General features: G+C 60.2%; 50 protein-coding genes and 2 tRNA genes (1 of these 52 cut by a window edge). 33 read left to right on the top strand and 19 right to left on the bottom strand.

Annotated features, from left to right (window positions below):
* The 3 genes in view from carB to INT12_RS01675 are tightly spaced (at most 28 nt apart) and all read left to right on the top strand, a layout consistent with a single transcriptional unit that may run on beyond the window.
* Nucleotides 1-1758, top strand: partial view of a carbamoyl-phosphate synthase large subunit gene (carB, locus tag INT12_RS01685; RefSeq protein ID WP_017847414.1) — the 3' portion only. The gene continues 1464 nt to the left of window position 1, outside the view; the window shows 1758 of its 3222 coding nt (coding positions 1465-3222); its start codon lies beyond the left edge, outside the window; its stop codon occupies nucleotides 1756-1758.
* A complete protein-coding gene (gene greA / locus INT12_RS01680; protein ID WP_017847415.1) occupies nucleotides 1755-2231 on the top strand; it encodes a transcription elongation factor GreA in 477 nt (158 codons plus the stop codon). Before carB ends, greA begins: the two co-directional genes overlap by 4 nt.
* 28 nt (nucleotides 2232-2259) lie before the next feature.
* The gene (locus INT12_RS01675; RefSeq protein ID WP_017847416.1) at nucleotides 2260-2664 is read left to right on the top strand and encodes a hypothetical protein; all 405 of its coding nucleotides are present in this window, start codon (nucleotides 2260-2262) and stop codon (nucleotides 2662-2664) included.
* Between the two features lie 9 nt (nucleotides 2665-2673).
* Here the strand turns inward: INT12_RS01675 and INT12_RS01670 are convergent, their stop codons facing one another.
* Nucleotides 2674-2982, bottom strand: a complete 309-nt coding sequence (locus INT12_RS01670) for a YhbY family RNA-binding protein (protein ID WP_017139256.1) — start codon at nucleotides 2980-2982, stop codon at nucleotides 2674-2676.
* A gap of 105 nt (nucleotides 2983-3087) precedes the next feature.
* On the opposite strand from INT12_RS01670, the gene rlmE reads away from it, so the two are divergent.
* From rlmE to INT12_RS01590, 16 genes are all read left to right on the top strand, one after another.
* Nucleotides 3088-3738: a 23S rRNA (uridine(2552)-2'-O)-methyltransferase RlmE gene (gene rlmE, locus INT12_RS01665; RefSeq protein WP_017847417.1), complete on the top strand. Its 651-nt coding sequence runs from the start codon at nucleotides 3088-3090 to the stop codon at nucleotides 3736-3738.
* A 200-nt stretch (nucleotides 3739-3938) separates the two neighbouring features.
* A complete protein-coding gene (gene ftsH, locus INT12_RS01660) occupies nucleotides 3939-5849 on the top strand; it encodes an ATP-dependent zinc metalloprotease FtsH (protein ID WP_017847418.1) in 1911 nt (636 codons plus the stop codon).
* An 8-nt stretch (nucleotides 5850-5857) separates the two neighbouring features.
* Nucleotides 5858-6709 carry a dihydropteroate synthase gene (gene folP / locus INT12_RS01655; protein ID WP_169884830.1) on the top strand — a complete coding sequence of 284 codons (852 nt, stop codon included), beginning with the start codon at nucleotides 5858-5860 and terminating at the stop codon, nucleotides 6707-6709.
* Nucleotides 6710-6725: 16 nt separating this feature from the next.
* Entirely contained in the window at nucleotides 6726-8063 is a 1338-nt protein-coding gene (gene glmM / locus INT12_RS01650; protein ID WP_017847420.1) for a phosphoglucosamine mutase, read from the top strand.
* Nucleotides 8064-8129: 66 nt separating this feature from the next.
* Nucleotides 8130-8885: a triose-phosphate isomerase gene (tpiA, locus tag INT12_RS01645; RefSeq protein WP_193039619.1), complete on the top strand. Its 756-nt coding sequence runs from the start codon at nucleotides 8130-8132 to the stop codon at nucleotides 8883-8885.
* Nucleotides 8886-8889: 4 nt separating this feature from the next.
* Nucleotides 8890-9273: a preprotein translocase subunit SecG gene (secG, locus tag INT12_RS01640; protein ID WP_010206600.1), complete on the top strand. Its 384-nt coding sequence runs from the start codon at nucleotides 8890-8892 to the stop codon at nucleotides 9271-9273.
* 22 nt (nucleotides 9274-9295) lie between these two features.
* A tRNA-Leu gene (locus INT12_RS01635) sits at nucleotides 9296-9381 on the top strand.
* Nucleotides 9382-9477: 96 nt separating this feature from the next.
* A tRNA-Met gene (locus INT12_RS01630) sits at nucleotides 9478-9554 on the top strand.
* Nucleotides 9555-9695: 141 nt separating this feature from the next.
* Nucleotides 9696-10154, top strand: a complete 459-nt coding sequence (gene rimP / locus INT12_RS01625) for a ribosome maturation factor RimP (protein ID WP_193058741.1) — start codon at nucleotides 9696-9698, stop codon at nucleotides 10152-10154.
* Between the two features lie 47 nt (nucleotides 10155-10201).
* Nucleotides 10202-11683 (top strand): transcription termination factor NusA, encoded by a 1482-nt coding sequence (gene nusA, locus INT12_RS01620; protein ID WP_008057419.1) that lies wholly within the window; start codon nucleotides 10202-10204, stop codon nucleotides 11681-11683.
* Between the two features lie 27 nt (nucleotides 11684-11710).
* On the top strand, nucleotides 11711-14239 hold the full coding sequence (gene infB / locus INT12_RS01615; protein ID WP_017847423.1) for a translation initiation factor IF-2: 2529 nt from the start codon (nucleotides 11711-11713) through the stop codon (nucleotides 14237-14239).
* Between the two features lie 159 nt (nucleotides 14240-14398).
* Entirely contained in the window at nucleotides 14399-14794 is a 396-nt protein-coding gene (gene rbfA / locus INT12_RS01610; RefSeq protein ID WP_017847424.1) for a 30S ribosome-binding factor RbfA, read from the top strand.
* 3 nt (nucleotides 14795-14797) lie between these two features.
* Nucleotides 14798-15715: a tRNA pseudouridine(55) synthase TruB gene (truB, locus tag INT12_RS01605; protein ID WP_014719950.1), complete on the top strand. Its 918-nt coding sequence runs from the start codon at nucleotides 14798-14800 to the stop codon at nucleotides 15713-15715.
* Between the two features lie 159 nt (nucleotides 15716-15874).
* A complete protein-coding gene (gene rpsO / locus INT12_RS01600) occupies nucleotides 15875-16144 on the top strand; it encodes a 30S ribosomal protein S15 (RefSeq protein ID WP_003176135.1) in 270 nt (89 codons plus the stop codon).
* A 195-nt stretch (nucleotides 16145-16339) separates the two neighbouring features.
* A complete protein-coding gene (pnp, locus tag INT12_RS01595; protein WP_017847425.1) occupies nucleotides 16340-18445 on the top strand; it encodes a polyribonucleotide nucleotidyltransferase in 2106 nt (701 codons plus the stop codon).
* Nucleotides 18446-18740: 295 nt separating this feature from the next.
* Nucleotides 18741-19343 (top strand): BON domain-containing protein, encoded by a 603-nt coding sequence (locus INT12_RS01590; protein WP_017847426.1) that lies wholly within the window; start codon nucleotides 18741-18743, stop codon nucleotides 19341-19343.
* Between the two features lie 192 nt (nucleotides 19344-19535).
* Here the strand turns inward: INT12_RS01590 and INT12_RS01585 are convergent, their stop codons facing one another.
* The 14 genes from INT12_RS01585 to dksA all read right to left on the bottom strand — a co-directional run bounded on the left by INT12_RS01585 (nucleotide 19536) and on the right by dksA (nucleotide 38983).
* A complete protein-coding gene (locus INT12_RS01585; RefSeq protein ID WP_193039618.1) occupies nucleotides 19536-22469 on the bottom strand; it encodes a DUF748 domain-containing protein in 2934 nt (977 codons plus the stop codon).
* 88 nt (nucleotides 22470-22557) lie between these two features.
* Nucleotides 22558-23574 carry a class I SAM-dependent rRNA methyltransferase gene (locus INT12_RS01580; RefSeq protein ID WP_046382046.1) on the bottom strand — a complete coding sequence of 339 codons (1017 nt, stop codon included), beginning with the start codon at nucleotides 23572-23574 and terminating at the stop codon, nucleotides 22558-22560.
* Nucleotides 23575-23631: 57 nt separating this feature from the next.
* A complete protein-coding gene (locus tag INT12_RS01575) occupies nucleotides 23632-24501 on the bottom strand; it encodes an oxygenase MpaB family protein (protein WP_046382047.1) in 870 nt (289 codons plus the stop codon).
* 16 nt (nucleotides 24502-24517) lie between these two features.
* The gene (gene acs / locus INT12_RS01570) at nucleotides 24518-26455 is read right to left on the bottom strand and encodes an acetate--CoA ligase (protein ID WP_193039617.1); all 1938 of its coding nucleotides are present in this window, start codon (nucleotides 26453-26455) and stop codon (nucleotides 24518-24520) included.
* A gap of 105 nt (nucleotides 26456-26560) precedes the next feature.
* Complete coding sequence (pgi, locus tag INT12_RS01565; protein WP_017847431.1) at nucleotides 26561-28225, bottom strand: glucose-6-phosphate isomerase; 1665 nt, start codon at nucleotides 28223-28225, stop codon at nucleotides 26561-26563.
* 213 nt (nucleotides 28226-28438) lie between these two features.
* On the bottom strand, nucleotides 28439-29290 hold the full coding sequence (gene panC / locus INT12_RS01560; RefSeq protein WP_193039616.1) for a pantoate--beta-alanine ligase: 852 nt from the start codon (nucleotides 29288-29290) through the stop codon (nucleotides 28439-28441).
* Nucleotides 29287-30087, bottom strand: coding sequence for a 3-methyl-2-oxobutanoate hydroxymethyltransferase (panB, locus tag INT12_RS01555; protein WP_046487560.1), 801 nt, complete (start codon nucleotides 30085-30087; stop codon nucleotides 29287-29289). The genes panC and panB overlap by 4 nt, the downstream gene beginning before the upstream one ends.
* A 240-nt stretch (nucleotides 30088-30327) precedes the next feature.
* Nucleotides 30328-30825 (bottom strand): 2-amino-4-hydroxy-6-hydroxymethyldihydropteridine diphosphokinase, encoded by a 498-nt coding sequence (gene folK / locus INT12_RS01550; protein ID WP_193039615.1) that lies wholly within the window; start codon nucleotides 30823-30825, stop codon nucleotides 30328-30330.
* Nucleotides 30826-30827: 2 nt separating this feature from the next.
* Complete coding sequence (locus INT12_RS01545) at nucleotides 30828-32231, bottom strand: polynucleotide adenylyltransferase PcnB (protein ID WP_017847435.1); 1404 nt, start codon at nucleotides 32229-32231, stop codon at nucleotides 30828-30830.
* A gap of 697 nt (nucleotides 32232-32928) precedes the next feature.
* The gene (locus INT12_RS01540) at nucleotides 32929-34368 is read right to left on the bottom strand and encodes a sigma-54-dependent transcriptional regulator (protein WP_017847436.1); all 1440 of its coding nucleotides are present in this window, start codon (nucleotides 34366-34368) and stop codon (nucleotides 32929-32931) included.
* Between the two features lie 22 nt (nucleotides 34369-34390).
* Complete coding sequence (locus tag INT12_RS01535) at nucleotides 34391-37345, bottom strand: sensor histidine kinase (RefSeq protein ID WP_162231511.1); 2955 nt, start codon at nucleotides 37343-37345, stop codon at nucleotides 34391-34393.
* Nucleotides 37329-37505 (bottom strand): hypothetical protein, encoded by a 177-nt coding sequence (locus INT12_RS01530; RefSeq protein ID WP_003176118.1) that lies wholly within the window; start codon nucleotides 37503-37505, stop codon nucleotides 37329-37331. The genes INT12_RS01535 and INT12_RS01530 overlap by 17 nt, the downstream gene beginning before the upstream one ends.
* A 62-nt stretch (nucleotides 37506-37567) precedes the next feature.
* Nucleotides 37568-38455 carry a tRNA glutamyl-Q(34) synthetase GluQRS gene (gluQRS, locus tag INT12_RS01525; RefSeq protein WP_017847438.1) on the bottom strand — a complete coding sequence of 296 codons (888 nt, stop codon included), beginning with the start codon at nucleotides 38453-38455 and terminating at the stop codon, nucleotides 37568-37570.
* 84 nt (nucleotides 38456-38539) lie between these two features.
* Nucleotides 38540-38983 carry an RNA polymerase-binding protein DksA gene (gene dksA / locus INT12_RS01520; protein ID WP_017847439.1) on the bottom strand — a complete coding sequence of 148 codons (444 nt, stop codon included), beginning with the start codon at nucleotides 38981-38983 and terminating at the stop codon, nucleotides 38540-38542.
* 321 nt (nucleotides 38984-39304) lie between these two features.
* Between dksA and INT12_RS01515 the strand changes: the two genes are divergently transcribed.
* Together INT12_RS01515 and sfsA are read left to right on the top strand one after the other, a co-directional pair.
* Complete coding sequence (locus tag INT12_RS01515; protein WP_046487535.1) at nucleotides 39305-40477, top strand: pyridoxal phosphate-dependent aminotransferase; 1173 nt, start codon at nucleotides 39305-39307, stop codon at nucleotides 40475-40477.
* The gene (gene sfsA, locus INT12_RS01510) at nucleotides 40477-41190 is read left to right on the top strand and encodes a DNA/RNA nuclease SfsA (protein ID WP_193039614.1); all 714 of its coding nucleotides are present in this window, start codon (nucleotides 40477-40479) and stop codon (nucleotides 41188-41190) included. The genes INT12_RS01515 and sfsA overlap by 1 nt, the downstream gene beginning before the upstream one ends.
* Here sfsA and INT12_RS01505 read toward each other — a convergent pair.
* Complete coding sequence (locus INT12_RS01505; RefSeq protein WP_017847442.1) at nucleotides 41187-41504, bottom strand: Rieske (2Fe-2S) protein; 318 nt, start codon at nucleotides 41502-41504, stop codon at nucleotides 41187-41189. The genes sfsA and INT12_RS01505 overlap by 4 nt on opposite strands.
* A gap of 156 nt (nucleotides 41505-41660) precedes the next feature.
* Here INT12_RS01505 and INT12_RS01500 point away from each other — a divergent pair, with 156 nt between their 5' ends.
* From INT12_RS01500 to INT12_RS01490, 3 genes are read left to right on the top strand one after another with little or no spacing between them, the layout of a single operon-like run.
* On the top strand, nucleotides 41661-42539 hold the full coding sequence (locus INT12_RS01500; RefSeq protein ID WP_193058740.1) for a heme/hemin ABC transporter substrate-binding protein: 879 nt from the start codon (nucleotides 41661-41663) through the stop codon (nucleotides 42537-42539).
* A gap of 50 nt (nucleotides 42540-42589) precedes the next feature.
* Nucleotides 42590-43573, top strand: a complete 984-nt coding sequence (locus tag INT12_RS01495; protein ID WP_164887008.1) for a FecCD family ABC transporter permease — start codon at nucleotides 42590-42592, stop codon at nucleotides 43571-43573.
* Complete coding sequence (locus INT12_RS01490) at nucleotides 43573-44340, top strand: heme ABC transporter ATP-binding protein (RefSeq protein ID WP_046382057.1); 768 nt, start codon at nucleotides 43573-43575, stop codon at nucleotides 44338-44340. Before INT12_RS01495 ends, INT12_RS01490 begins: the two co-directional genes overlap by 1 nt.
* Before the next feature lie 220 nt (nucleotides 44341-44560).
* Here the strand turns inward: INT12_RS01490 and INT12_RS01485 are convergent, their stop codons facing one another.
* The 3 genes from INT12_RS01485 to INT12_RS01475 form a co-directional block, all read right to left on the bottom strand.
* Complete coding sequence (locus INT12_RS01485; RefSeq protein ID WP_017847446.1) at nucleotides 44561-44833, bottom strand: TfoX/Sxy family protein; 273 nt, start codon at nucleotides 44831-44833, stop codon at nucleotides 44561-44563.
* A gap of 204 nt (nucleotides 44834-45037) precedes the next feature.
* Nucleotides 45038-45382 (bottom strand): pentapeptide repeat-containing protein, encoded by a 345-nt coding sequence (locus INT12_RS01480; RefSeq protein ID WP_104904447.1) that lies wholly within the window; start codon nucleotides 45380-45382, stop codon nucleotides 45038-45040.
* Nucleotides 45383-45474: 92 nt separating this feature from the next.
* A complete protein-coding gene (locus INT12_RS01475; protein ID WP_193039612.1) occupies nucleotides 45475-47031 on the bottom strand; it encodes an AAA family ATPase in 1557 nt (518 codons plus the stop codon).
* Between the two features lie 117 nt (nucleotides 47032-47148).
* On the opposite strand from INT12_RS01475, the gene mrcB reads away from it, so the two are divergent.
* The 9 genes from mrcB (at nucleotide 47149) to msrQ (ending at nucleotide 56966) form a co-directional block, all read left to right on the top strand.
* Nucleotides 47149-49473: a penicillin-binding protein 1B gene (gene mrcB / locus INT12_RS01470; RefSeq protein WP_193058739.1), complete on the top strand. Its 2325-nt coding sequence runs from the start codon at nucleotides 47149-47151 to the stop codon at nucleotides 49471-49473.
* A gap of 16 nt (nucleotides 49474-49489) precedes the next feature.
* The gene (locus INT12_RS01465; RefSeq protein WP_193039611.1) at nucleotides 49490-50224 is read left to right on the top strand and encodes a tetratricopeptide repeat protein; all 735 of its coding nucleotides are present in this window, start codon (nucleotides 49490-49492) and stop codon (nucleotides 50222-50224) included.
* Entirely contained in the window at nucleotides 50224-50553 is a 330-nt protein-coding gene (locus INT12_RS01460; protein WP_017847451.1) for a YqcC family protein, read from the top strand. The genes INT12_RS01465 and INT12_RS01460 overlap by 1 nt, the downstream gene beginning before the upstream one ends.
* Nucleotides 50554-50984: 431 nt before the next feature.
* Complete coding sequence (locus INT12_RS01455; RefSeq protein WP_026140092.1) at nucleotides 50985-52709, top strand: acetolactate synthase 3 large subunit; 1725 nt, start codon at nucleotides 50985-50987, stop codon at nucleotides 52707-52709.
* Between the two features lie 2 nt (nucleotides 52710-52711).
* A complete protein-coding gene (gene ilvN, locus INT12_RS01450; protein ID WP_003176102.1) occupies nucleotides 52712-53203 on the top strand; it encodes an acetolactate synthase small subunit in 492 nt (163 codons plus the stop codon).
* A 47-nt stretch (nucleotides 53204-53250) separates the two neighbouring features.
* Nucleotides 53251-54267 carry a ketol-acid reductoisomerase gene (gene ilvC / locus INT12_RS01445; RefSeq protein ID WP_003212125.1) on the top strand — a complete coding sequence of 339 codons (1017 nt, stop codon included), beginning with the start codon at nucleotides 53251-53253 and terminating at the stop codon, nucleotides 54265-54267.
* Nucleotides 54268-54411: 144 nt separating this feature from the next.
* Entirely contained in the window at nucleotides 54412-55269 is an 858-nt protein-coding gene (gene pssA, locus INT12_RS01440; protein WP_017847454.1) for a CDP-diacylglycerol--serine O-phosphatidyltransferase, read from the top strand.
* A gap of 63 nt (nucleotides 55270-55332) precedes the next feature.
* The gene (gene msrP, locus INT12_RS01435; RefSeq protein ID WP_017847455.1) at nucleotides 55333-56346 is read left to right on the top strand and encodes a protein-methionine-sulfoxide reductase catalytic subunit MsrP; all 1014 of its coding nucleotides are present in this window, start codon (nucleotides 55333-55335) and stop codon (nucleotides 56344-56346) included.
* Nucleotides 56346-56966, top strand: a complete 621-nt coding sequence (gene msrQ, locus INT12_RS01430) for a protein-methionine-sulfoxide reductase heme-binding subunit MsrQ (protein ID WP_193039610.1) — start codon at nucleotides 56346-56348, stop codon at nucleotides 56964-56966. Before msrP ends, msrQ begins: the two co-directional genes overlap by 1 nt.
* Nucleotides 56967-57445: the final 479 nt, after the last annotated feature.

Genomic DNA, 57445 nt, shown 5'->3' with positions numbered 1-57445 from the left:
ATGTTCCGCCTCAAGCGCAAAGGTTTCTCCGACCAGCGCCTGGCCAAGTTGCTGGGTGTGACTGAGAAAAACCTGCGCACTCATCGCCACAAGTTGGACATCTTCCCGGTCTACAAGCGCGTTGACACCTGCGCCGCCGAGTTTTCCACCGACACCGCCTACCTGTACTCCACCTACGAGGAAGAGTGCGAAGCTGCACCGTCGGGCCGCGACAAGATCATGATCCTGGGTGGCGGTCCGAACCGTATCGGCCAGGGCATCGAGTTCGACTACTGCTGCGTACACGCCGCCCTCGCCCTGCGCGAAGACGGGTACGAGACCATCATGGTCAACTGCAACCCGGAAACCGTTTCCACCGACTACGACACTTCCGACCGCCTGTACTTCGAGCCGGTCACCCTGGAAGACGTGCTGGAAATCGTGCGCGTCGAGAAGCCTAAAGGCGTGATCGTCCAGTACGGCGGCCAAACCCCGCTGAAACTGGCTCGCGCCCTCGAAGCCGCTGGCGTGCCGATCATCGGCACCAGCCCAGACGCCATCGACCGTGCCGAAGACCGTGAGCGCTTCCAGCAAATGGTCGAGCGCCTGAACCTGCGTCAGCCGCCAAACGCTACCGTGCGCAGCGAAGACGAAGCCCTGCGTGCGGCCAGCAAGATCGGCTACCCGCTGGTGGTGCGTCCGTCCTACGTACTGGGCGGTCGGGCGATGGAAATCGTCTACGAAGAAGAAGAACTCAAGCGTTACCTGCGTGATGCGGTGAAAGTGTCCAACGACAGCCCGGTGCTGCTGGACCACTTCCTCAACTGCGCCATCGAGATGGACGTGGATGCGGTTTGCGACGGTACTGACGTGGTCATCGGCGCAATCATGCAGCACATCGAACAGGCGGGCGTTCACTCCGGTGACTCCGCGTGCTCGCTGCCGCCTTACTCGCTGCCACTGCACATCCAGGACGAGATGCGCGAACAGGTCAAGAAAATGGCCCTGGAACTGGGTGTGGTCGGCCTGATGAACGTACAGTTGGCGCTGCAAGGCGAAGACATCTACGTCATCGAAGTCAACCCGCGCGCCTCGCGTACCGTGCCGTTCGTGTCCAAGTGCATCGGTGTGTCCCTGGCCATGATCGCTGCCCGCGTGATGGCCGGTAAGACCCTGAAGGAAATCGGCTTCACCAAGGAAATCATTCCGAACTTCTACAGCGTGAAAGAGGCGGTGTTCCCATTCGCCAAATTCCCTGGCGTGGACCCGATCCTGGGCCCAGAGATGAAGTCCACCGGTGAAGTGATGGGCGTGGGCGATACTTTCGGTGAAGCGTTCGCCAAGGCCCAGATGGGCGCCAGCGAAGTGCTGCCGACCGGCGGTACTGCTTTCATCAGCGTGCGCGACGATGACAAGCCACTGGTTGCAGGCGTGGCCCGTGATCTGATCAACTTGGGCTTCGAGATCGTGGCCACCGCCGGGACCGCCAGGCTGATTGAAGCGGCGGGTCTGAAAGTGCGTCGCGTGAACAAGGTGACGGAAGGCCGTCCGCATGTGGTCGATATGATCAAGAATGACGAAGTCACTCTGATCATCAACACCACTGAGGGTCGTCAGTCGATTGCGGATTCTTACTCCATTCGTCGTAATGCCTTGCAGCACAAGATCTACTGCACCACGACCATTGCTGCTGGCGAAGCTATCTGCGAAGCGCTCAAGTTCGGTCCGGAAAAGACCGTGCGTCGCTTGCAGGATCTACACGCAGGATTGAAGGCATGATCAAATACCCAATGACCGTTCGGGGCGCCAAGGCCCTGGAAGAGGAGCACGCCCATCTGACCAAGGTCGTACGTCCAAAGCTGAGCCAGGACATCGGTACGGCCCGCGAGCTGGGTGACTTGAAGGAAAACGCCGAATACCACGCTGCCCGCGAGCAGCAGGGTATGGTCGAGGCGCGGATCCGTGACATCGAAGGCCGTATGCAGAATGCGGTCATCATCGACGTCACGACCATCCCGCACACCGGCAAAGTGATTTTCGGCACCACGGTGGAAATCGCCAATGTCGAAACCGACGAAAGCGTGGTGTACCACATCGTCGGTGAAGACGAAGCTGACTTCAAACTCGGCAAGATCTCCGTCGGTTCGCCACTGGCCCGTGCCTTGATTGCCAAGGAAGAGGGTGATGTGGTGGTTGTGAAAACGCCCGGTGGCGTGATCGAGTACGAGATTGTTGAAGTTCGCCATGTCTGAAAGGCGGCGCCCGCTTCGTGCGGGCGCCATGCTTTGGCAGTTTGCCCAGATGCTGTGGGTGGGCGGCCTGTGGTTGTTGCATATTGGCGTGTTACCGGCGTTGGGCCTGATTGGCCTGGCGCCGTTGTTGATCGATGAGATCGATGGATTACTGAGTGCGCTGCTGGTGGGTTTTGCGGCGGCGTGCGTGACGCTTCAGGCGCTGGTGCTGATCAAGGCCGAAGGCTTGGGGAGTTTGTGGCGGGATATTCGCGGCCAACTGCTGTTGATGGCGCTGTATGCATGTGCAATGTATTGCATCGTGCATGTGTGGCTGCCGGAAGCGTTGCGCTGGCAGCTATTCAGCTATCTTGTGCTAGGGTTTTCCGGCCTGGTGCTGGTGATGCAGCCGGCGCCTGGGTGGAGTGGCGGGGCGCGCGAAGCACGCCCGTGACCCTTGTTGTCATTTGAAGCGATGAACGTTCGACAGTTGCTTGTTGACGCTGAAGTTCTTGCGATACAGCAGTGCCATCTTGCCGATGACCTGAACCAGGTCTGCCTTGCCAACCTTGCACAGTTCTGCAATGGCGGCCAGGCGCGCTTCGCGGTCAAGGATGTTGACCTTGATCTTGATCAGTTCGTGATCGCCCAATGCGCGTTCAAGTTCGGCTAACACACCTTCAGTCAAACCGTTGTCGGCCACGATCAAAACTGGTTTCAGATGGTGGCCAATGGATTTGTACTGTTTCTTCTGCTCTTGAGTGAGCGGCATAATCTGACCCCTGCGTCTGATCTTGTAAAAAGCGGCGGCCAGTTTACCCGAGCGAGTCCGGGACCGCCCAGTTAATCACGACCCGTTTTATTTTCGAGGTGGCCCGTGGCCCGTTCCAAAACTAGCCTTAAGTGGCTGCAAGAGCATTTCAACGACCCTTACGTCAAAAAGGCGCAAAAGGACGGCTACCGTTCCCGGGCCAGCTACAAGCTGCTGGAGCTTCAGGACAAGGACAAACTGTTCCGTCCCGGCATGAGCGTGATCGACCTGGGCGCCGCCCCGGGTGGCTGGTCCCAGGTGGCCAGTCGTCTGATTGGCGGGCAAGGCCGGTTGATCGCTTCCGACATCCTGGAGATGGACAGCATCCCGGATGTGACCTTCGTCCATGGTGACTTTACCCAGGACGCGGTGTTAGCTGAGATCCTGCAGGCTGTGGGAAATTCGCAGGTGGACCTTGTGATTTCCGACATGGCCCCCAATATGAGTGGATTACCGGCTGTTGATATGCCGCGAGCCATGTTCCTGTGCGAGTTGGCGCTGGATCTGGCGGGGCGGGTATTGCGTCCGGGTGGTGATTTCCTGGTCAAGGTCTTCCAGGGCGAGGGTTTCGACGAGTACCACAAGAACATCCGCAAGCTGTTCGATAAGGTGCAGATGCGCAAACCGGACTCATCACGGGATCGGTCTCGCGAGCAATATCTGCTGGCGCGGGGGTTCCGCGGTATCGAAGGTGCAGCGAGTGATGAGCGCCTTTGAAGGTTTGAGGGGAGTCGATAGGTTTTTTTATATCGCTTTCGTCACGAAGCTTTACGAATATTGTGTAGTCAAAGTTTCACAAAGGGTTACAGACGGCGCCTGCCAGAGTTGTAGGTAATGTAGTAAGTTAGGCCGGTGAATATCATGCGAAGCGCGCGCCAGTAGCGGAGCTTGCTTCAGAGGGTAGTTAATTGAACGATATGGCAAAGAATCTGATCCTGTGGTTGATCATCGCGGCTGTCCTGGTGACGGTGATGAACAACTTCTCCAGCCCTAACGAGCCGCAGACCCTCAACTATTCCGACTTCATCCAGCAAGTTAAGGATGGCAAGGTCGAGCGCGTAGCGGTTGATGGCTACGTGATTACCGGCAAGCGCAACGATGGCGACGGCTTCAAGACCATTCGTCCGGCAATCCAGGACAACGGTCTGATCGGCGACCTGGTGGATAACCACGTGATTGTCGAAGGCAAGCTGCCTGAGCAGCAGAGCATCTGGACTCAACTCCTGGTGGCAAGCTTCCCGATCCTGGTGATCATCGCCGTGTTCATGTTCTTCATGCGCCAGATGCAAGGCGGTGCAGGAGGCAAGGGCGGGCCGATGAGTTTCGGCAAGAGCAAGGCGCGCCTGCTCTCCGAAGACCAGGTGAAGACCACCCTGGCTGACGTCGCCGGTTGCGACGAAGCCAAGGAAGAAGTGGGTGAGCTGGTCGAGTTCCTGCGTGATCCGGGCAAGTTCCAGCGCCTGGGTGGCCGCATTCCACGCGGTGTGCTGATGGTCGGCCCGCCGGGTACCGGTAAAACCTTGCTGGCCAAGGCGATTGCCGGTGAAGCCAAGGTGCCGTTCTTCACCATTTCCGGTTCGGACTTCGTCGAAATGTTCGTCGGCGTCGGTGCCAGCCGTGTTCGCGACATGTTCGAGCAGGCCAAGAAGCACGCGCCATGCATCATCTTCATCGATGAAATCGACGCCGTTGGTCGCCATCGTGGTGCTGGCATGGGCGGTGGTCACGATGAACGTGAGCAGACCCTCAACCAGTTGCTGGTGGAGATGGACGGCTTTGAAATGAATGACGGCATCATCGTCATTGCCGCAACCAACCGTCCGGATGTGTTGGACCCTGCATTGCTGCGTCCAGGCCGTTTCGACCGTCAGGTCGTGGTGGGCTTGCCGGATATCCGTGGTCGTGAACAGATCCTGAAAGTCCACATGCGTAAAGTGCCCATGGGCGACGACGTCGCTCCGGCCGTGATTGCCCGCGGTACGCCTGGCTTCTCCGGTGCCGACCTGGCCAACCTGGTGAACGAGGCTTCGCTGTTTGCGGCCCGCACCGGCAAACGCATCGTGGAAATGAAAGAGTTCGAACTGGCCAAAGACAAGATCATGATGGGCGCCGAGCGCAAATCCATGGTCATGTCCGAGAAAGAGAAGCAGAACACCGCTTATCACGAAGCCGGTCACGCTATCGTAGGGCGCGTCGTGCCTGAGCATGACCCGGTCTACAAAGTGTCGATCATTCCTCGTGGTCGGGCGCTGGGTGTGACCATGTTCCTGCCGGAAGAGGATCGCTACAGCCTCTCCAAGCGTGCGTTGATCAGTCAGATCTGCTCGCTGTATGGCGGCCGGATTGCTGAAGAGATGACCCTGGGCTTCGACGGTGTCACCACCGGTGCTTCCAACGACATCATGCGTGCCAGCCAGATTGCGCGGAACATGGTGACCAAGTGGGGTCTGTCGGAAAAACTCGGTCCTTTGATGTACGCCGAGGAAGAAGGCGAAGTGTTCCTGGGACGTGGCGGTGGCGGTCAAAGTGCCAGCTTCTCCGGTGAAACAGCCAAGCTGATCGACTCCGAAGTGCGCAGCATCATTGACCAGTGCTACGGCACGGCCAAGCAGATCCTCACCGACAACCGCGACAAGCTGGATGCCATGGCGGATGCGCTGATGAAGTACGAAACCATTGATGCCGATCAGATCGACGACATCATGGCGGGCCGTACACCGCGTGAACCTCGCGATTGGGAAGGTGGTTCGGGCACCTCTGGCACGCCGCCAGTGGTTCAGAACGAACGCCCTGAAAACCCGATCGGCGGTCCTGCAGCTGACCACTAAGGTTTGAAATGACTTTTGCGTCGTCCTCCACCCGGTTGCCTTGCGGCAGCCGGGTTCTTGATTTGGCCCATACGCATGTCATGGGCATTCTTAATGTAACCCCCGATTCCTTTTCCGATGGTGGTCGCTTCAATCAGCTCGATGCTGCGTTGCGTCACGCCGAGGCGATGGTGGTGGCGGGTGCGACCTTGATCGATGTCGGCGGTGAGTCGACCCGGCCCGGTGCTCGCGTGGTTTCTCCCGTGGAGGAGCTGGAGCGGGTGGCGCCGATCGTCGAGCGCATCGCTCGCGAGCTGGATGTGATCATTTCCGTGGATACATCGACCCCGGCGGTGATGCGCGAAACGGCGCGCCTGGGTGCGGGGCTGATCAACGATGTGCGTTCGTTGCAGCGTGATGGCGCGCTGGACGCCGCCGCGGCGACCGGCCTGCCGGTGTGCCTGATGCATATGCTGGGCGAGCCCGGCACCATGCAGGACAATCCGCACTACGATGATCTGGTTGGTGAAGTGAGCGGGTTCCTGGCTGATCGCATTGCTCAATGCGCCGCCGTAGGGATCGCTGCCGACAAGATCATCCTCGATCCGGGGTTTGGTTTCGCCAAGACCCTGCAGCACAATCTAAGTCTGTTCAAGCATATGGAAGCCTTGCATGCCCTGGGTCGACCTTTGTTGGTCGGCGTTTCGCGCAAGAGCATGATAGGTCTGGCGCTGAATCGCCCGGTGGGCGAGCGGCTTTATGGTGGGTTGGCGCTGGCGGCACTTGCTGTGACCAAGGGTGCGCGTATCTTGCGTGTGCATGATGTCGCTGAGACCGTGGATGTTGTCCGCATGATTGCCGCAGTAGAATCGGCCGAATAAGAATGATGGAGCACTTATGACAAAGAAATACTTTGGCACCGACGGTATCCGTGGTCGGGTCGGCGAGTTTCCGATTACCCCCGATTTCATGCTCAAGCTGGGTTGGGCGGCAGGCATGGCGTTCCGCAGCATGGGCGCGTGCCGCATCCTGGTGGGCAAGGACACGCGTATCTCAGGCTATATGTTTGAGTCTGCGCTGGAGGCCGGTTTGTCCGCCGCCGGTGCCGATGTAATGCTGCTGGGCCCGATGCCGACCCCGGCGATCGCTTACCTGACGCGTACCTTTCATGCCGAAGCCGGCATTGTGATCAGTGCTTCGCACAATCCTCATGATGACAACGGCATCAAGTTCTTCTCGGGGCAGGGCACCAAGCTGCCGGATGAGATCGAGCTGATGATCGAAGAGCTGCTGGATGCGCCGATGACGGTGGTCGAGTCCAGCAAGCTGGGCAAGGTGTCGCGGATCAACGACGCCTCTGGCCGTTATATCGAATTCTGTAAGAGCAGTGTGCCAAGCAGCACCAATTTCGCCGGGCTGAAGATCGTCGTCGACTGTGCCCATGGTGCGACCTATAAAGTGGCGCCGAGCGTATTCAAGGAGCTGGGTGCGGAAGTAACGGTGCTGTCGGCCCAGCCTAACGGGTTGAACATCAACGAAAACTGCGGCTCCACGCATATGGAGCAATTGCAGGCTGCCGTCCTGGCCGAGCATGCCGACCTGGGTATTGCCTTTGATGGCGACGGCGACCGCGTGCTGATGGTGGATCACACCGGCGCCGTGGTTGATGGCGATGACTTGATGTTCATCATTGCCCGCGACCTGCATGAGCGTAACCGCTTGCAGGGTGGTGTCGTCGGTACGCTGATGAGCAATCTCGGGCTGGAGTTGGCACTGGGCGAGCTGGGCATTCCTTTTGTGCGTGCCAATGTCGGGGATCGTTATGTGATTGCCGAACTGCTGGAACGCAATTGGCAGATCGGTGGCGAGAACTCCGGGCATGTCGTGTGCTTCCAGCACACCACCACGGGCGACGCGATCATCGCCGCGCTGCAGGTGCTGTTGGCGTTGCGCCGTCGCCAGGAAAGCCTGGCCCAGGCGCGTCAAGCCCTGCGCAAGTGCCCGCAAGTGCTGCTCAACGTGCGCTTTGCCGGTGGCGACAACCCGATCGAACACCCGGCTGTCAAGGCGGCCTGCGAGCGCGTGACCCTGGCAATGGCGGGGCGTGGGCGCGTGTTGTTGCGCAAGTCCGGCACAGAGCCGCTGGTGCGCGTCATGGTCGAAGGTGAGGACGAAACCCTGGTTCGCGGGCATGCCGAAGACCTGGCAAAACTAGTAACTGAAGTTTGCTCCTGAATTCGGCTTGCCAGTGATGGTGTGGTTGGGTAACATCTGCGCCCACTTTGACCGACGAGGTACAGCATGCGTCGCACTATGGTAGCTGGTAACTGGAAGATGCACGGTACCCGCGCCAGTGTCGCTGAGCTGATCAATGGCCTTCGTCACTTGGCCTTGCCGAGCGGTGTTGATATCGCGGTTTTTCCATCTTGCTTGCATATCAACCAAGTGGTTGATGGCTTGAAAGGTAAGTCGATTCGGGTCGGCGCGCAGAATTGCGCAATGGAACCCATGCAAGGTGCGCTGACAGGTGAGATTTCGCCAAGTCAGTTGGTTGATGCGGGTTGTTCCTACGTGCTTGTCGGGCACTCCGAGCGCCGTCAGTTGATGGGCGAACGGGATGGGACGCTCAATCGCAAGTTCGCAGCGGCACAGGCTTGTGGCTTGATTCCGGTGTTGTGCATAGGGGAGACCCTTGAACAGCGCGAATCGGGCAAGACTCTTGAAGTTGTCTCGCGTCAGCTGGGCAGCATCATCGAGGAGCTGGGTGTTGGTGCGTTTGCGAAGGCAGTCATCGCTTACGAGCCGGTCTGGGCCATTGGCACCGGGCTGACTGCAACACCGCAACAGGCGCAGGATGTGCATGCAGCTATCCGCGCGCAGTTGGCGGCAGAGAATTCTGAGGTCGCACAAGGTGTGCGGCTTCTATACGGCGGCAGCGTGAAGGCGGCCAATGCGGTCGAACTGTTCGGCATGCCGGATATCGATGGGGGGCTCATTGGTGGAGCTTCCCTGAATGCAGATGAGTTCGGTGCGATTTGTCGCGCCGCGGGAAACTGAAAAAATGCTGGAAACAGTCGTAGTCGTTTTTCATCTGTTGGCTGCCCTGGGCGTAGTTGCCCTGGTTTTGTTGCAACAGGGTAAAGGTGCGGATGCTGGTGCGTCTTTCGGTGCAGGTGCTTCAAATACTGTGTTCGGAAGCCAAGGTTCCTCTACCTTTCTTAGTAAGTTTACTGCTATACTTGCCGCAGGTTTCTTCATAACCAGCTTAGGGTTAGGTTACTTTGCTAAAGAGAAAGCTCATGTGCTGACTCAAGTAGGTTTGCCAAACCCAGCAGTGTTGGAAGTACCAAAAGCAAAACCGGCTTCTGATGATGTCCCGGTGCTTCAAGAGCAAAAGTCGGCTACTCCAGCGACTGACGTGCCTCCAGCTCAAGAGCAGAAGTAAGAAGGGTTGTAAACGCTGTATTGCCGAGGTGGTGGAATTGGTAGACACGCAACCTTGAGGTGGTTGTGCCCATAGGGTGTAGGGGTTCGAGTCCCCTTCTCGGTACCAATTATCAGGAGAGCCCGCTGTTGCGGGCTTTCTTGTAGGTGGAAGGTTACATTGACCCTGTAAGGGATCGGTCGTATACTTCCGCCCCAGCTTTGTCGCGGGGTGGAGCAGTCTGGTAGCTCGTCGGGCTCATAACCCGAAGGTCGTCGGTTCAAATCCGGCCCCCGCAACCAGTTTTAGCGGAGCCCCTTATTAAGGGGCTTTTTGTTAGCTGGACACTTTCAACGCCGCTATTCGACGGCGTTTCAAGGATGGGCGTTTCGCCCATTTTTTTATTTTGCACAGCATGCACATACATGCACGAGGGGGTTCAGGTGTCGAGCAAGCTAGAAGAGTTGCAGGCCTTGCTGGCCCCGGTGGTCGTGGCCCTGGGCTATGAATGCTGGGGTATTGAGTTTTCGGCTCAAGGTCGCCACTCAATGTTGCGCGTTTATATTGATAAAGAGGGCGGCGTGCTGGTGGACGATTGTGCCATTGTCAGCCGTCAGATCAGTGGCGTCCTGGATGTTGAAGATCCAATCGCCGTTGAGTACACCCTCGAAGTTTCCTCGCCTGGCATGGAACGCCCACTGTTCACTCTCGAGCAGTTTGCAAAATTTGCCGGTGGACAAGTGAAAATCAAGCTGCGATCTCCCTTTGAAGGGCGACGCAATTTTCAGGGCCTTCTGCGCGGTGTAGCAGAGCAGGATGTCGTGGTGCAAGTAGAAGACCATGAGTTCCTGTTGCCGATCGATATGATCGACAAGGCCAACATTATTCCCAGTTTTGACTGAGACGCGGATCCCGCGGATCCAATGGCTTGCGAAAGGCGAGGCGTACGATGAGCAAAGAAGTACTGCTGGTTGTTGAGTCGGTATCCAATGAAAAGGGCGTACCGGCAAACGTGATTTTTGAAGCGCTGGAGCTGGCCCTGGCCACTGCGACCAAAAAGCGTTTTGAAGACGAAGTTGATCTGCGTGTGGAAATCAACCGCCACACCGGTGCCTATGAAACTTTCCGTCGCTGGACGGTCGTTGAAGAAGCCGATCTTGATGATCCGGCCATCGAAACCTGGCCGAGCAAGGTCGCTGAAACGCACCCTGGCGCCAAGGTCGGTGATGTTGTCGAAGAAAAGATCGAATCGATCGAGTTCGGCCGTATTGCTGCACAAACTGCCAAGCAGGTCATTGTGCAGAAGGTTCGCGAGGCCGAGCGCGCTCAAGTCGTTGACGCCTATCGCGAGCGCCTGGGTGAAATCATCTCCGGCACCGTGAAAAAAGTTACCCGCGACAACGTGATCGTCGACCTGGGCAACAACGCCGAAGCGTTGCTGGCCCGCGAAGACATCATTTCTCGCGAAACCTTCCGTGTCGGCGTGCGTCTGCGTGCGCTGCTCAAGGAAATCCGCACCGAGAACCGCGGTCCTCAGCTGATCCTGTCGCGTACCGCGCCGGAAATGCTGATCGAACTGTTCCGCATCGAAGTGCCGGAAATCGCCGAAGGCCTGATCGAAGTCATGGCTGCGTCCCGCGACCCGGGTTCGCGCGCCAAGATCGCGGTCCGTTCCAAGGACAAACGCATCGACCCGCAGGGCGCTTGCATTGGTATGCGCGGTTCGCGCGTCCAGGCAGTGTCGGGCGAGTTGGGCGGTGAGCGTGTGGATATCGTCCTGTGGGACGATAACCCGGCGCAGTTCGTGATCAACGCCATGTCGCCAGCTGAAGTGGCGGCAATTATCGTTGACGAAGATGCCCATGCCATGGACATCGCCGTTGGCGCAGACAATCTGGCTCAGGCCATTGGTCGTGGTGGTCAGAACGTGCGTCTGGCCAGCCAACTGACCGGCTGGACCCTGAACGTGATGACCGAATCGGACATCCAGGCTAAGCAGCAAGCTGAAACCGGTGACATCCTGCGCAACTTCATCGACGAGCTGGAAGTCGACGAAGACCTGGCGCAGGTGCTGGTAGATGAAGGCTTCACCAGCCTGGAAGAGATTGCCTACGTACCGTTGGAAGAAATGCTCAACATCGATGGCTTTGACGAAGACACCGTCAACGAGCTTCGCGCTCGGGCCAAGGATCGTTTGTTGACTAAAGCCATCGCTACTGAGGAAAAGCTGGCAGACGCCCATCCGGCCGAAGACCTGCTCTCGCTTGAGGGTATGGACAAGGATTTGGCGATGGAACTGGCGGTGCGCGGCGTAATTACCCGCGAAGACCTGGCCGAGCAGTCTATTGACGATCTGCTCGACATCGACGGCATTGACGATGATCGTGCCGGCAAGTTGATCATGGCCGCCCGAGCCCATTGGTTCGAGTAATTAGGCGCGGCCTGAGGAGAGAAGTGCATGACGCAAGTCACGGTGAAACAACTGGCCGATGAGGTCAAAACACCGGTAGAGCGCCTGTTGCAGCAGATGCGTGAGGCAGGTCTGCCGCACACCGCCGCCGATGAAGGTGTGAGCGATAGTGAGAAGCAGTCTTTGCTGACTCACTTGAAGAGCAGCCACAAGGCGAAAGTGGAAGAACCGCGCAAGATTACATTGCAGCGCAAAACCACCAGCACCCTGCGTGTTGCTGGTAGCAAGAGCATCAGCGTTGAAGTACGCAAGAAGAAAGTCTTCGTACAGCGCAGCCCGGAAGAAATCGAAGCCGAGCGCAAACGCGAACTGGAAGAACGTCGCGCAGTAGAAAATGCTGCTCGTCAGAAGGCTGAAGAAGAAGCCAAGCGTCGCGCCGAAGAAGAAGCGCGTCGCCAGCCTGCTGCTGCGCAACCTGCTGCCACTGATGCGGTCGCTGCTCCTGCTGCCGCGCCTGTAGAAGCTGCGCGTGAGGCCGCTCCGGTGGCCGCTGCACCAGCACCTGCTGCTGATGCGCGTAAACGCGACGAACCTCGTCGTCCGGACAAACCACGTGCCGACGATAACAGTCGTCGCGGTGGCGGCGGTGATGGTGAGCGCAAAAACGCTCCGCATCGTGCTTCGGTCAAAGAGAAAGCGCCTGCGCCACGCGTTGCCCCACGTACCACCGACGAAGAAAGCGACAGCTTCCGTCGTGGTGGTCGCGGCAAGGCTAAGCTGAAAAAACGCAACGCCCACGGTTTCCAGAGCCCAACCGGCCCTGTCGTGCGTGAAGTGAAGATCGGCGAGACCATCACTGTGGGCGATCTCGCCCAGCAGATGTCGGTCAAGGCAGCTGAAATCATCAAGTTCATGTTCAAGCTGGGCACTCCGGCCACCATCAACCAGGTACTGGATCAGGAAACTGCCCAACTGGTTGCTGAAGAGCTGGGCCACAAAGTGACCCTGGTCAGCGACACCGCCCTGGAAGATTCCCTGGCCGAGTCCCTGAAGTTCGAAGGTGAAGCCGTTTCCCGTGCGCCGGTCGTGACCGTAATGGGCCACGTTGACCACGGTAAGACTTCCCTGCTCGACTACATCCGTCGTGCCAAGGTTGCGGCAGGCGAGGCTGGCGGTATTACCCAGCACATCGGCGCCTACCACGTTGAAACCGATCGCGGCATGGTGACGTTCCTCGACACCCCTGGTCACGCCGCGTTTACCGCGATGCGTGCCCGTGGTGCCAAGGCGACCGACATCGTGATCCTGGTCGTTGCAGCAGACGACGGCGTGATGCCTCAAACCATCGAAGCCGTTCAGCATGCCAAGGCAGCTGGCGTACCGTTGGTGGTTGCGGTGAACAAAATCGACAAGCCGGGCGCCGATCTCGATCGCATCCGTAGCGAACTGTCGGTTCACGGCGTGACTTCCGAAGAATGGGGTGGCGACACTCCATTCGTACCGGTCTCGGCGAAAGTCGGTACTGGCGTTGACGAACTGCTCGAAGCTGTTCTGTTGCAAGCCGAAGTCCTGGAACTGACCGCTACGCCATCGGCTCCTGGCCGTGGTGTTGTGGTTGAGTCCCGCCTCGACAAGGGCCGTGGCCCGGTGGCGACCGTTCTGGTTCAAGACGGTACCCTGCGCCAAGGCGACATGGTGCTGGTCGGTTCGAACTATGGCCGTGTACGTGCCATGCTCGACGAGAACGGCAAGTCCATCAAGGAAGCCGGTCCGTCCATCCCTGTCGAGATTCTCGGCCTGGACGGTACCCCGGACGCTGGCGACGAGATGAGCGTGGTTGCCGACGAGAAGAAAGCCCGTGAAGTGGCTCTGTTCCGTCAAGGCAAGTTCCGCGAAGTCAAGTTGGCCCGTGCTCACGCCGGCAAGCTGGAAAACATCTTCGAGAACATGGGCCAGGAAGAGAAGAAGACGCTTAACATCGTCCTCAAATCTGACGTCCGTGGTTCCCTCGAAGCGTTGAACGGCGCCTTGAACGGCCTGGGTAACGACGAAGTGCAAGTGCGTGTCGTCGGTGGCGGTGTCGGTGGTATCACCGAGTCCGACGCCAACCTGGCACTGGCTTCCAACGCTGTACTGTTCGGCTTCAACGTGCGTGCCGATGCTGGCGCTCGCAAGATCGTCGAGCAGGAAGGCCTGGACATGCGTTACTACAACGTCATCTACGACATCATCGAAGACGTCAAGAAAGCCCTCACCGGCATGCTTGGCAGCGACGTCCGGGAGAACATCCTGGGTATCGCCGAGGTGCGTGACGTGTTCCGCTCGCCGAAATTCGGCGCGATCGCCGGCTGCATGGTTATCGAAGGCACCGTTCACCGTAACCGTCCGATCCGTGTACTGCGTGAAGACATCGTTATCTTCGAAGGCGAGCTGGAATCCCTGCGCCGCTTCAAGGATGACGCTTCCGAAGTACGTGCCGGCATGGAATGCGGTATCGGCGTCAAGAGCTACAACGACGTCAAGGTTGGCGACAAGATCGAAGTCTTCGAGAAGGTTCAGGTTGCTCGCAGCCTCTAACTCGCGCACTTCAGGAGCCACGCCGCGTGTGGGCATGCAAATGCCCCGCGCAACGTCCGGACTCTAAACGCAACGCCCGGTCTGGCTTTTGTCAGGCCGGGCGTTTGCCGCTTTCAGACCCCACGGGTTTCACCGTGTGGCAGTAACAGGTAACAAGACATGGCAAAAGAATACAGCCGTACCCAACGTATCGGCGATCAGATGCAGCGCGAGCTGGCCCAACTGATCCGTCGCGAAGTCAAAGATCCTCGTGTTGGCCTGGTCACCATCACCGCCGTTGAAGTGAGCCGTGACGTAGGTCACGCAAAAATCTTCATCACCGTGATGGGTGAGGACAGCAGCGAAGAAATCGCGCAAAGCATCAAGGTGCTCAACTCGGCCGCAGGTTTCCTGCGCATGCAGTTGGCCCGCGAAATGAAGCTGCGCAGCGTGCCTCAGTTGCACTTCCACTACGACGAAAGCGTCGTGCGTGGCGCGCACCTGTCGGCATTGATCGAGCGCGCCGTGGCTGAGGATAATCAGCATCCGTCCACACCTGAAGACGCCAAGGAGTAAGCGGTGGCTCAGGTCAAACGTATCCGTCGCAACGTCAGCGGCATCATTCTGCTCGACAAGCCCATTGGCTTTACCTCCAATGCCGCCTTGCAGAAGGTCCGCTGGCTGCTCAATGCCGAGAAAGCCGGGCACACCGGCAGCCTCGACCCCCTGGCCACCGGCGTGTTGCCGTTGTGCTTTGGCGAGGCCACCAAGTTCTCGCAATACCTGCTCGATTCCGACAAGGGTTACGAAACCCTGATGCAACTGGGCAAGACCACCACCACGGCCGATGCCGAGGGTGATGTTTTGCAGGTTCGCGACGTGACCGTTGGTCGTGCTGATATCGAGGCTGCTTTACCCGCTTTTCGTGGGCAAATCAGCCAGATACCGCCGATGTACTCGGCGCTCAAGCGCGATGGGCAACCACTTTACAAGCTGGCTCGTGCGGGTGAAGTAGTGGAGCGCGAACCGCGTTCTGTTACTATTGCGCGCTTGGAATTGCTCGCCTGTGAAGGCGACACCGCACGCCTGGCCGTGGACTGCAGCAAAGGCACCTATATCCGTACCCTGGTGGAAGATATCGGTGAAAAGCTCGGTTGCGGCGCGTATGTCGCAGAACTGCGACGCACCCAGGCCGGCCCTTTCAGCCTGGCCCAGACGGTGACGCTGGAAGAGTTGGAAGCGGTACACGCCGAAGGCGGCAATGAAGCGGTCGATCGCTTCTTGATGCCATCGGACAGCGGTTTGCTCGATTGGCCATTGCTGCACTTCTCGGAGCACAGCGCGTTCTACTGGCTCAACGGCCAGCCGGTACGTGCCCCGGACGCGCCGAAATTCGGCATGGTGCGGGTACAGGATCATAACGGTCGCTTTATCGGTATCGGTGAAGTGAGCGAAGACGGGCGCATCGCGCCGCGTCGACTGATTCGGTCAGAATGACCGAAACCAGTTTGTGGTAAAAGCGTATCAGCCTTTACGCAAGCTGGAACGAGGGTGGCTGTTAACAGGCACGGTCACTACTCATTTTTAGATACAGGGATTTGTCCCTGGCCTGTTGAAACTGCCCTTTGGGTGGTTTCCTGAAAAAAGGATTGCCTCATGGCTCTCGACGTTCAAGAAAAAGCACAAATCGTAGCTGACTATCAGCAAGCTGTTGGTGACACTGGTTCGCCAGAAGTGCAAGTTGCACTGCTGACCCACAACATCAACAAACTGCAAGGTCACTTCAAGGCCAACGGTAAAGATCACCACTCCCGTCGTGGTCTGATCCGCATGGTAAACCAGCGCCGTAAGCTGCTGGACTACCTGAAAGGCAAGGATCTGGGTCGTTATCAGGCTCTGATCGGTCGCCTGGGTCTGCGTCGCTAATAAGCGATTGCGCTAGAGGTTGGTTGTTTGCCGTGTGTCAGTGGGATTCCCGCTGGCCCATGGCAGGCTTCCAGCCTCAAGTTTTATCTGGATACACGTTTTACCCCTGGACAAGGGTTGGGCCGATTCCCGACATTGCCCAAGAATTTCGCAAGAAGACAAGTTCCCCAAGAGCCACAAAGAAGGTAGGACACCGTGAACCCGGTTATCAAAAAATTTCAGTTCGGTCAGTCGACCGTTACCCTCGAGACAGGCCGTATCGCCCGTCAAGCCTCCGGCGCAGTGCTGGTTACCGTTGACGACGACGTTACCGTACTGGTGACCGTTGTAGGCGCCAAGACTGCAGACCCAAGCAAGGGCTTCTTCCCTCTGTCTGTTCACTACCAGGAAAAGACTTACGCTGCCGGTAAGATCCCTGGCGGTTTCTTCAAGCGCGAAGGCCGTCCTTCCGAGAAAGAAACCCTGACTTCCCGACTGATCGACCGTCCGATCCGTCCGCTGTTCCCAGAAGGCTTCATGAACGAAGTGCAGGTTGTCTGCACCGTCGTCTCCACCAGCAAAAAGACCGATCCGGACATCGCTGCGATGATCGGTACCTCGGCTGCCCTGGCTATCTCCGGCATTCCTTTCGATGGCCCGATCGGCGCTGCGCGCGTGGCTTTCCACGAAAGCACCGGCTACCTGCTGAACCCGACTTACGAGCAACTGAAAGCCTCGAGCCTGGACATGGTCGTTGCCGGTACCTCGGAAGCCGTACTGATGGTTGAATCGGAAGCCAAAGAGCTGACCGAAGACCAGATGCTGGGCGCGGTACTGTTCGCTCACGACGAGTTCCAGGTTGTGATCAACGCCGTTAAAGAACTCGCTGCCGAAGCCGCCAAGCCAACCTGGGCCTGGGCTCCGCAAGCCGAAGCCACCGAACTGCTGGGTGCGATCCGTGCCGAGTTCGGCGAAGCGATCTCCCAGGCCTACACCATCACCGTCAAGGCCGACCGTTACGCTCGCCTGGGCGAGCTGAAGGATCAGGTCGTTGCCAAGCTGTCCGGTGAAGAAGGCCAGCCTTCTGCCAGCGACGTCAAAGCAGCATTCGGCGAAATCGAATACCGCACCGTTCGCGAAAACATCGTTAACGGCAAGCCACGTATCGACGGTCGCGACACCCGCACCGTGCGTCCGCTGAACATCGAAGTCGGCGTTCTGCCGAAGACTCACGGTTCTGCGCTGTTCACCCGTGGCGAAACCCAGGCCCTGGTCGTTGCGACCCTGGGTACTGCCCGCGACGCACAGCTGCTGGACACCCTGGAAGGCGAGAAAAAAGACCCGTTCATGCTGCACTACAACTTCCCGCCGTTCTCGGTGGGCGAATGTGGTCGCATGGGTGGCGCCGGTCGTCGCGAAATCGGTCACGGCCGTCTGGCCCGTCGTTCGGTTCAGGCCATGCTGCCAGCCGCCGACGTGTTCCCGTACACCATCCGTGTCGTGTCGGAAATCACCGAGTCCAACGGTTCCAGCTCCATGGCTTCGGTCTGCGGTGCTTCCCTGGCACTGATGGACGCTGGTGTGCCGATGAAGGCGCCGGTTGCCGGTATCGCCATGGGCCTGGTCAAAGAAGGCGAGAAGTTCGCCGTCCTGACCGACATCCTGGGTGACGAAGACCACCTGGGCGACATGGACTTCAAAGTAGCCGGTACCGCTAAAGGTGTTACCGCGCTGCAGATGGACATCAAGATCAAGGGCATCACCGAAGAGATCATGGAAATCGCTCTGGGCCAAGCCCTGGAAGCGCGCCTGAACATCCTCGGCCAGATGAACCAGATCATTGGTCAGTCCCGCACCGAACTGTCGGAAAATGCTCCGACCATGATCGCGATGAAAATCGACACCGACAAAATCCGTGATGTCATCGGTAAAGGCGGCGCGACCATTCGTGCGATCTGTGAAGAGACCAAGGCTTCGATCGATATCGAAGACGACGGCTCGATCAAGATCTTCGGCGAAACCAAGGAAGCTGCAGAAGCGGCGCGTCAGCGCGTTCTGGGCATCACTGCCGAAGCCGAGATCGGCAAGATCTACGTCGGTAAAGTTGAGCGCATCGTCGACTTCGGCGCATTCGTCAACATCCTGCCGGGCAAAGACGGTCTGGTTCACATCTCCATGCTGAGCGACGCTCGTGTTGAGAAAGTGACCGACATTCTGAAAGAAGGCCAGGAAGTGGAAGTGCTGGTACTGGACGTGGACAACCGCGGCCGTATCAAGCTGTCTATCAAAGACGTGGCAGCAGCCAAGGCTTCGGGCGCTTAAATACCCGCAGGCTTCACGCTGAAAAAAGGACTCTTCGGAGTCCTTTTTTTATGCGTGCAGGAAAATGCCGAAAAATCAGACGCTTAATCACAGCCAAAAGCCGCAACTTGCATGCAGCCACGCTCTGCTTCATGCAAATTGCACGAATCCGAAAATTCGCTCAATCTATAACTCTTTGTTTTTAAAGGGTTTATTTGCAGGCTTCGACTTGGCACAGTGCCTGCAACAGTCCTGTTAATGCTGCAGCATCAAGGTTCACACACTGCAGACTTTTAATAAAACAGGAGTTACTCGTATGAAGAAGTTCGCTCTCGCTACCGCAACTGCTACCGCCCTGACCCTGGCCATGGCCAACGTTGCCTTCGCTCAAACCGCGCAGGCGCCGATGACGCTGGCAGCTGGCGAAATGACCAAAGCCAAAGAGTCCACCTCGGACACTTGGATCACCACCAAAGTCAAAGCTGACCTGCTGACCGAAAAGGGCATCCCAGGTTCGGACATCAAGGTTGAGACCAACAAAGGTGTGGTTTCCCTGTCTTCGACCGTTGCCATCTCTGACTCGCAGAAAGCTACCGCTGTCGCCATCACCAAGCGTATCAAGGGTGTGACCGCTGTATCCGCTGACGGTCTGCTGGCTGGCGGTGCGGTAAAAGCCGACAACATCGACACATCCAAAGAAGCCGCTTCGGACACTTGGATCACTACCAAGGTGAAGGCTGACCTGGTTACTGAGAAAGGCATTCCGGGTACCGACATCAAAGTCGAAACCAACAAGGGCGTAGTTTCCCTGTCTTCTTCCGTTGCAGTGACCGAAGCGCAGAAAACTACCGCGGTGAACATCACCAAGAAAATCAAAGGCGTGAAAGCTGTATCGGCCGATGGCCTGAAAGCAGAGTAACGCTCAACCAATCGCTGAACTAGGCGGCGGCGGCAACGAGTGAGTTAGATATCCACTCAATGCACCTCACGGGTTCATGCGACCGACCATAGGGATGTGGTCATTACAGGCCCCGGCACATGTGTCGGGGCCTGTTCTATTCCGGCCAGGAATGCTATCGAAGTGCGCGCCAGCTTGCGCTGGCGCGTGGGGTCATTCGGCGTCCAGATGCATCTGCGTTACCACCCGGCCATCCTTCTCGGCCTGGCCCAGTTTGGCGTCGACGAAGTACACCCGGTCATCTTCCAGCTGCCCTTTGTCGACCAGGTAGTCCTTGATGGTGCTTGCGCGGTCCTGACCGAGCTGGCGCAACAGCACGTCGCTGCTGCTCCAGAACGTGATCACGCCGCCCTTGAGTTTGGCCGTGCGTTCATCGTCGCTCAGGTTTTTCCACTCCGCCGGTGGTTGTTGTTTCAGGCGGGTGCGGTAGATACCTTCGAGCAAGGGGGCTTTTTCCTTTTCCGGTACTTGCAGCAAGGACGCCTGGGCCGGAACCTTGTCGCCACGGCGCTGCAGGATCTTGTAGTAGTTATATTGGTATTCGCGCTCCAGGCGCTGCTCGGCGAGGAACTTGCCGTCACTGTCGGCCGCCGCCGTGCCTTCGATTTCCAGGCGCAGGGTAGGGCGTTCTTTGAGGGCCTTGGCCAAGGTGTTCAGGGCGCCCTCGGCGTCTTTGTTCAGTTCGCTGGAGCCTGCGGCGAACGAGACGTTGCCGAGGTCTTCCGAACCGCCGCCGCTCACCAGCCCACCGATAAACTTGAACGGCGCCGTTGCCGCGCGCACCACCAGGTTGCGCAGGGTCTGCCAGATGATCGGCATCACGCTGAATTGCGGGTTGTTCAAGTCGCCGCTGATGGGCAGTTCAATCGAGATCTTGCCGTCAGAGTCCTTGAGCAGGGCGATCGCCAGGCGAATCGGCAGGTCTACCGCATCGGCACTGTCGACTTTCTCACCCAGTTGCAGTTGCTCGACCACCACTTTGTTCTCGGCCTTCAGTTGGCCTTTGGTGATCACGTAATGCAGGTCGAGGTTGAGGCGACCCTTGCGAATCCGGAAACCGGCGAACTTGCCCGAGTAGGGCGTCAGGGTCGTCAGCTCGACACGTTTGAAGCTGGTGGCGATATCCAGTGCCGCCATCGGATCAAACGGGTTCACGCTGCCTTTGATGGTCACCGGTGCATAGCGATCCACCTTGCCCTTGATGTCGACAGCTGCCGGTTTGGCCTGGCGGCTGTCAATGGTGCCAATCTGCCCGTTGAGCTGTTGGATCGCGGTGGCGAAGTTGGGCGTGAGGCTGAAGTCGGCGAAGTTGGCCGAACCGTCGTTGATCGCGATCTGCCCGATATGAATACCCAGCGGTTTTTCTTTGCTTGCGGCCGGCTTGGCCGCCGACTTGGCGCCGCTGTCGGCCGGCTGTGGAATCAGCAGGTCGTCGACGTTGGTGGTGCGATCATCGTTGATCATGAAGCGCACATAGGGCTGTTGCAGGTTGATCTTGTCGATCGACAGGCTGTCGCCATGCTGGTAGTTCAGCCCTTCCAGCACCAGGCGCTGCCATTTGAGGAAGTCACGGGTCTTGAGGGTGTCGAGGGTGTGCAACTGATCGACCTGCGCCCGGCCGGTGATCTGTAGGGCCAGCGGCTCGGTGCTTTTGAGGTTCACATCGAGGTTGCTGCCGAGCATGCCGCTACGCAGTTCCAGGCGGATGAACGGGCTGATATAGGACTGCGCGACCCGCAGGTCGATGTCCTGGGTGTTCACTTTCAGCTTGGCGCTGACCGGGTTGAGGTTGACCTCGCCGGTTGCCTGGATCTTGCCTTGCTTGCCCAGGCCGGTGTCGACCTTGAGGGTGAAGGGGTTGCCGTTGAGGCTGTCGAAGTTCTGCACATCGACGTTCAGCGGGCCGAGTTCCAGCGCGACCGCAGGTTTGGCCTGGCGGTCGGCCAGGTGGACCTGATAGTTGCGCAGTTGCACATCCTTGAGCAGCACTTGCCAAGGCTTGCTCGGCGCTGCGGGCGCGGCTTTGGGCGAGTCGGCAGCTGCTGGCGCGCTGGCCGCTTCCGGTGCCTTGGCCGGCTTGCCCGGCTGGCTGGCGAACAGTTTCTGCCAGTCCAGTTGGCCATCGGCTTCGCGGGCGGCCCAGGTTTCCAGCTTGTTGCTGCGGATCTTGCCGACCACCACCTGCTGCTTGGCCAGGTCGATCGTGGTTTCGCTGACGTCCAGGCGCTCCAGGCGCACCAAGGGCCGGCCATCCGGCGCCTTGATGGCGAACGGCGCGATGCTGGCGGCGGTGTTGGTCAGGTTCAGTTCGGTTTCTTTGGCCAGGCTGAACGTGTAGTCCGTGCTGAAGTTGAGCACGCCGTTTTCGAGGACCAGGGGCAGGGCGTCGCGCACATAGGGCCACCAGGCTTTCATCTTGCCATCGGTGATTTTCAGGGTGCCTTTGGACGTGATCGGCACCAGGCTGACGTTACCCTTCCAGTCGATCTGCCCACCTTCCGGGCCGGCGGCGACCAGGGTCATGTCGGCATTGTCTTCCGGCAGGGTGCTGAGGTTTTTCAGCTCGAAGTCGAGTTTGTCGTAGAGGAACTCGATTGGCTCGCTGGGGCGCAGGTCTTCAAAGTGCAGATAACCGCCCGCCAGCTTGATCCGCTCGATCCGCAACGGGAACGGTTTGGCGTTGGGGTCTGCCGGTGTCGGTTCGCTGGGTGGCAGTTTGAACAACTGCGCCAGGTTCAACTGGCCGGACTTGTCGAACAGCAACTCGGTCTTGGGTTTGTCGAGTTGCACATCGGCCAGGTGCAGGGCGCGGGTCCACAGGCTGTCGAGCTGCAGGTTGGCGTAGAGCCGCTCGAAACCCACTTGTTCCTTGCCGGGGTCGCCGATCTTGAGGCCCCACAGCGTCACTTCCAGGCTGAACGGGTTGAGCTCGATACGCTCGATGCGGGCCGGCACCGTGGCGTAGTTGGCCAGCTGTTGGTTGGCTATGCGAAGGGCAATGCCGGGCAAAATCAAAAAGCCCAGCAAGCTGTACAGGGCAACGGCAGTCAACAAGGCGCCAGTGGCGCGAATCAATCCTTTGGGCATGGGGCGGCGCCATCTATGTCGAACAGGAGTGCCTTGGAGTATGGCACGGGTTTTCGGTTCCGAAGAGCCACCCTCTTTCAGAAAATTCCTATAACTGCAGGATCAGAGTCTTCAACGGAGGTTGCTGGTCTTGCGACGGAAAGTCGGCGCCAGGAGGCATGATTTGCCAGTCGCGCACCGGACGCCCGGCTTTCTCGGCGCAACGTAGCACCTGCTCACGCCAATCGTCCATGCTCACTTTTGCCAGGTTGTTGCAGCAGATCAGCACGCCGTCATCGGCGGTTGCCAACAGCGCCGGCTTGAGCAGGCTTTGATAGTCGCGCAACAGGTCGACGGTGCCGAAGGCGCTCTTGGCCCAGGCCGGCGGGTCAAGCAACACCAAGTCATATTGACGCGGTTCCAGGCGCGGATAGCTCGGCAGTTTCTGCCCGCGCCGCTGAGTGATCGGCAGGCCGGCCAGCTGGCGAATCGCCGGGAAATAATCGGATTGCACGAACGTCATGGGTGCCAGCTGCGGGTTGAGCAGGCCGTTTTCGCGGCCGACCGCCAGGTTGCCTTCGGCAAAATCCAGGTTGCACACGTCACGGGCACCGCCGGCCGCGGCGCTCAGGCCCACGCCACAGGTGTAGGCGAACAGGTTCAGTACGCTTTTGCCGGCACTGTGTGTCTTGACCCAGCCGCGGGTGTTGCGCAGGTCGAGGAACAGCAACGGGTCTTGCCCGGCATGGCGCCCGCGCACGCGGTAATTGAGGCCCCATTCGTGGCCGACCAGGTCCTGCAGCGCTTGCGGTGTGGCGCGGTAGACCGTGTCTTCGCGGTCGATCCGCGAGTTGCCACGGGAACGGTCGTTGTACACCAGCAGCAATTCCAGGCCCATGTACTGGCTGATCAGTTGATGCAGGTCCAGCAAGTCTGCGCTTTCCAGCGGTTGGTGGAAGCTCTGCACCAGCAGTTGCGGGCCATAGCGGTCGATGGTCAGGCCACCGGCGCCTTCCTGGCTGCCGTGGAACAGCCGGTAACAGTCGGTGCCTTGGGCGTGCAACTCGCTGATCAGGCCTTGACGATGATCGAGGGCGGCGCGCAGCGCCTGGTTCAGGGGAGACATGGAGCGCGCCTTGCTGGGTAAATGTGGGCGCGGAGTTTAGCAGTTATGGAGCGTTGCCTACATCAACCCCATCCGCCGATGCGCGCGCTGCACCGAGCCATTGCGCATCGCCCAACGCAGCACCGGCGCGCTGCGCTTGACCCCGGCACGCACCAGCTGGCGTTGCAGCGGGCTCGGGTGTTGCCCCAGCATGTCGGCGGCCCAGGCCGGCAGCAGGTCGATCCCGGCCTGCATCATCAGGGCGCCAAAGGGTTTGGCCAGGGTGCTGGGCGCCGGGGCTTCGAGCAGCAGGCGCAGCACTTCGCGGCTGCGCGCGTCGCACAACAATTGTGGACGGATACGCGCCAGATAATCCGCAATTTCCTCGCGTGAGCGCGGCACATTCCGTGCGCCCAGGCGTTCGGCGACCAGGGCGATTTCGTTGTAGTAACGATCCTGATCGCGCCCCGAGAGCTGCGGGTTGCGATAACGCACGTGTGCGGCGAGGAAGCTGCTGACCTCCGCCACATGCACCCAGGTCAGCAACTGCGGGTCGCTGGCCGCGTAGGCGCGGCCGTCGGGCGCATGGCCGACAACCTGCAGGTGAATGGTGCGTACTTTCTCGATCAGCCAGTCGGCGTCTTTGCGTGAACCGAAGGTGGTGCCGGAAATGAACTGCGATGTGCGGCGCAGGCGCCCGAGCATGTCCTGGCGAAAGTTCGAATGGTCCCACACGCCAGCCAGCGCCAATGGGTGCAAGGCTTGCAGCATCAAGGCGCTGATGCCGCCGATGAGCATGCTGCTGAAATCGCCATGCACTTGCCAACTGACCGAGTCCGGGCCGAACAGGCCGGGGTCGCCCTTGGGGTTTTCCAGGTCCAACTGGCCCAGCGACAAGCCGGTGAGGCTCATCAACTGGGTTTCGATACGGCTGCGGATAAATTCCATGGCGACGCGCGGGTTCCTATCGGTTCAGGCGTTTGTCGATCAGGCCGGCGACCACGCTGGGGTCGGCCAGGGTGGAGGTATCTCCGAGGCTGTCCAACTCGTTGCAGGCTATTTTGCGCAAAATGCGTCGCATGATCTTACCCGAGCGGGTTTTCGGCAAGGCCGGGGCCCATTGGATCAGTTCCGGTTTGGCAAAGCTGCCGATTTCCTTGCTGACCAGTTCGAGCAGATGTTTCTTCAGTGTCTCGCTGGGCTCCACGCCATTCATCGGGGTGACGAACGCATAGATGCCCTGGCCTTTGACGTCATGGGGATAGCCGACCACCGCAGCCTCGGCGACCCAGTCATGCAACACCAGGGCACTTTCCACCTCGGCGGTGCCGATACGGTGGCCGGACACGTTGATCACATCGTCGATGCGCCCGGTGATCCAGTAGTCGCCGTCTTCGTCACGCCGCGCGCCATCGCCGGTGAAGTAATAACCGGGGTAGGGTTTGAAATAGGTGTCGATCATGCGCTGCGGGTCGCCATAGACACTGCGGATCTGCCCCGGCCAGCTGGATTTGATCGCCAGCACGCCGCTGCCCGGGCCGTTGATTTCCTTGCCGTGCTCATCGAGCAGCACCGGCAGCACGCCGAACATCGGTTGGGTCGCGCAGCCGGGCTTGATGCGCTGGGCGCTGACCAGCGGGCTGAGCATGATGCCGCCGGTTTCGGTCTGCCACCAGGTATCGACAATCGGGCAGCGTTGTTCGCCGACGGCGTTGAAGTACCAGTCCCAGGCTTCCGGATTGATCGGCTCACCGACGCTGCCGAGCAGGCGCAGGCTGGCGCGGGAGGTGTTCTCCAACGGAGCGTGGCCCTCGCGCATCAATGCGCGCAGGGCCGTCGGCGCGGTATAGAAGATATTGACCTGGTGCTTGTCGATGACCTGCCAGAAGCGCGAGCTGCTCGGGTAGCTGGGCACGCCTTCGAACATCAGCGAGGTGGCGCCATTGGCCAGCGGGCCGTACACGATGTAGCTGTGGCCGGTGACCCAGCCCACATCGGCGGTACACCAGAACACTTCGCCGTCGCGGTAGTCGAGCACGTACTTGAAGGTCATCGCGGCTTGCAGCAGGTAGCCGCCGGTGGTGTGCAGCACGCCCTTGGGTTTGCCGGTGCTGCCGGAGGTGTAGAGGATAAACAGCGGGTCTTCGGCGCCCATCGGCTCGGGTGGGCAGTCATCACTGGCGGCATCCACGGCCTGTTGATAGTTGAGGTCGCGGCCTTCGCTCCAGTTCACGGCGGCCCCGGTGCGCGCTACCACCAGCACGGTGCTGACGTTCGGGCAACTGGCCAGGGCCTTGTCGACATTTTGTTTCAACGCCACCGGCTTGCCACCGCGCACGCCTTCATCGGCGGTGATCACCGTGCGGCAGTCGGCGTCGAGAATGCGGTCGCGCAGGGCGTCGGGTGAAAAGCCGCCAAACACCACCGAATGCACCGCCCCAATCCGCGTACAGGCGAGCATGGCGTAGGCCGCTTGCGGAATCATCGGCATGTAGATGCACACCCGGTCGCCTTTTTTCACGCCACGGCTTTTCAGCACATTGGCCAGGCGGCTGACGTTTTGATGCAGTTGGCGGTAGGTGATGGTGGAAGACGCTCTCGGATCATCGCCCTCCCAGATGAAGGCCGGTTGCTCGGCGCGTTGCGCCAGGTGGCGGTCGATGCAGTTGTAGCTGACGTTCAATTGGCCGCCGGCAAACCATTGGGTGGCGCCGGTCTGGATGTCCGAGGTATTGACGGTGTGCCAGGGCGTGGTCCAGTCGAGAAAGCGCCTGGCCTGTTCGGCCCAGAACGTGTCCGGCTGTTCGATGGATTGGCGATAGAGGCGCTGATAGTCCTCTTGACTCAGTTGCGCAGCCCGGCGGACGGCATCGGCGATGGGAAACATGCTGATATCGAACATGAGCGATCCTTATTCTTGTTTTTGCGACAAGTCATAAAGATGCACCCAGTCGGGGGCGGGTTCAAGGCCGACGTCCGAATGGACGCCGGCCCTGTGTGACCGACTTCAGCCGCGGTGACGACCGCGGAAGTAGTTGATCAGGCCCTGGGTCGACGCATCGTCGGCCAGGCTTTCTTCGGCGCCGGTCAGGCGGTTGTAGACGCCCTTGCCCAGTTCCTTGCCCAGCTCCACGCCCCATTGGTCGAAGGCGTTGATGCCCCAGATCACGCTTTGCACGAACACTTTGTGTTCATACATCGCGACCAGTGCGCCCAGGCGCCGCGGGCTGATGCGCTCGACCACCAGGGTGTTGCTCGGACGGTTGCCCGGGATCACCTTGTGCGGGGCCAGCTTCTGCACGTCGGCTTCCGGCAGGCCCTTGTCGCGCAGCTCGGCTTCGGCTTCGCTGCGGGTCTTGCCGAGCATCAGCGCCTGGCTCTGGGACAGGCAGTTGGCGTACAGCCACTGATGGTGGTCGGAGACCGGGTTGAAGCTGACGATCGGCACGATAAAGTCGGCCGGGATCAGCTGGGTGCCCTGGTGCAGCAATTGGTGGTACGCGTGCTGACCGTTGCAGCCCACGCCGCCCCAGATCACCGGGCCGGTATCGGTGGACACCGGCGTACCGTCCTGGCGCACGCTCTTGCCATTGGATTCCATGTCCAGCTGTTGCAAGTGTTTGGTGATGTTACGCAGGTAGTGGTCGTAGGGCAGGATCGCATGGCTTTGCGCGCCCCAGAAGTTGCCGTACCACACACCCAGCAGGCCGAGCAGCACCGGCATGTTCTGTTCGAACGGCGCGTTCTGGAAATGCTGGTCCATGGTGTAGGCACCGGACAGCAGCTCCTTGAAGTTCGACATGCCGATGGCCAGGGCGATGGGCAGGCCGATGGCCGACCACAGCGAGTAACGGCCGCCGACCCAGTCCCACATCGGGAAGATGTTTTCTTCGCGGATACCGAAGGCCACGGCGGCCGCGTTGTTGCTCGATACGGCGATGAAGTGGCGATACAGCTCGGCTTCCGAGCCGCCCTGGGCCAGGTACCAGGCGCGGGCGGCCTGGGCGTTTTTCAGGGTTTCGAGGGTGTTGAAGGATTTCGACGAGACGATGAACAGCGTGGTCTCGGCGCGCAGCTTCATGGTCAGCTCGTGGAACTCGCTGCCGTCGATGTTCGCCAGGTAGTGGCAGCGCACGCCTTTGTGGGCGTAGGACAGCAACGCTTCGGAGACCAGCTCCGGGCCGAGGAACGAGCCACCGATGCCGATGTTCACCACGTCGGTGATCGGCTTCTCGGTGTAGCCGCGCCACAGGCCGTCGTGGATGCGGCCCACGAGGTCGGTGATCTGGTTCAACACCTTGTGTACGTCCGGCATGATGTTCACGCCGTTGACCGACAACTTGTCGCCCACCGGGCGGCGCAGGGCGGTGTGCAGGGCAGGGCGACCCTCGGACGAGTTCACCGGCTCGCCGGCATACAGCGCGTCGATCGCGGCTTTAAGGTCGACTTCCTTGGCCAGGTCCACGAGCAGGTTGCGGGTTTCGCTGGTGATCAGGTTTTTCGAGTAATCGAGGAAAAGCCCGCAGCTGCTCAAGGTGAATTGGGAAAAACGCTGAGGATCGGCGTTGAACGCGTCGCGCATGCTGAAATCCTGCATGGCTTGGCGATGTTGATTGAGCGCTCGCCAGGCGGGCAGAGCGGTAACGTCATGAGGGGTGCGGTAGTACGCCATCGCTGCGGGTTTCCTTTTATTACGGGGACTGCCTTTAGGACACTTCAAAGCCCGAAACATCCAGTCTTTCATCAAGCAATGGGTTCCGGACAGCGCTAACCATAGCGCAGGGCGAATACATTAAACCTAGCGTGTCGATATGTCTTGGCTTTGTCTGCGCTGTGGCCGGTACTTTTTTATACCGGCGCATCAGGCTGGGCAACGGGCGGGGGGTCAGTCGAGGGGCAGATGCAGGTTGTCGATCAGGCGCGTCGCGCCCAGGTAGGCCGCGACCAGAATCACTACATCGCGATCCTCGGCCGTGGCCGGGCGCAGGTGGACACCTTGGCGCACTTCGAGGTAGTCCACGCGCATGCCGGCGGCTTCGATCTGCTGGACCTGTTCGGCACGCAGTTTGGCGAAGTCGCGGTCGCCGCCTTTGATGGCGGCGGCAATCTGACTCAGGCTACGGTACAACGCCGGCGCGACGGCCCGCTGCTCGGCGCTGAGGTAACCGTTGCGCGATGACAGCGCAAGGCCATCCTCGGCGCGCACGGTCGGTTCACCGATGATCTGGATCGGCATGTTCAGGTCATGGACCATGGCGCGAATCACGGCCAGTTGCTGGTAGTCCTTCTGGCCAAACACGGCCATATCCGGCTGGACCATGTTGAACAGCTTGTTGACCACCGTGGCCACACCTTCAAAGTGCCCGGGACGGCTGGCGCCGCACAGGCCTTCGGACAATTGCGGCACGCTGACGCGGGTCTGGCCGGTCATGCCGCTGGGGTACATTTCCTCGACGCTTGGCGCGAACAACAGGTTGCAGCCGGCTTGCAGGAGTTTTTCCTGGTCGGCGGCGAGGGTGCGCGGGTACTTGTCCAGGTCTTCGCCGGCGCCAAATTGCAGCGGGTTGACGAAGATGCTCGCGACCACGAAATCCGCCTGTTGGGCCGCCTTGGCCACGAGGGCCGCGTGGCCGCTGTGCAGGTTGCCCATGGTGGGCACAAAGCCGATGCGTTTGCCGGCGCTGCGGGCATGGGTAACGGCGGCCCGCAGTTCACGTAGGGTTTTTACGGTGTTCATGCAGAGAATCCGTGTTCGGCGCCTGGGAAGGTCACGCCTTTGACTTCGGCGACGTATGCGCTCAACGCGGCGTGGATGCTGTCCTGGCCGGTCATGAAGTTCTTCACGAACTTCGGTACCCGGCCGGTTATCGACAGGCCGAGCATGTCGTGCAGCACCAGGACCTGGCCGTCGGTGGCCGACCCGGCGCCAATGCCGATCACCGGCACTTTGACCGCATGGGTGATTTCCGCGGCCAGTTCGCTGGGCACGCATTCGAGCAGGATCATCGCGGCGCCGGCTTGTTCCAGGGCGATGGCATCGGCACGCATCTGGCGCGCCTGGGCTTCGTTGCGGCCCTGGACTTTATAGCCGCCGAGGATGTTCACGGACTGCGGCGTCAGGCCCATGTGCGCGCACACCGGTACGCCGCGTTCAGCCAGCATGCGGATCGACTCGGCGAGCCAGGCGGCCCCTTCGACCTTGACCATGTGAGCGCCGGCTTGCATCAATTTGCCGGCGTTGTGGAAGGTCTGTTCGACGGTGGCGTAACCCATGAACGGCAGGTCGGCGATGATAAAGGCGCCGTCGTTACCGCGCTTGACGCTGGCGGTGTGGTACGCAAGTTCATCCGTGGTGACGGGCAGGGTGCTGTCATGCCCTTGAAGCACCATGCCGAGGGAGTCGCCCACCAGTAACACCTCGACACCGGCTTGGCAGCAGGCGTGGGCGAAGGTGGCGTCATAGCAGGTCAGCATAGCGATTTTTTCACCTTTGAGCTTGAGGCTCTGCAAGGTGGTCAGGGTAACGTCTGGCATGAAAAGGGTCCTCGTTCAGGCGCTTGGAAACAGCGAGTAACGCGCATGAGTCTTCGTTTATACAGGCGCACTTTCTTGAGAGCAGTGCTTATAAGGCCTGGATTGCGCCCTTTAGCGCCGGTTGGCGGCAGCGGGACGCCTATAGTCGTGAGGAGGACACGGGAAGTCAATTGCATGTGTTACCGCATTGTTACGACGGTGGTGTTACCGCTGTTACTGATGCGATTCAGCAGTGGCTGATCAACGCTGGGTGCTGAGCGCAGGCATGCGTTCCAGGCCGACAAACGGGCAGGCTGCGAGCAGGTCGCTGAGGCGCCGGCCATCGGGCAATTGCAGGGTGGCTGGGGCCAGTTCGGCCAGTGGGTACAGCACGAAGGCGCGCAGGTGCATCTGATAGTGCGGCACTTGCAGGCGTGGTTCGTCGATCAGGCGGTCGCCGAACAGCAGGATATCCAGGTCGAGCGTGCGTGGGCCCCAACGTTCAAGGCGTTCGCGGCCCTGGTCGTTCTCGATGGCTTGCAGCGCATCGAGCAGTTCCAGTGGCACCAGGCAGCTGTCCAGGGCCGCGACCGCATTGGTGTAGCGCGGTTGGCCGGGGAGCAGGGAGTCGCTTTGATAGAAGGCCGACACCCCGGCGACGGTAGTACCCGGCAATTGCGCCAACGCCTCGATAGCATTGCGCAATTGTTGCTCCGGGGCCGCCAGGTTGCTGCCCATGCCGATGTAGATGCGTTCCACGTTTATTCGCCTGCGGCGCCCGAGGCATCGGCGGCACTGCGCTTGCGTTTGCTCCCGCTGCGACGACGCTTCTTGGGCCCTTCGCCGACGCCATCGCCTTTGCTGCCGAGCTCACGAATCATCTCGCGGCGCTCGCTGTCATTGGCGTCCTGGTAGTCGGTCCACCATTCGCCCAGGCCGTCGGTCTGCTCGCCGGCGCTTTCACGCAGCAGCAGGAAGTCGTAGCCGGCACGGAAGCGCGGGTTCTCCAGCAACAGGTCGGCGCGCTTGCCGCTGCGACGCGGCAGGCGTTCCTGCATGTCCCAGATCTCGCGGATCGGCAGGGTGAAGCGTTTCGGGATGGCGATGCGCTGGCACTGCTCGGCGATCAACTCGTGAGCGGCTTCCTGCATGGCCGGGATCGGCGGCATGCCGCGGTCCTGCAGACGCAGTACGCGTTTGGGCAAGGCCGGCCACAACAGGGCGGCAAACAGGAACGCCGGGGTGACCGGTTTGTTCTGTTTGATGCGCAGGTCGGTGTTGATCAACGCTTCGCTGATCAGGGTGTGGGTATACGTCGGGTTGTATTCCAGTGCTTCGGCGCTCGCCGGGAACAAGGGATCGAACAACTGCAGGTCGACGAGCATTTCGAAGGTATCGGCGGCGTAGCCCGAGAGGAACAGCTTGAGCACTTCTTCGAACAGGCGCGCCGAGGGGATTTCCCGCAGCATCGGCGCCAGTTCGCGAATCGGTGCAGCCGTGTGGCGCTCGATACCGAAGTTCAGCTTCGCGGCGAAACGCACCGCCCGCAGCATGCGTACCGGGTCTTCCTGGTAGCGCTGCGTCGGGTCGCCGATCAGGCGGATCAGGTTGTTGCGAATATCGTGTACGCCGTTGGCGTAATCGAGGATGCGCTCGCTGACCGGGTCGTAATACAAGGCGTTGATGGTGAAGTCGCGGCGCTGCGCGTCTTCTTCCAGGGTGCCGTAGACGTTGTCGCGCAGGATGCGTCCGCTTTCATTGCGGGAAGACTGATTGGTGTCTTCTTCCTCATCGTTTTGCGGATGACCGGCACGGAAGGTCGCGACCTCGATGATTTCGCGGCCAAAGTGAATATGCACCAGCTTGAAGCGGCGGCCGATGATGCGCGCATTGCGAAACTCGGCGCGCACTTGCTCGGGCGTGGCGCTGGTGGCGACGTCGAAGTCCTTGGGCGTGATATTGAGCAGCATGTCGCGTACACAGCCGCCCACCAGATAAGCCTGGTAACCGGCGTTCTGCAAACGTTCGACGATGTTCACTGCATAACGGCTGAACTGAGCGCGTTGCAGCGAATGTTGGCTGCTGTTGAGCACTTCAGGCGTGCTGCGTTTGTGTTGCGTTCGACGCAAGGGAGAACGGAATGACTGGAACAACTTCTTCAGCATGGGATGCACTGTTTGAAGGAATGTTCGGCCATAACGAAGAATGACCGCATGATGGGCCGGGATTCTAGCATTTAGTCGGGGGATGGTGTAGGAACAAGCTACAGGCCTTGCGCCATAAGCCTAAAAACGTCAAATACCGGAAACTACAAGGGGAGCCGAAGCTCCCCCAGAAGTAGTTGCGTGCTCTATTTTTATTATTGGTTTCGGGCTTTTTGTTTTTGTTGATCGCCCTCGCCATGAAGTGTGACCTTCATGACACTCCCAATCGGGAGTCAAGAGCAAACGGATTGCTTTGGTCGCTGTGTTGCTGATCTACGATCCAACCAGTTCAGGCTCTGCCTTAGGGCAGTTTTTGTTGTTCTCGGCCTGGTTGCGGGGCAAGCCCCAAATACAACGCCTCTCCAAAAGAATCAGTTAGCTGCGCCTCCGCCGTGTTGTTTTTATTGTGCGTGAGTCGATTCGTCTTATTTTTATTGTCTTGTACAAAGCTTGTTATTGTTTTTGTACTAAGCATATAGCAGGGTGCGTGCCAACTTTTGCGCCGACCAGCAAAACCAGGGGGTTGAGGGGTTTTTGGCTGTTTGGCGGCGAAAAAAAAGCCGGGGCTTCGTTACCGTAAGCCCCGGCTTTTGTTACGCGAAATATCCGCGGTAACAGTTTTTTCACATTGGCGGGTGTTACCTGTGGGCGCGCGCCCTCAGCTTTCGCTGGCCACTCCGGTCTTACGCCGTGGAATACCCAGGCGTTGGCGCCGTTCCCACAGGCACTTGCGGCTTACGCCCAGCTTGCGCGCCAGTTCGGTTTCGGTCATGTGGTCCTGGTGCTCGAGGACGAAATGCTGGAAGTAGTCTTCCAGTGACAAATCTTCCGTCGGTTCATGGCTGGTATTGCCGGCGGCGCCCTGTTGCGGGGCCAGGCCGATGAAGTCGTCGTCTTCCAGGTCACTGAGCTCTATATCGATACCCAGCAGTTCGGCGGAAATTTCCGGGCTCTCCGACAGAATCACCGCACGCTCGACCGCATTCTCCAACTCCCGCACGTTACCCGGCCATGAGTAGTGCCGAATCGCCTGCTCGGCGTCTGCGGCGAACCGCAGGTCGGTACGGTTGATGCGCGCGCTCTGGCGCAACAGGAACGCATTGGCGATCTCGTTGACGTCGGCACCCCGTTCCCGCAGGGCCGGCAGCTTGAGTGCGATCACATGCAGGCGGTAATACAAGTCTTCACGGAACTGGCCGATCTTGGCCAGGCTCTTGAGGTCGCGGTGAGTGGCCGCGATCAGGCGCACATCGACCTTCTGCGATTGCACCGAACCCACCCGGCGGATTTCGCCTTCTTGCAGTACACGCAGTAGGCGCGCCTGAGCTTCCAGGGGCAACTCGCCGATTTCGTCGAGGAACAGCGTGCCGCCGTCCGCCGCTTCCACCAGGCCCGCGCGTCCGGCGCTGGCGCCGGTAAACGCGCCTTTCTCGTGGCCGAACAGTTCGGACTCGATCAGGGATTCGGGGATTGCCGCGCAGTTCACCGAGATCATCGGTGCCTTGGCGCGCTTGGACAGGTTGTGCAGGGCGCGGGCCACCAGTTCCTTACCGGTCCCCGATTCGCCCTGGATCAGCACATTCGAGTCCGTCGGCGCCACTTTGCGGATCTTGCTGTACAGGTCCTGCATGGGTGGGCAGGAGCCGATGATGCCGATCTCGCCATTGCTGTTGTCGACGCCCGGCTTGTCGGCGCCGTTGGCCGCCTTGCCGGCGGGACGCTGTTCGGCCGTAGCGCTGCTGGCCGACTGGCGGTCACGCAGGATGCGGGCCACGGCCTGGAGCATCTCATCGTGGTCGAACGGCTTGGCGATGTAGTCCACCGCGCCCATCTTCATGGAGTCCACCGCCGAGCGCAGGCTGGCGTAGCTGGTCATGATCAGCACCGGGGTGCCCTGGCCGAGCTTGATCAACTCGGTGCCCGGCGCGCCGGGCAGGCGCAGGTCGCTGACAATCAGGTCGAACGTGGGAATACTGAACCGCTCTTGGGCTTCCTGCACCGAGCCGGCTTCGCTGACCTGGTACTGATTACGTTCAAGCAGGCGACGCAAGGCAGAGCGGATAATGGTTTCGTCTTCGACGATCAAAATGTGCGGCATTGATTCAATTCTCTCGACGGTCTCAGTTCACAGCGGACGTCGCTTCGACATGACGCGGCAAGGTCACCCGAATACGGGTGCCGCGTTGGCTTTCTGTGTCAGCCGGGCTGTCGATGGTGATTTGTCCATAATGCTCTTCAACGATGGAATAGACCAGTGCAAGGCCCAGACCGGTGCCTTCACCGGGGTCCTTGGTGGTGAAGAAGGGTTCGAACAAGCGGTCCTTGATGTTCTGTGGAATGCCGCTGCCTTCGTCCTCCACGATCAGGTCGACCGTGTGCTCGAAAGCCTCGCTCTTGACGCGTACCGCACTGCCGGCGGGGGACGCGTCGCGGGCGTTCGACAACAGGTTGATCAACACCTGCGCCAAGCGCTGGGAGTCACCGTCGACCCAGTGGTCCGGATCGCACAGGTTGAAGAACTGTACTTCGAAATTGCGCCGATTCAAGGCCAGCAGCCCAATGGCATCCTGTGCCACTTCGGCCAGGCACACCGCTTCGTCGTGGTTCTGATGGGCGCCGGCGTGGGCGAAGCTCATCAGCGACTGCACGATGCGCGACACGCGCTTGGTCTGTTCGAGGATCTGCCCGCTGATCTCGGTGATTTCGCCGTCTTCCTCGCGCTCTTCGCGCAGGTTCTGCGCCAGGCAGGCGATACCGGTGATCGGGTTGCCGATTTCATGGGCCACGCCCGCCGCCAGGCGACCGATACTGGCCAGGCGCTCGGAATGCACCAGCTTGTCTTCGAGCATCTGGGTTTCGGTCAGGTCTTCCACCAGCAACACCAGGCCGCTGTTACCGGGGGCCAGGGGCTCGTCGATCGCCGCCTTGTGCAGGTTGAGCCAGCGGGTCTGGCCGTCGAGGGCCAGGTGCTGCTTGTGCAAGTGTTCGTCGGGCAGGTTGATAAAGCCTTGCAGCAGTTCCTTCCACGGGTCGCCCAGGGTATTGAGGCGAGAGCCCACGACCCGTTGCGCGGCAATGCCGGTGAGTTCTTCCATGGCCTTGTTCCACATCAGAATCTCCTGGTCCTTGGCCAGGGAGCAGACCCCCATCGGCAGTTCCTGCAAGGTCTGGCGGTGGTAGCGGCGCAGGGCATCGAGTTCGGCGGCCAGGCCAGTGAGGCGTGAGTGGTAATCCTCGAGCCGGCTTTCGATGAAGTGGATGTCTTCAGTGACGTAGTTTTCGCCGCTCGCCTTGTAGGGCAGGAACGTTTCCACCATGTCCTGCGACACGCTGGGGCCCATCAGCCCGGACAGGTTGGCTTCGATTCGGTCGCGCAGGCGGCGCAGGGCGTAGGGGCGGCGCTCGTCGAATGGCAGATAGAGGTCGCGCAGCGCTTGTTCGACTTCCTTTTGCGCGGCCTTGGCGCCCAGAGGCTTGGCCAGTTGCGTGGCGAACTCCTGGGGCGAGGCGGCATGCAGCTCGCGGCGTTGCGGGCGGCGCACGTTGTCCACCGCGCAGGCTTCGGCGGCGCTGGTTTCTTCCGGGCTGGCGTTGGTGAACAGCGAGATCAGGGTGAACATCAGCACGTTGGCGGCCAGCGAGGCGATCGCCGCCATGTGCCAACTGGTGTCGTCGAGCACGTAGATCATGTTCAGCAGCGGGATGTAGAAACCCTGCAGGTTGCCGACCAACGGCAGCAACATGGTCACCAGCCACACCAGAATCCCGGCAAGCAACCCGGCGATAAAGCCGCGCCGATTGGCCGTCGGCCAGTACAGCACCGACAACACCCCCGGCAGGAACTGCAAGGTGGCGACAAACGCGACGATCCCCAGGTTGGCCAGGTCTTGCCCGGCGCCCAGCAGCAGGTAGAAACCGTAGCCGGCCATGATGATCGCGACGATCAGCGCGCGGCGGGTCCATTTCAGCCAGCGGTAGATATTGCCTTCGGCCGGCGGCTGGTACAGCGGCAGCACCAGGTGATTGAGCGCCATGCCGGAGAGCGCCAGCGTGGTGACGATGATCAGGCCACTGGCCGCCGACAACCCGCCGACATAGGCCAGCAGCGCCAGGGCCGGGCTGTTGGCCGCAATACCGATGCCGAGGGTGAAGTATTCGGGGTTGGTGGTGGCGCCCAGTTTGAGGCCGGCCCAGAGGATCAGCGGCACCGCCAGGCTCATCAATAGCAGGAACAGCGGCAAGCCCCAGCTGGCGCTGACCAGCGAGCGCGGGTTGAGGTTCTCGGTGAACGTCATGTGGTACATGTGCGGCATCACGATGGCCGAGGCGAAGAACACCAGCAGCAACGTGCGCCACGGGCCTTCCTGCAGCGGGGTGTGCAGCGCGGCGAGGGCGGTCTGGTTTTGCAGCAGCCACAACTCCAGCTGTTGCGGGCCGTCAAATACGCCATAGAGCGCATACAGGCCGACGCCACCGATGGCGATCAGCTTGATCACCGACTCGAAAGCAATCGCAAAGACCAGGCCTTCGTGTTTCTCGCGGGTGGCGATGTGGCGTGAACCGAAGAAAATCGTGAACAGGCTGATCAGCGCGCAGAAGGCCAGGGCGACGCGATACTGCACCGGCTCACGGGTCAGGATGCTGATGGAGTCGGCCACCGCCTGGATCTGCAGGGCCAGCAAGGGCAGCACGCCGATCAGCATGAAAATCGTGGTCAGAGCGCCGGCCCAGGTGCTGCGAAAGCGGAAGGCGAACAGGTCGGCCAGGGACGACAACTGATAGGTGCGGGTGATCTTCAGGATCGGGTACAGCAGCACCGGCGCCAGCAAGAAGGCCCCGGACACCCCGAGGTAACTGGACAGAAAGCCATACCCATACTGATAGGCCAGGCCCACCGTGCCATAGAACGCCCAGGCGCTGGCGTAGACGCCCAAGGACAAGGTGTAGGTCAACGGATGGCGAATGATCGCCCGCGGAATCATTCCGCGCTCACTGATCCAGGCGACACCGAACAACGTAGCCAGGTAGGCGGCGCTGATCAGCAGCATCTGGGTGAGGCTAAAGCTCATCGGCATCTTTTTGGCTCTGCAGGATGAAAGTCACGACGATCAGGATCAGCCACAGCAGATAGGGGCGATACCAGGCGCCCGTGGCGTCGATCCACCAATCCATGATGGCGGGGGAAAACAGGTAGATCCCGACGACCAGCAGCAGGACCAAGCGATAGATGTACATGTTGGCCTCTGATTGAATAACTGCGGCGATGGTAACGGATGCCTGGCCGGCTGCAAGCGCCTTCAGCGCAACTGCGCTTCGGCCAGCGTGAGTGTGCGCGGGATCAACTGCGCATCCCAGTGGGCAATGCCCCAATCCAGCAGTTCCCGTGGGCTGGCGTGCAGCAGTTCGTCGCCGGGTTGCTGGCCGAGCGCGCGCAGGGCTCTCAATAGCAAAGGCGTGGCCTGGTCTGTGGTCAAGGGTGGGGAGCGATAGGATTTGCCCAACTTGTTACCGTCCGGCTGGACGATCAGCGGCACGTGCAGGTAACGCGGTTGGCGCAGCCCCAATAATTCTTGCAGGTACAGCTGGCGCGGCGTGGAGTCGAGCAGGTCGGCGCCGCGCACGATGTCGGTAACACCTTGCCAGGCGTCATCGAGCACCACGGCCAGTTGGTAGGCGTAGAGGCCGTCACGGCGACGGATGATGAAGTCACCCACTTCGCGGCCCAGGTGTTGTCGGAATTCGCCCTGTACGCGGTCGGTAAAGTGGTACTCCAGCTCCGGGACGCGCAGGCGGATGGCCGCATCGTGCTGCTCATGACCGGCATTACGGCACAAGCCCGGGTAGATCCCGTGGTAGGGCTCCAGCTGTTTGCGCGAGCAGGTACAGGCATAGGCCAGGCCGTGGTTGAACAGGTCGTTCAGCACCTTGGCGTAGGCATCGTGCCGGTCGCTTTGTCGGACCAGTTCACCGTCCCATTCGAAGCCATAGCTTTCCAGGGCATGCAGGATTGCCGCCTGGGCGCCGGGTTCTTCGCGGGGAGGGTCGAGGTCTTCCATACGCATCAGCCAGCGGCCATGGTTGGCGCGGGCGTCAAGGTAAGAGGCGAGGGCGGCGACCAGCGAGCCGAAGTGCAGGTGGCCGCTGGGCGTGGGGGCGAAACGCCCGATATAGGGAGAGGCTGTCATGGGCCGGATACTACTGGAAAATCGCTAAACGCCAGAAACAAAAATGGGGCGTTTGTACGCCCCATTCGTTCAGCTCGGCAGGGGTTACTTGCCGACCTGTTTTTCCTTGATTTCTGCCAGGTTCTTGCAGTCCACGCACATGTCGGCGGTAGGACGTGCTTCCAGGCGGCGAATACCGATTTCGATGCCGCAGCATTCGCACCAGCCGTATTCTTCGTCCTTGATCAACTGCAGTGTCTTGTCGATCTTCTTGATCAGCTTGCGTTCGCGATCACGGGCACGCAGTTCAAGGGCGAACTCTTCTTCCTGGCTCGCACGGTCGGCCGGATCAGGGAAGTTGGCTGCTTCGTCCTTCATATGGTCAACGGTGCGGTCGACCTCCTGCATCAAGTCTTGTTTCCACTTGTTAAGGATCTTGGTGAAGTGCTCGCGCATGGGCTCGCCCATGTACTCCTCACCTTCCTTCGTGACGTAAGGTTCGAAGCCGCTGAGGCCTGGGGATTGCTGTTGCTTTGCTTGGGTGGACATGAATAGACCGCCTCTCACTCTTCTAATCCATTGCGCAGGATTGCAACGTCACCGACACCTGCCGGCCCTGCGGCTGCAAGCGGGCGAACTTACCAGATAGATTCAGGGTGCGCCACTCCCGGTTGTCGAGGCCCATCACGCAGGGGTTGCAAACAGCAGCAACCCGCTGTGGCTGGGTATGAATCGTCTCGAAGGTTGATTTTAGTCGTTTTGCAAGCGCTTGCCGGGTTCATCGTGGACGGCCTGGCAGGCAATAGAGCATGTTTTACCGCGAGGGTTCGGTAGAATCGCTGTTTTTGTCCTCACCGTTAAGGAAGGCTAATGGCTCAGCCCTACAGTGCGCGCAGTCGCGCCATCGAACCTTTTCATGTCATGGCGTTGCTGGCGCGAGCCAATGAGCTGCAAGCGGCAGGCCATGATGTCATCCATCTGGAAATCGGCGAACCGGATTTCACCACCGCCGAGCCGATCATCCAGGCCGGCCAGGCCGCGCTGGCCAATGGCAAGACCCGCTATACCGCAGCCCGCGGCCTGCCGGAACTGCGCCATGCCATCAGCGGTTTCTACCAGCAACGCTACGGCCTGAGCGTGGACCCCGAGCGCATCCTGATCACCCCGGGCGGCTCCGGCGCGTTGCTGTTGGCCAGCAGCCTGCTGGTGGACCCCGGTAAACACTGGCTGTTGGCCGACCCGGGTTACCCATGTAACCGCCACTTCCTGCGCCTGGTGGAAGGCGCGGCGCAGTTGGTGCCCGTGGGTCCGGACGTGCGTTATCAATTGACCGCCGACCTGGTGGCCAAGCACTGGAACCAGGACAGCGTGGGCGCGCTGGTCGCATCGCCGGCCAACCCCACCGGCACCATCCTGACGCGGGACGAACTGGCCGGGTTGTCGAGCGCCATCAAGGCGCGTAACGGCCATTTGGTGGTGGACGAGATCTACCACGGCCTCACTTACGGCACCGAGGCGGCCAGCGTGCTGGAAGTCGACGATGATGCGTTTGTCCTGAATAGTTTTTCAAAGTATTTCGGCATGACCGGCTGGCGCCTGGGTTGGCTGGTGGCACCGCCCGATGCGGTCGGTGAGTTGGAGAAGCTCGCGCAAAACCTCTACATCAGCGCTCCCAGCATGGCGCAGTACGCGGCGTTGGCCTGCTTCACCCCGCAAACCCTGAGCATCCTGGAAGCACGTCGTGCCGAGTTCGGGCGCCGTCGCGACTTCCTGCTGCCGGCCCTGCGCGAGTTGGGCTTCGGTATTGCCGTCGAACCGGAAGGGGCGTTCTATTTGTACGCCGATATCAGCGCGTTCGGCGGTGATGCCTTCGCGTTTTGCCGTCATTTCCTTGAGACCGAACATGTGGCGTTCACCCCCGGGCTGGATTTCGGTCGTTATCAAGCCGGCCACCATGTGCGCTTTGCCTACACGCAAAACCTTGATCGGCTGCAAGAGGCGGTAGAGCGCATTGCCCGTGGGCTGCGGAGCTGGCAGGGCTGATGCGCTTTCATCCTCCCCTCGAAGAGGCGCGGCTGATTCGCCGCTACAAGCGTTTTCTCACCGATATCGAAACCGTTACCGGCGAGTTGTTGACCATTCACTGCCCCAATACCGGCTCGATGCTCAATTGCATGGTCGAGGGCGGGCAGGTCTGGTTCAGTCGCTCCACTGACCCCAAGCGCAAGTTGCCCGGCACCTGGGAAATTGCCGAGACGCCTCAAGGCCGCCTCGCGTGCGTCAATACGGCGCGTGCCAATCAACTGGTTGAGGAGGCGTTGCATGCCGGGGTCATCACCGAACTCAACGGCTTTAGCGGATTGAAGCGTGAAGTGCCTTACGGCCAGGAGAATAGCCGCATTGATTTTCGCCTGGATTACCCCGAGGGGGCGGCCTATGTCGAAGTCAAAAGTGTGACGCTGGGGTTCGATGGCACCTCGATTGCGGCGTTTCCGGACGCCGTGACCCAGCGCGGTGCCAAGCATCTACGCGAGCTGGCGCACCTGGCCCGGGATGGTGTGCGGGCGGTGCAGCTGTATTGCGTCAACCTGTCCGGGATCGAGGCCGTGCGCCCGGCCGTGGAAATCGACGCGGCCTACGCTGCTGCCCTGCGCGAGGCCAAGGCCGCGGGCGTGGAAGTGCTGGCGTATGGTGTGCGCGTCACGGCCGAGGAAATTTACGTCGAACGCCGCTTGGATGTGCTGCTCGGCGACTAGAGTTCTACCCACAGGCCCTGTCTGTCTTCGCGGCCGGGCAGGGCAGTGAGGCTTTGACCCGCGCAGGGGCCGGCGATGCATTCGCCGCTCTCGATCAGGAACAACGCGCCGTGGGTGGCGCATTGGATCAGGCTGGCGCTGGCGTCGAGGAAGTGATCGGGTTGCCATTCCAGGGGGACGCCGCGATGGGGGCAGCGATTGCGATAGAAGTAGGCGATGCCATCCCGGCGCACGGCCAGCAGTTTGTGCCCGTCGATATCAAAACCACGGCTGCTGTTGGGGGCGAGGGTGTCGGAGGGGCAGAGAAACTTCATTCCAATCCTTAAGTGCCTTGACGTTCAAATGCAAACAATTATCAAATGCAGGCTTCGCCCGTTAGCTGACTGGGCGCTCAGTACGATGCCCGGCAAGGGGCATCTGTCACATTCATGAGTGTTTCAGCAGCCCCGCCCCTGGAAGGAAACCCTGTTATGCGCTTGAGTGCCAGCGCTATCGCGCTTGTTGTCGGACTGATGCTCAACCCTGGGGCGCACGCCTCGGAACTGCCGCAACGCTGGGTGAGTGCTGGCGGCGCGTTATCGGAGTGGGTGACGGCCCTGGGCGGTGAGTCGAAGTTGGTGGGCGTCGACACCACCAGCCAGCATCCGGCTTCGCTCAAGGCATTGCCGAGCGTCGGTTATCAGCGGCAGTTGTCGGCCGAGGGCATTTTCAGTCTGCGCCCGCAGGTCCTGGTGGGCACCGAGGAAATGGGGCCGCCGCCGGTGCTGGCGCAGATTCGCAACGCCGGGGTGCAGGTGGAAATGTTCTCGGCGCAGCCGGATTTGCCGACGTTGAAAGGCAACCTCGAACACCTGGGGAGGTTGTTGGGCAGTGAGGCCAAGGCCCATGCATTGTTTACCGCGTATGAACAGGCGCTTGACCGGCAGAAACGTTGGGTTGCCACGGCCCAGGCCACACACAAGGCCCCGGGGGTGTTGATGCTGCTCGGCAATGCCGGCGGCAAGCCGCTGATCGCTGGCAAAGACACGGCGGCTGACTGGATGCTGCGGCAGGCGGGCGGGCGCAACCTGGCGACCCACAGCGGTTATAAGCCGTTTTCCATGGAGTCGTTGGCCGGGTTGAGCCCCGAGGTGCTGGTGTTTGCCGACCGTGCGCTGAGCGGCGAGGCGGCGCGTGCGGCCTTGTTCAAGGAGAACCCGATCCTGGCGTCCACGCCGGCGGCTAAACAGGCACGGGTGTTTGAGGTGGACCCGACGCTGCTGGTCGGCGGGCTCGGGCCGCGTCTGCCGCAAAGCCTGGTGCAGTTGTCGGCCGGCTTCTATCCGTCCCAGGCCACGTCTGCCCCATGAGTACGCTGGTGAAACCCCGAACGCTGTTTATCGGCCTGACGCTGTTGTGTGTGCTGGCGATCTGGCTTTCATTGGCGCTGGGGCCGGTCAGCCTGCCGTTGCTGGATACGCTCAGGGCGGCCTTGCGCCTGATGGGCGTGCCGATCGAGGCCAGTGGCCTGGAGCAGGCGGAGCTGATTCTCGGGCAGATCCGTTTGCCGCGGACCTTGCTGGGGCTGGCGGTGGGCGGTGTATTGGCCTTGTCGGGCGTAGCGATGCAGGGGTTGTTTCGCAACCCGTTGGCCGATCCGGGGTTGGTCGGGGTATCCAGCGGCGCGGCACTCGGTGCGGCCTTCGCCATTGTCGGCGGCTCGTTTCTGGGTGGGTTGCCGGAGGTGTTCGGCCCGTATCTGTTGTCGTTGTGCGCGTTTCTCGGTGGGTTGGGGGTGACGGCGCTGGTCTACCGGCTGGGGCGGCGCAACGGCCAGACCCATGTCGCGACCATGCTGCTCGCCGGTATCGCCCTCACGGCGCTCGCCAGCTCGGCGGTGGGCTTGTTTACCTACCTGGCCGATGACGCCACCCTGCGCACACTGACTTTCTGGAACCTGGGCAGCCTCAATGGCGCCAGCTATTCGCGCCTGTGGCCGTTGCTGCTGGTGAGCGCTGGCGTGGCGCTGTGGCTGCCGCGGCGGGCGAAGGCATTGAATGCACTGTTGCTCGGCGAATCCGAGGCCGCTCATCTCGGGGTCGATGTCGAGCGGCTCAAGCGCGAATTGGTGTTCTGCACCGCATTGGGCGTGGGCGCGGCGGTGGCGGCAGCGGGGATGATCGGCTTCGTCGGCCTGGTGGTGCCGCACCTGGTGCGATTGTTGGCCGGGCCGGATCATCGCGTGCTGTTACCCGCCTCGGTGCTGGCGGGGGCGAGCTTGTTGCTGTTGGCAGATCTGGTCGCGCGCCTGGCCTTGGCGCCGGCGGAGTTGCCGATCGGTATCGTCACCGCGTTGATTGGTGCGCCATTTTTTCTTTACCTGTTGTTGCGAGGGCGCGCCTGATGCTGCGAGTGGAAGGGCTGAGGATTCGTCGCGGTCGCAAAACCGTACTGGCGGATGTCACGTTGGACCTGTTGCCCGGCCAGGTGCTTGGCGTACTGGGCCCGAATGGCGCGGGCAAGAGCACGTTGCTGGGCGCGTTGTGCGGGGAACTGCACCCGGATCAAGGCCAGGTGTGGCTGGATCAGCACGAACTGAAAGACTGGAGCGGGTCGCAACGCGCGCAACGCCTGGCCGTGTTGCCGCAGGCTTCAACCCTGGATTTCGCCTTTCGTGTCGAAGAGGTGGTCGGCATGGGCCGCTTGCCCCATCAGACCGGGCGCGTGCGGGATGACGAGATTATCGATGCCGCGTTGCAGGCCGCGGATGTCGGGCACTTGAGCGGTCGCAGTTACCTGGCCTTGTCGGGCGGCGAGCGGCAGCGCGTTCACCTGGCGCGGGTGCTGGCGCAGTTATGGCCCGGGCAGGCGGGGCAGACATTGCTGCTGGATGAGCCGACCTCGATGCTTGACCCTTTGCATCAACACACGACCTTGCAGGCGATACGCCGCTTTGCTGACCGTGGCGCAGCAGTGCTGGTGATTCTGCATGACCTGAACCTGGCGGCGCGTTACTGCGACCGGATTCTGTTGCTCGACGCAGGCCGCCCCCATGCGCTGGATACCCCGGCACAGGTTCTGCGGCCTGAGCCGCTCAAAGCGGTCTTCGGGCTGGATGTGCTGGTGCAGCCGCATCCGGAGCGCGGGCATCCGCTGATCATTGCGCGCTGAGGCTTTTTACCGGCAAAAAAAGACCCGGCAAGAGCCGGGTCAAATAACCGTGATTAGCCTGATGAGGAGATAATCTGAGAGTCCGAACCAATGGTCTTTCAGTTATCGGCTGATCTCGCGACCAGTTGTGATAATCATAACGATTCTCATTTGAGAGTCAAGATTTGTTTTCACAGGCCCTTGTCTGGAATCTTTGTCAGCGGCGGGTGGGGTCGTCGATCTAATTCTTCTGGCGCGCCGAGATAGCATCCAATTGGCGGTTCAGCGCCTCCTTGCGTTCGGCAGGAATGTCGTTCCAATGCACATCCATCAATGCCCCTTCGATTGCATACAGCAAGACTTTCGAGGCACGGAAGCCACGCGTGCGAACGGCTCGATAAGCATCGACCGCGCCCAGGCGCCGCAGGTCTGACGCACTGTGGATGCCCGCCGCATGCAGCCATTGCGCCGAGGTCTTGCCAAGGTTTCTCAGGTGTTGCAGCTCATCGTTCATCGAGCCTCCTTGCGACGGCCGAATGGTGCGGTGGGTGTCGTGACCAGGCAAGCCTGAAAAGGAGTGTAGCGCTCAGTAGGAAAAGCGTAGTTCTTTGGTCAGGAATGGCGCAAAAGCTTATAAGGATGGCGTCGACGTTTTATTGCGGGCAGGCGCGAAGTCCCCGGTCCGTATTGCACGAGACCGGGGGCTTGGGAGGGCGTGTTACTTGGTGCGGTAGCGCAGGCGCGTGCCGAAATTGACCGACATGAGGATCTCGTCGGCCGTCAGTTCCGGCGGGAAGTAGGTGCCCGATATCTGCGCATGGGCCAGGCTCGCGCCTTCCAGTGAGCAGTCGCGCAAGTCCAGCCCGCGCAAATCGGCGGAACGGAAGTACGCATCGGTGAAGTCCACGCCGCTGGCGTTCAGATCGCGCAGATCCAGCCCGCGGAAGTCGCCACCGCGCATGTCGATGGCGCCGTCTTTGGGGCGTTCCTGGTTGAAACCGCGGATATCGTCTTTATGCAGAAGCGAATAGAGCGGGGTATCAAGAAGCTTGGGCTGACTCATGATAGCGACACCTGTTGGATTTATGGCGCCATTATAGTGCCACTATTGCTTGGCCGCTCGCCTAAGGTGACGACGCGACCAAGAAGTTTTTCTTACAGACCAGGCATGCGCTGGCGAATTTGCTCGACCAGTGCATCGAGGGTTCCGCTTTGATTGGTCTCGACGCGCTTGCTCAGCAGCAGCTCTTCGGCTGTCAGTGGTTCGCGTTGGGCCTGCTGCTCTTCAATGATCGTCAATGTAGCGTCAGACGGATCGTTCTTGTCTGCCTGACGTTGTGCCAGCCAACTGGTGATAACGGCCTGCGGCGCATTGCAGTCCAGGATCAGGAACGGCGCGCCCGTCGCTTCGGCGACTTTGGCGGCGGCATCGCGTTGTGCGCGTTTCAGGAAGGTCGCATCCAGTACCACCGGGAACCCGGCGCGCAGCACGGTCTCGGCGATCTCGTTCAGGCGGGCGTAGGTTTTCGCGCTGGCGTCGGCAGCATAGATGCCGGCCTGGGGCGTGTTTTCCACCTGTTGTTCACCAAACAGGCGCTTGCGCTCCACGTCCGAACGCAGGCGAACGGCGCCCAAGGCTTCCACCAGGCGCATGGCCACGTGGCTTTTGCCTACCGCGGAAACGCCGTGGGTAATCGCCAGGAAGCGCGACGGAATAACGCTGTAGCTCTCCGCCAGGTTGGCGTAGTTGCGGTACTGGCGCAGGGTGGTGGCGCGCTGCACCGGGCTCGCTTCGCTGGGCATGCTGAACAGCGCGACTTTGGCCCTGACCAGTGCGCGGTAGGCTTTATAGAAGTTCAGCACTTCCAGGCCCTGGTAGTCGCCGGTCAGTTCGAGGTACTGGCTGATGAAACGGCGTGCCAGGGATTTGAGACCGCGGTCTTCCAGGTCCATGGCCAGGAAGCCGGTGTCGGCGTATACGTCGGTGAAGCGAAACGGTTCGTTGAACTCGATGCAGTCGAAGATCACCACGTGGCCATCGATCAAGGTGGCATTGCCCAGGTGGATATCGCCGTGGCACTCGCGGGTGAAACCATCGCGCTTGCGCTGTGCCAGTAGCGGCTTGAGGCGTTCGAAGCTGCTTTCGGCCCAGGCTTGCAGGGCTTCGAGTTGCAGCAGGTCGGCTTTGTCGCTGAGGAACGGGCGGATCTGATCGAAGTTCTGGCGTACCGGTGCCATCACTTCGTCCGGGGTGCCGGCCGGGTGCTCTTGCGGCACTTTCGGTGCGGTGAGGTGGAAGTGCGCGATCTGTTTGGCCATCTCGTCGATGTGCGCGCTGGTCAGCTCACCGTTGGCTTGCAAGGTGCTGAGCAACTGGCTTTGCGGGAATTGGCGCATTTTCAGCGCGTATTCGATAACTGGGCCGTCACCGCCCAATTGCGGCGCTTCGGCCGTGCCGGTGATCGGCAACACTTCAAGATACAAATCTTTGGTCAGGCGCTGGTTCAGGCGCAGCTCTTCGTTGCAGAAATGCCCGCGATCTTCCAGTTTGGTGAAGTCCAGGAAGCCGAAGTTCACCGGTTTCTTCAGTTTATAAGCGTAAGGGCCGGTCAGTATGACCCAGGAAATATGGGTCTCGATGACTTGGAACGCTTCAACCGGATGGGGGTATAAAGCCGGGTTCTGCAGGGCGGCAATCAGGGGCTGGCTCACGGGCGATCCTTCAAAGTCAGGGGAAATCATGGCGGGCATTATGGCTGCTGACGCCTGCTGTGCAAACCGCTGTCCGGCTCATGTTGATCATCGATAAAGTGCGTATAATCCGCCGCCATGACTCGAACCCGATCTCCCCGTTCCCGTAAAAAACCTCCTTCCCGCGGCCTGCGCCCGTGGCTGGGCTGGGCGCTCAAGCTCAGCCTGGTGGGTCTTGTGGTGCTCGCCGGCTTTGCGGTGTACCTCGATGCCGTGGTCCAGGAAAAATTCTCCGGCAAGCGCTGGACCATTCCGGCCAAGGTGTACGCCCGTCCGCTGGAGCTGTTCACCGGTCAGAAGCTGAGCAAGGATGACTTCCTCACCGAACTCGACGCCTTGGGCTACCGCCGCGAACCTGTGAGCAACGGCCCCGGCGCTGCGGCCGTCAGCGGCAATACCGTGGACTTGAACACCCGCGGCTTCCAGTTCTATGAAGGCCTGGAAAAACCCCAGCCGGTACGCGTGCGCTTCTCCGGCGACTACGTGGCCGAGCTGTCGTCGCTGAATGGCTCGAAGCTGCCCGTGGTGCGCCTGGAACCGTTGATGATCGGCGGGATTTACCCGAAGAACCTGGAAGATCGCATCCTGATCAAGCTCGATCAGGTGCCGCCGTACCTGCTTGAAACCCTGGTTGCCGTGGAAGACCGCGATTTCTACAGCCACTGGGGCGTGTCGCCGAAGTCCATTGCCCGTGCGATCTGGGTCAACACCTCCGGCGGCAAAATGACCCAGGGCGGCAGTACGCTGACCCAGCAATTGGTGAAGAACTTCTACCTCACCAACGAGCGCAGCCTGACCCGTAAACTCACCGAAGCCATGATGGCGATGCTGCTGGAGCTGCATTACAGCAAGCAGGAAATCCTTGAGGCCTACCTCAACGAGGTGTTCGTCGGCCAGGACGGCCAGCGCGCGGTCCACGGTTTCGGGCTGGCCAGCCAGTTCTTCTTCGGCCAGCCGCTGTCCGAGCTGAAGTTGCATCAGGTCGCGTTGCTGGTGGGCATGGTCAAGGGGCCGTCCTACTACAACCCGCGGCGCAATCCTGAACGCGCGCTTGAGCGGCGTAACCTGGTGCTCGACGTGCTGGAGCAGCAGGGCGTGGCCACGGCGGAACAGGTTGCTGCGGCGAAGAAAATGCCACTGGGCGTGACCACCCGCGGCAAGCTGGCGGACAGCTCCTTCCCGGGCTTTATCGACCTGGTCAAACGCCAGTTGCGTGAAGACTACCGCGACGAAGACTTGACCGAGGAAGGCCTGCGCATCTTCACCAGTTTCGACCCGATCCTGCAGATGAAAGCCGAAGCGTCGGTCAACGACACCTTCAAGCGTCTGGCGGGGCGTAAAGGCTCCGCCGAAGTCGAAGCAGCCATGGTGGTGACCAACCCGGAAACCGGTGAAGTCCAGGCCATGATCGGCAGCCGCCAGGCCAGTTTCGCCGGTTTCAACCGTGCGCTGGACGCGGTGCGGCCGATCGGCTCGCTGGTCAAGCCGGCGGTGTACCTGACGGCGTTGGAAAAACCGAGCAAATACACCCTGACCAGTTGGCTGTCAGACGACCCGCTGTCGGTCAAAGGTGCTGACGGCCAGGTCTGGACCCCGCAGAACTTCGATCGTCGTTCTCACGGTACGGTGTTCCTGTACCAGGGGCTGGCGCATTCCTACAACATCTCGACCTCGCGCCTGGGGCTCGAAGTGGGCGTGCCGAACGTCCTCAAGACCCTCGCGCGCCTGGGCATCACCCGCGAATTCCCGGCCTTCCCATCGATGCTTCTGGGCGCCGGTGCCATGACGCCGATGGAAGTGGCGACCATGTACCAGACCCTCGCCAACGGTGGTTTCAACACGCCGATGCGCGGCATTCGCAGCGTGCTGACGGCCGAAGGCGAGCCGCTCAAGCGCTATCCGTTCCAGATTCAGCAGCGTTTCGACGCGGGTTCCATCTACCTGATCCAGAACGCCATGCAGCGTGTGATGCGCGAAGGTACCGGTAGCTCGGTGTACAAGGTCCTGCCTTCCAACCTGACACTGGCGGGCAAGACCGGTACCAGTAACGATTCGCGTGACAGTTGGTTCGCCGGCTTCGGTCAGGATGTGCTGGCTGTGGTCTGGCTGGGGCGTGATGACAACGGCAAGACGCCGTTCACCGGCGCGACCGGTGCGTTGCAGGTCTGGACCAGTTTCATGCGCAAGGCCGATCCGTTGCCGCTGAGCATGCCGCAGCCGGACAACATCGTGCAGGCCTGGATTGATCCGCACACCGGCCAGGGCTCCGATGCCAACTGTCCGGGCGCGGTGCAGATGCCGTATATTCGCGGCAGCGAACCACCTCCCGGTGCCGCGTGCGGTGGCAGTGCCCCTGCAAGCGCGGAATCGGTGATGGATTGGGTCAAGGGCTGGATGAATTAAGCAAAGAGGGTTTCAAGTGAACAAGTGGTGGATTCCAGCTATTACAGCTCTGGCTTTGCTCGGCGGTTGCTCCAGCGTTCAGCGCGGCTCCATTCCCGTGGTGGACTCGAGCACAACCGTCTCCAATAACGATCGGATCTCGGCCAATGGCGGTTTCCGTCAGACCGTGACCAAGCGTCCTGCCCAGGCCGCGACCCGCGCCGTGCCGCAGGATTCGGGTGTGGTGGTGATGGTGCCGGGCGCCGGTGCCGCGACATCGGCGCCGATCAGCGCCGAGCCGTGGACGCCAGGGCCCAGCACGTCGGGGCCGATTGACGCCACGCCGGTCCAGGCAGCGCCGATCAACCAGAACACCTACACCATGCCGTCGACGCCAAGCGGCATTCCGTCGTCCTCCAGCGCGGGCGGCCTGTCGGCTGACGAGCAACTGGACGGCCCGGTACTGGCCTTGCTCACCACTGCCCAGCAACAGCAGGCCGGTGGCGACTTGAACGGTGCTTCGTCGAGCCTCGAGCGCGCCCAGCGCGTTGCGCCGCGTGAACCGCAGGTGCTGTATCGCCTGGCCCAGGTGCGGATGGCCCAGGGCGATGCGCCGCAAGCCGAACAGTTTGCCCGTCGTGGCCTGACCCTGGCCAGCGGCCGTCCTGACCTGCAGGCCAGCCTGTGGGCCTTGATCGGTGATGCGCGTGCCGCACAAGGCGACGCTGTCGGTGCCGCCCAGGCTCGGCAGAAAGCCAAGGTCAGCCTCTGATGGATGTGCGTTTTCCAGCGATTGCCGAACAGTTGTTGCTGATTGAGCGCGAATTGCGCCTGCAGGGCTGGTGGGACGAGGTGTCCCCCAGCGCCGAGGCGCTCAGCAGCGTCGAGCCCTTTTCGGTCGACACCCTGGACTTCCACCAGTGGCTGCAGTGGATCTTCCTGGTGCGAATGAAGCAGATCCTCGAACAGAACCTGCCGTTGCCAAATGCTTCCGGGATCATGGAGATGGCCGAGATGGTCTACACCGACCGGCCGCTGGAAAGCCAGGGTTTGCGCAATGCGCTGAAAAAGTTCGACCAATTGATCGTCGACGCTCGTTAATTGCCTGGCTGCCGGTTTTTCCGGCAGTCTTGCGCACATTTCTACCGCTTGACGACATTCAGGCGAGTTTTATCCCTCCTCAAAGCCCTTTCTTCTACGTTCTCATGCGCTTAGTTGGAAAAAAGCGCAATTATTGCTTGACTTGAAGGGCCTGAAACAGAAGAATCCAAAGTCCGCTGTATCGGGACTGCCAGAAGCAGGCCCGCTCAGCAGATCATGAGGCGCACATCCGCGCCGACCTGTTACACCCGCAACGCGTTACCTCGCGCTGGGTGGGAAGAGCCCGCAACACTTGGGACGATCCCAATACTTGCTCAGTCAGTGCTGACGTAGTCGGCGACCACCGTCGCTCATGCTCTGTTGAGAAGTAAACCTATTAAGACCCGTCGGTTTTTAACGGACGGTATTCTGGCGTTTTAGAGGTGAACAACGTGGAGCTTTTATCTGGCGGTGAGATGCTCGTCCGCTTTTTGCGTGACGAAGGCGTTGACTATATCTACGGGTACCCTGGTGGTGCTCTGCTGCACGTCTATGACGCACTGTTCAAGGAACCGGCTGTTACCCACATCCTGGTTCGCCACGAACAGGCTGCAACCCATATGGCTGACGGTTATGCCCGTGCCACCGGTAAAGCCGGCGTGGTACTGGTAACGTCCGGTCCAGGCGCAACCAATGCCATTACCGGCATCGCGACTGCTTATATGGACTCCATCCCGATGGTGATCATTTCCGGCCAGGTCGCTAGCACCATGGTCGGTACCGATGCATTCCAGGAAACCGACATGATCGGTATCTCCCGGCCGATCGTGAAACACAGTTTCATGATCAAGCATGCCTCGGAAATCCCGGAAATCATGAAAAAGGCGTTCTACCTCGCACAGTCCGGTCGCCCGGGCCCTGTAGTGGTCGATATCCCGAAAGACATGACCAACCCGGCCGAGAAATTCGAATACGTCTTCCCGAAGAAAGCCAAGCTGCGTTCCTACAGCCCGGCCGTTCGTGGGCACTCGGGGCAGATCCGCAAGGCGGCAGAAATGCTCCTGGCGGCCAAGCGCCCGGTGCTGTACTCGGGCGGCGGCGTGATTCTGGGCGGCGGTTCCGCACCGTTGACCGAACTGGCCAAGCTGCTCAACCTGCCGGTGACCAACACCCTGATGGGCCTCGGCGCATTCCCGGGTACGGACCGTCAGTTCGTCGGCATGCTCGGCATGCACGGCAGCTACACCGCCAACCTGACCATGCACCACGCCGATGTGATCCTGGCCGTGGGCGCGCGGTTCGATGACCGGGTGATCAACGGCGCGAGCAAGTTCTGCCCGAATGCCAAGATCATTCATATCGACATCGACCCGGCGTCCATCTCCAAGACCATCAAGGCCGACGTGCCGATTGTAGGTCCGGTGGAAAGCGTGTTGACCGAAATGGTCGCAGCGCTGAAGGAAATCGGCGAGACGCCGAACAAAGAAGCTGTCGCCAGCTGGTGGAAGCAGATCGACGAATGGCGCGGTGACCGCGGTCTGTTCCCTTATGACAAGGGCGACGGCAGCATCATCAAGCCACAAACCGTGATCGAGACCCTGTGCGAAGTGACCAAGGGCGATGCCTTTGTGACCTCCGACGTGGGCCAGCACCAGATGTTCGCCGCGCAGTACTACAAGTTCGACAAGCCTAACCGCTGGATCAACTCCGGTGGCCTGGGCACGATGGGCTTTGGTTTCCCTGCGGCCATGGGTGTCAAACTGAGCTTCCCGGACAGCGACGTTGCATGCGTCACCGGCGAAGGCAGCATCCAGATGAACATCCAGGAGCTGTCGACATGCCTGCAGTACGGCCTTCCGGTGAAGATCGTGTGCCTGAACAACGGCGTGTTGGGCATGGTTCGTCAATGGCAGGACATGAGCTACGGTAGTCGTCACTCCCATTCCTACATGGAATCGCTGCCCGACTTCGTCAAATTGGTCGAGGCTTACGGCCACGTCGGTATTCGCATCAACGATCTGAAAGATCTGAAGCCGAAGATGGAAGAAGCGTTCGCTATGAAGGATCGCCTGGTGTTCATCGATATTCAGGTGGATACCAGCGAGCACGTCTATCCGATGCAGATCAAAGACGGCTCTATGCGTGACATGTGGCTGAACAAGACGGAGCGTACCTAATCATGCGGCACATAATCTCCCTGCTTCTGGAGAACGAACCCGGCGCTCTGTCTCGTGTTGTCGGCTTGTTTTCGCAACGCAACTACAACATCGAAAGCCTGACCGTGGCACCGACCGAAGACCCGACCCTGTCGCGCCTGACGTTGACCACCGTGGGCCACGATGAGGTGATCGAGCAGATCACCAAAAACCTCAACAAGCTGATCGAAGTGGTCAAGCTGGTCGACCTGTCGGAAAGTGCCCACATCGAGCGCGAGCTGATGCTGGTTAAAGTCAAGGCCACGGGCGCCCAACGTGCCGAGATCAAGCGTACTACCGACATTTATCGCGGGCAGATCGTCGATGTGAGCGCCAGCGTTTATACCGTGCAATTGACCGGTACAAGCGACAAGCTGGACAGCTTCATCCAGTCGATCGGGACGGCCTCGATTCTGGAAACTGTACGCAGTGGTGTCACCGGGATTGCCCGTGGCGACAAAGTACTCAGCATCTAACCCAAATTAGTGAATGGCCTTAAGGCCTGGATATATAGAGGAACCTCATGAAAGTTTATTACGATAAAGATTGTGACCTGTCGATCATCCAGGGCAAGAAAGTCGCCATCATCGGCTACGGTTCCCAGGGCCACGCGCAAGCTTGCAACCTGAAAGATTCCGGCGTTGACGTGACTGTTGGCCTGCGCAAAGGCTCGGCCACTGTTGCCAAGGCTGAAGCCCACGGCCTGAAAGTGACTGACGTTGCTTCCGCCGTTGCCGCTGCCGACCTGGTCATGATCCTGACCCCGGATGAGTTCCAGTCCGCGCTGTACAAGAACGAAATCGAGCCGAACATCAAGAAGGGCGCCACCCTGGCCTTCTCCCACGGCTTCGCGATCCACTACAACCAAGTCGTGCCACGCGCTGACCTCGACGTGATCATGATCGCGCCGAAAGCCCCGGGCCACACCGTGCGTTCCGAGTTCGTCAAAGGCGGCGGTATCCCTGACCTGATCGCGATCTACCAGGACGCGTCGGGCAACGCCAAGAACGTTGCACTGTCCTACGCTGCCGGCGTTGGTGGCGGTCGTACCGGCATCATCGAAACCACTTTCAAGGACGAGACTGAAACCGACCTGTTCGGCGAACAAGCCGTTCTGTGCGGCGGTACCGTTGAACTGGTCAAAGCCGGTTTCGAAACCCTGGTTGAAGCCGGCTACGCGCCGGAAATGGCCTACTTCGAATGCCTGCACGAACTGAAGCTGATCGTGGACCTCATGTACGAAGGCGGTATCGCCAACATGAACTACTCGATCTCCAACAACGCCGAATACGGCGAGTACGTGACTGGCCCGGAAGTGATCAACGCCGAGTCCCGTCAGGCCATGCGCAACGCTCTGAAACGCATTCAGGACGGCGAATACGCCAAAATGTTCATCAGCGAAGGCGCTACCGGCTACCCTTCGATGACCGCCAAGCGTCGTAACAACGCCGCTCACGGTATCGAAATCATCGGCGAGCAACTGCGCTCCATGATGCCGTGGATCGGTGCCAACAAGATCGTCGACAAAGCCAAAAACTAAGTCGGATGCATCTAGAAAAAACGCGGCTTAGGCCGCGTTTTTTCGTTTGGGTGGCTGGTTCTGGTATAAAGCTGCATCGTTTGCGGGCGAACACTCGCCGCAAGTATCTGTCGAATTTTTTCACACCGTTGCAAGGTAAAGTCCATGAGCGAACGTCCCGAAGAGCCAAACCAGGCTTCTGACGCCGATAGCCTGCTACCGATCGATGAACATGTTGAAGAAGGGCATGACGCGGAAGGCCGCAAGGTCCGGCATCGTGGCATCTATCTCCTGCCCAATCTGTTCACTACGGCGAACCTGTTTGCCGGGTTCTACTCCATCATCAACTCCATGAGCGCCCAGAGTGCGCTGGCGGCGGGTGATGCGGTGAGTGCCAGCAAGTACTTCGGTTTTGCGGCGATCGCCATCTTCGTCGCCATGGTGCTCGACGGTCTCGATGGGCGCGTGGCGCGCATGACCAATACCCAAAGCGCCTTCGGTGCCGAGTATGACTCGCTGTCGGACATGGTTGCCTTTGGTGTCGCGCCTGCGTTGCTGGCGTTTGCCTGGGCCCTGGGTGACATGGGCAAGGTCGGCTGGATGGTGGCCTTCATCTATGTCGCGGGCGCCGCGCTGCGCCTGGCGCGCTTCAACACCCAGGTGGGGACCGCCGACAAGCGTTACTTCATCGGCCTGGCCAGCCCGGCTGCTGCGGGCGTGGTGGCGGGGATCGTCTGGGCGTTCAGTGACTACGGCATCCAGGGGTCGAAGATGTCGTTCCTGGTGGCCTTGATGGTTGCGGCCGCCGGCATGCTGATGGTCAGTAACATCAAGTACAACAGCTTCAAGGAACTCGACCTCAAGGGGCGCGTGCCTTTCGTGGCCATCCTTGCGGTGGTGCTGGTGTTCGCCGTGGTCTTCAGTGATCCGCCGCGTATTCTGCTGCTGGTGTTCCTGGTGTATGCCGCTTCCGGGCCGGTTCAGTATCTGCTGCAACTGCGTCGGGACAAAACATTGCCTTAATGTAATTTCCCCCATACTCCGCAGTCTATTGGTGCATCAGTTCTCCAATGCTGCGGAGTTGCCATGTTAATCAAATTGCCCAAAGCGTCCGATTGTCATGAATCGGACGTCACCCCTGAATCCTTCTACCTGTCTCGCCGTAGCTTGCTCGGTGGTGCGCTGGCCGGTGTTGCCGCCAGCAGCTTGCCGCGCTGGGCCAGCGCTGACGATGCCGCGCGCTATGCGGATGTCGAACCAGGCAAGGCGCCAGGCTGGTTTGCCGAAAAACTGCCGGGTACGAAATGGCAGGCGGTAACCGTCAAGGACGAAGCCATCACCCCGTTCAAGGACGCGACCCACTACAACAACTTCTATGAGTTCGGCACGGACAAGGGCGATCCAGCGGCGAATGCAGGTTCGCTCAAGACCGAGCCCTGGAGTGTGGTGATCGATGGCGAGGTCGCAAAGCCGGGGCGTTACGCCCTGGAAGACTTCATGAAGCCGTATCAATTGGAAGAGCGAATCTACCGTCTGCGCTGTGTGGAGGCGTGGTCGATGGTCATTCCGTGGATGGGTTTTCCCATTTCGGCGTTGCTCAAGCAGGTTGAGCCGACTTCCAAAGCCAAGTACATCCGCTTCGAAACCCTCCAGGACCCCAAAAGCATGCCGGGCCAGCGCTCGAGTTTCGGCTTGATCGATTGGCCCTATGTAGAAGGGCTGCGTCTGGATGAGGCGATGAATCCCCTGGCGATTCTGGCGGTGGGGATGTATGGGCGCGAGTTGCCTAACCAGAATGGCGCGCCGTTGCGTTTGGTGGTGCCATGGAAGTATGGCTTCAAGAGCGTGAAGTCCATCGTGCGTATCAGCTTGGTGAGCGAGCAGCCGAAAACCACTTGGCAAAGTATTGCGGCGAATGAGTACGGGTTTTATGCGAACGTGAACCCGACGGTCGACCACCCTCGTTGGACCCAGGCGCGTGAACGGCGCTTGCCGAGTGGCCTGTTCAGCCCGAATGTGCGCGAGACGCAGATGTTCAACGGTTACTCGGATGAGGTGGCGGCGCTCTATACCGGCCTCGACCTGCGGAAGAACTACTGATGCGTTTCCCGATCTGGCGCATCGGCGTGTTTATCGCCACCGCGGTATGGCCGTTGCTCTGGCTGTACGAAGCGTGGCGTTCTGCCTTGGGGCCGGACCCAGGCAAGGTGCTGGTTGACCGGCTGGGCTTGGGCACGTTGATCCTGCTGTTGATTACCCTGGCGATGACACCGTTGCAGAAGTTGAGCGGTTGGGCAGGGTGGATCGCGGTGCGGCGTCAGTTGGGGTTGTGGTGCTTTGCTTATGTGGTGCTGCACCTGGCGGCATATTGTGTGTTTGTCCTGGGGCTGGATTGGTCGCAGCTGGGGGTGGAATTGAGTAAGCGCCCCTACATTATTGTGGGGGGCCTGGGTTTCCTGTCTTTGTTGGTGCTGGCGCTGACGTCGAATCGCTACAGTCAGCGTCGGTTGGGCAGCCGTTGGAAGAAGTTGCATCGCCTGGTGTATGGCGTGCTTGGGCTTGGCTTGTTGCATATGTTGTGGATCGTGCGGGCGGATCTGAAGGAGTGGGCTATCTATGCTTCTATAGGTGCGCTGCTTCTTGTCCTGCGGATACCGCCGGTGATGCGGCGAATTCCGCGCCTTATTGCGAAAAAAGCACCTTCTGCAACAAAAGCGTAATTAACCCTTGACGGCAAATCCTGGACGTCTATAATTCGCCCCACTTCCGGCGCAGTCGAAACGGAAAACTCCTTGGTAAACAAAGAGTTATGCAAGATTCGACAGCGGCCTGCTTCAGTTCATCGAGGCCTGGAAGGAGTTGGTAGAGCAGGGTTGTTTGGCTCTATTAACGTTTCGATCTTCTCGGTCGAAAGCGGAGAAAAAGAGGTGTTGACAGCAGCGTGTAACGCTGTAGAATTCGCCTCCCGCTAACGAGAGATCGGAAGCGCAAGTGGTTGAAGTTACAAAGGAAACTTTGAAAACTTCTGAAAATAATCACTTGACAGCAAATGAGGCTGCTGTAGAATGCGCGCCTCGGTTGAGACGAAAGATCTTAACCAACCGCTCTTTAACAACTGAATCAAGCAATTCGTGTGGGTGCTTGTGGAGTCAGACTGATAGTCAGCAAGATTATCAGCATCACAAGTTACTCCGCGAGA

The sequence above is a fragment of the Pseudomonas sp. K8 genome (assembly GCF_014889455.1).
Taxonomy (GTDB): Bacteria; Pseudomonadota; Gammaproteobacteria; order Pseudomonadales; family Pseudomonadaceae; genus Aquipseudomonas; species Aquipseudomonas veronii.
Note: the sequence above shows the minus strand (reverse complement) of the source record. Positions and strands in the feature narration are given on the sequence as shown.

What these genes read in the sequence shown, in the direction of transcription:
- INT12_RS01485 (WP_017847446.1), bottom strand. Translation starts at nt 44,833, where the DNA reads ATGAACGATGAGCTGCAACACCTGAGAAACCTTGGCAAGACCTCGGCG.
- ilvC (WP_003212125.1), top strand. Translation starts at nt 53,251, where the DNA reads ATGAAAGTTTATTACGATAAAGATTGTGACCTGTCGATCATCCAGGGC.
- acs (WP_193039617.1), bottom strand. Translation starts at nt 26,455, where the DNA reads ATGTTCGATATCAGCATGTTTCCCATCGCCGATGCCGTCCGCCGGGCT.
- msrP (WP_017847455.1), top strand. Translation starts at nt 55,333, where the DNA reads ATGTTAATCAAATTGCCCAAAGCGTCCGATTGTCATGAATCGGACGTC.
- pgi (WP_017847431.1), bottom strand. Translation starts at nt 28,225, where the DNA reads ATGGCGTACTACCGCACCCCTCATGACGTTACCGCTCTGCCCGCCTGG.
- tpiA (WP_193039619.1), top strand. Translation starts at nt 8,130, where the DNA reads ATGCGTCGCACTATGGTAGCTGGTAACTGGAAGATGCACGGTACCCGC.
- pssA (WP_017847454.1), top strand. Translation starts at nt 54,412, where the DNA reads ATGAGCGAACGTCCCGAAGAGCCAAACCAGGCTTCTGACGCCGATAGC.
- INT12_RS01460 (WP_017847451.1), top strand. Translation starts at nt 50,224, where the DNA reads ATGGATGTGCGTTTTCCAGCGATTGCCGAACAGTTGTTGCTGATTGAG.
- rbfA (WP_017847424.1), top strand. Translation starts at nt 14,399, where the DNA reads ATGGCAAAAGAATACAGCCGTACCCAACGTATCGGCGATCAGATGCAG.
- INT12_RS01670 (WP_017139256.1), bottom strand. Translation starts at nt 2,982, where the DNA reads ATGCCGCTCACTCAAGAGCAGAAGAAACAGTACAAATCCATTGGCCAC.
- INT12_RS01590 (WP_017847426.1), top strand. Translation starts at nt 18,741, where the DNA reads ATGAAGAAGTTCGCTCTCGCTACCGCAACTGCTACCGCCCTGACCCTG.
- rpsO (WP_003176135.1), top strand. Translation starts at nt 15,875, where the DNA reads ATGGCTCTCGACGTTCAAGAAAAAGCACAAATCGTAGCTGACTATCAG.
- msrQ (WP_193039610.1), top strand. Translation starts at nt 56,346, where the DNA reads ATGCGTTTCCCGATCTGGCGCATCGGCGTGTTTATCGCCACCGCGGTA.
- nusA (WP_008057419.1), top strand. Translation starts at nt 10,202, where the DNA reads ATGAGCAAAGAAGTACTGCTGGTTGTTGAGTCGGTATCCAATGAAAAG.
- INT12_RS01540 (WP_017847436.1), bottom strand. Translation starts at nt 34,368, where the DNA reads ATGCCGCACATTTTGATCGTCGAAGACGAAACCATTATCCGCTCTGCC.
- INT12_RS01675 (WP_017847416.1), top strand. Translation starts at nt 2,260, where the DNA reads ATGCTTTGGCAGTTTGCCCAGATGCTGTGGGTGGGCGGCCTGTGGTTG.
- panB (WP_046487560.1), bottom strand. Translation starts at nt 30,087, where the DNA reads ATGCCAGACGTTACCCTGACCACCTTGCAGAGCCTCAAGCTCAAAGGT.
- folP (WP_169884830.1), top strand. Translation starts at nt 5,858, where the DNA reads ATGACTTTTGCGTCGTCCTCCACCCGGTTGCCTTGCGGCAGCCGGGTT.
- greA (WP_017847415.1), top strand. Translation starts at nt 1,755, where the DNA reads ATGATCAAATACCCAATGACCGTTCGGGGCGCCAAGGCCCTGGAAGAG.
- infB (WP_017847423.1), top strand. Translation starts at nt 11,711, where the DNA reads ATGACGCAAGTCACGGTGAAACAACTGGCCGATGAGGTCAAAACACCG.
- INT12_RS01580 (WP_046382046.1), bottom strand. Translation starts at nt 23,574, where the DNA reads ATGTCTCCCCTGAACCAGGCGCTGCGCGCCGCCCTCGATCATCGTCAA.
- glmM (WP_017847420.1), top strand. Translation starts at nt 6,726, where the DNA reads ATGACAAAGAAATACTTTGGCACCGACGGTATCCGTGGTCGGGTCGGC.
- secG (WP_010206600.1), top strand. Translation starts at nt 8,890, where the DNA reads ATGCTGGAAACAGTCGTAGTCGTTTTTCATCTGTTGGCTGCCCTGGGC.
- INT12_RS01545 (WP_017847435.1), bottom strand. Translation starts at nt 32,231, where the DNA reads ATGCTGAAGAAGTTGTTCCAGTCATTCCGTTCTCCCTTGCGTCGAACG.
- ftsH (WP_017847418.1), top strand. Translation starts at nt 3,939, where the DNA reads ATGGCAAAGAATCTGATCCTGTGGTTGATCATCGCGGCTGTCCTGGTG.
- INT12_RS01500 (WP_193058740.1), top strand. Translation starts at nt 41,661, where the DNA reads ATGCGCTTGAGTGCCAGCGCTATCGCGCTTGTTGTCGGACTGATGCTC.
- dksA (WP_017847439.1), bottom strand. Translation starts at nt 38,983, where the DNA reads ATGTCCACCCAAGCAAAGCAACAGCAATCCCCAGGCCTCAGCGGCTTC.
- sfsA (WP_193039614.1), top strand. Translation starts at nt 40,477, where the DNA reads ATGCGCTTTCATCCTCCCCTCGAAGAGGCGCGGCTGATTCGCCGCTAC.
- INT12_RS01530 (WP_003176118.1), bottom strand. Translation starts at nt 37,505, where the DNA reads ATGTACATCTATCGCTTGGTCCTGCTGCTGGTCGTCGGGATCTACCTG.
- gluQRS (WP_017847438.1), bottom strand. Translation starts at nt 38,455, where the DNA reads ATGACAGCCTCTCCCTATATCGGGCGTTTCGCCCCCACGCCCAGCGGC.
- INT12_RS01505 (WP_017847442.1), bottom strand. Translation starts at nt 41,504, where the DNA reads ATGAAGTTTCTCTGCCCCTCCGACACCCTCGCCCCCAACAGCAGCCGT.
- mrcB (WP_193058739.1), top strand. Translation starts at nt 47,149, where the DNA reads ATGACTCGAACCCGATCTCCCCGTTCCCGTAAAAAACCTCCTTCCCGC.
- INT12_RS01575 (WP_046382047.1), bottom strand. Translation starts at nt 24,501, where the DNA reads ATGGAATTTATCCGCAGCCGTATCGAAACCCAGTTGATGAGCCTCACC.
- INT12_RS01535 (WP_162231511.1), bottom strand. Translation starts at nt 37,345, where the DNA reads ATGCCGATGAGCTTTAGCCTCACCCAGATGCTGCTGATCAGCGCCGCC.
- ilvN (WP_003176102.1), top strand. Translation starts at nt 52,712, where the DNA reads ATGCGGCACATAATCTCCCTGCTTCTGGAGAACGAACCCGGCGCTCTG.
- INT12_RS01585 (WP_193039618.1), bottom strand. Translation starts at nt 22,469, where the DNA reads ATGCCCAAAGGATTGATTCGCGCCACTGGCGCCTTGTTGACTGCCGTT.
- panC (WP_193039616.1), bottom strand. Translation starts at nt 29,290, where the DNA reads ATGAACACCGTAAAAACCCTACGTGAACTGCGGGCCGCCGTTACCCAT.
- INT12_RS01490 (WP_046382057.1), top strand. Translation starts at nt 43,573, where the DNA reads ATGCTGCGAGTGGAAGGGCTGAGGATTCGTCGCGGTCGCAAAACCGTA.
- INT12_RS01515 (WP_046487535.1), top strand. Translation starts at nt 39,305, where the DNA reads ATGGCTCAGCCCTACAGTGCGCGCAGTCGCGCCATCGAACCTTTTCAT.
- INT12_RS01480 (WP_104904447.1), bottom strand. Translation starts at nt 45,382, where the DNA reads ATGAGTCAGCCCAAGCTTCTTGATACCCCGCTCTATTCGCTTCTGCAT.